This is a genomic window from Bacillus sp. DB-2, assembly GCF_003315125.1.
Classification (GTDB): Bacteria; Bacillota; Bacilli; order Bacillales; family Bacillaceae_G; genus Bacillus_A; species Bacillus_A mycoides.
The window spans coordinates 1-57,671 of record NZ_QNRN01000006.1 but is presented as its reverse complement, the minus strand read 5'-3'; the positions used below and the strand labels follow the sequence as shown (position 1 = coordinate 57,671).

Here is a 57,671-nt window from a genome sequence, read left to right as displayed (position 1 = left end):
AGTTTCTGTTAAAGCTTTTTTGCAGTCCATCATACCTGCGCCAGTTTTTTCGCGAAGTTCTTTTACCATTTGTGCAGTGATTGCCATATTTTTCATCCTCCTAAAATATGTATTTATACCTTTTATAAAGGTGTTTATACCTTAAAAAAGGTGATAAAAGGCCGAACCCCTTATCACCTTTCCAAATTTGTTACGCAGTAACAGTTTCTTCACCTTGTTTTGTTTCAAGGATCGCGTCTGCCATTTTAGATGTAAGAAGTTTTACAGCACGAATTGCATCATCGTTTGCTGGAATAACGTGATCGATTTCGTCCGGATCACAGTTTGTATCAACGATACCGATGATTGGAATGTGTAATTTGCGTGCTTCAGCAACTGCAATACGCTCTTTACGAGGGTCTACTATGAATAATGCACTTGGAAGACCTTTCATATCTTTAATACCGCCTAAGAATTTTTCAAGACGCTCTAACTCTTTTTTAAGTTGAACAACTTCTTTCTTAGGAAGTACTTCGAAAGTACCATCTTCTTGCATTCTTTCGATATCTTTAAGACGCTTGATACGCTTTTGGATTGTTTGGAAGTTTGTTAAAGTTCCACCTAACCAACGTTGGTTAACGAAGTACATACCAGCACGAGTTGCTTCTTCTTTAATAGCTTCTTGTGCTTGTTTTTTAGTACCTACGAATAAAATGTCTCCACCTTCAGCAGCGATGTCACGCATCGTTCTGTAAGCTTCCTCAACTTTTTTCACAGTTTTTTGTAAGTCGATGATGTAGATACCGTTACGCTCTGTGAAGATGTAACGCTTCATTTTTGGGTTCCAACGACGAGTTTGATGTCCGAAATGAACACCAGCTTCAAGCAATTGTTTCATAGAAATTACTGACATAATTTAGTTCCTCCTAAATGGTTTTTTTGATATCCTCCGTTTACTTCATCTCTAAGCGAAACTACGAACGTAGCACCAACACTTAAATCAGTAAACGTGTGTACTTTGTACTGACACCACTGCTTACTATATCATACTGAAATATTACAATCAAGTCGAAAATGCGAACAATGTAAAACTTTCTTTTTTTCACGCTCAAATCCTAGTATTACCAACCTTCAATTCCTTTAAGCAAGGAATTGAAGGTTAATTAATAGTTTTCTAATGAATGTTGTCATGACGCCTTACGTAAGCAAAATCATTCACTTAAAAAAACAAAAAACTCTCCTCAAGCGAGGAGAGTTTTTTTATAAATTAGTTTGTTTTTAATTTAGCAAGTTCCTGTAGAAACTTGTCGTTTAGCACTTTAATGTATGTTCCTTTCATACCTAAAGAGCGAGACTCAATAACACCAGCACTTTCTAATTTACGTAGTGCATTTACGATTACCGAACGAGTAATTCCTACGCGATCAGCAATTTTACTTGCAACAAGTAAACCTTCTGTTCCATTTAATTCTTCGAAGATATGCTCGATTGCTTCTAACTCACTGTAAGATAATGAGCTAATCGCCATTTGAACAACAGCTTTACTACGTGCTTCCTCTTCGATTTCTTCTGCTTTTTCACGTAAGATTTCCATACCTACAACAGTTGAGCTGTATTCAGCAAGAATTAAATCATCGTCTAAGAACTCTTGACCAAGACGAGCTAATACTAGTGTACCTAGACGCTCACCGCCACCAACGATTGGTACGATTGTAGTTAAACCTTGACCGAATAATTCTCTATTTTCTACTGGGAATGCTGTGTAGTCACTATCCACACCTAAATTTGAAGATGTTTCTGTAACATTGAATAAACTTTGCGTATACTCTTCTGGGAATTGACGCTCTGCAAGCATGTGCTTCATACGTTCGTTTTCGATTTGTTGGTGAATCGCATATCCTAATAATTTACCACGACGACTTACAACGAACACGTTCGCTTCAATTACTTCACACATTGTGTCAGACATCTCTCTAAAGTTTACAGGCTTTCCTGCTGCGCTCTGTAATAACGCATTTAATTTTCTCGTTTTTGCTAATAATTCCATTTCAAAATTTCCTCCTACATGTTACTTACATATTTTTTCATCACTTGGAAACTAGGGCGAGTCACCTGATGACACTATTACAAAATAAACTGGCTCACATCTTTATTTTTAGCTATTGTCGCTAATTTTTCCTCAACATATTGAGGTGTTATCGTTATTTTCTCTAACGTAATTTCAGATGCCTCAAACGATAAATCTTCAAGGAGCTTCTCCATAACAGTATGAAGTCTTCTCGCTCCAATATTATCTGTATCCTGATTAACTTGATAAGCAATCTCAGCAATCTTACGAATAGCTTCGTCTGAAAATTCAATTTCTATACCTTCAGTCGCTAATAACGCCGTGTACTGTTTAATTAGCGCATTGTCAGGCTCGATTAATATTTTAACAAAATCATCCGCCGATAATTTTGTTAATTCTACTCGAATCGGAAATCTCCCTTGCAATTCCGGAATTAAATCCGACGGTTTAGACATATGGAACGCTCCAGCTGCAACAAATAAAATATAATCCGTTTTTACTGATCCATATTTCGTTGCTACATTCGACCCTTCTACAATCGGTAAAATGTCACGTTGCACACCTTCACGCGATACATCTACGCTATTCGACTGCTTACCAGCAATTTTGTCAATTTCATCGATAAAAATAATCCCGAGCTGTTCAGCACGATAAACAGCCTCTTGTGTAACTTCATCCATATCAATTAAGCGCTGTGCCTCTTCATTTGTCAAGAGTTTTCTTGCTTCTTTTACAGAAAGTTTACGTTTTTTCGTTTTTTTCGGCATGATACTTCCTAGTGCATCTTGGAAATTCATTCCCATTTGCTCCATGCCAGTTCCTTGCAACATATCAAACATAGAAGACTGTTGTTCCGTCACTTCGATCGATATCACTTCATCTTCAAGAAGGCCTGCCGCAAGCTTTCTTTCCACATCTTGACGTTTCTTTTCGATTTCATCATCTTCCTGTGCATCAGATGTTTGGTTTGAATTTTGATTACCACCAAAAAGCATTTCTAATGGATTTTTAAATCCAGATTGTTTCTCCGGACTCGGCACTAAAATTTCAACAAGACGTTGATTCGCTTGCTCTTCTGCTTTATCTTGAACTTTAACTACCATTTCCTCTTTCACAATACGAACAGACGTTTCAACAAGGTCGCGGACCATCGACTCTACATCTCGACCCACATATCCAACTTCTGTAAATTTCGTCGCTTCAACCTTAATAAAAGGTGCTCCAACGAGTTTCGCCATTCGCCGTGCTACCTCTGTTTTACCAACACCTGTCGGTCCAATCATTAAAATGTTTTTAGGTGCAATTTCATCACGTAAATTTTCAACTAATTTACTGCGACGGTATCGATTTCGTAGAGCTACAGCAACCGCTTTCTTTGCATCTTTTTGACCGATGATGTATTGATCTAATTTTTCCACAATTTGACGCGGAGTAAAATGTAAATGCATATAAAATGCCTCCCTTACGATTCTACAATTCTTCAACAATTATGTTGTGGTTCGTATAAACACAAATATCGCCTGCAATTTCTAAACTGGCCTTCGCAATTTGTTTCGCTGTTAAATGTTCACTTGCATGTTGCTTTAAAGCACGACCAGCAGCAAGTGCATAATGTCCGCCTGAACCAATTGCTAAAATACCATCATCTGGTTCAATCACTTCTCCTGTACCTGAAACAAGGAGCATCGTTGTTTTATCCATGACAATGAGCATTGCTTCTAGCTGACGTAGCATTTTATCACCACGCCATTGTTTCGCCATCTCAACTGCAGCGCGCTGCAAGTTGCCATTATACTCTTCTAATTTCCCTTCAAACATTTCAAAAAGAGTAAATGCATCAGCAACTGATCCTGCAAAACCAGCTAAAACTTTCCCTTGGAAAAGTTTGCGAACTTTGCGAGCTGTATGTTTCATTACAACAGCATTCCCCATCGTTACCTGACCATCTCCAGCCATTGCACATTCTCCATTATGATGAACTGCAAATATCGTTGTAGCGTGGAAATTTCCCATAGAAAAAACTCCTTTATATGTTTTTATAGCCTTAAAAGCAATTTATGCCCGCGGGTGATGCTTCATGTACACAGAACGCAATCTTTCTTTAGAGACATGCGTATAAATTTGTGTGGTTGACAAATTCTCATGACCTAATAGCTCCTGCACAGTACGTAAATCCGCTCCTTCATCCAACATATGTGTAGCAAATGTATGCCTTAACATATGGGGACTTATCCGCATTGTAAGTGAAGCTTTCTTAATGAGTTCGTTCAAAACATAACGTACACCCTGATCTGTTAACGGCTTACCTTTCGCATTTAAAAATACCATATGAGATTGTTCTTCAGTCTTTTGAGCTAACTGTTTTCTCCCGTTCTCTATATAAGTAATTAAAGCATCTTGTGCATAGCTTCCGAACGGAATATATCTTTGTTTTTTCCCTTTTCCCATCACTAAAATTGTTCCCACTGCAAAGTCAATGTCGGTAAGTTGCAAATTAACGCATTCGCTTACACGAATCCCAGTTGCATACATCAACTCTAATAAAGCTTGATTCCTTTGACCTAATGGTGCCCCTGTATCAGAAACTTCAAACAATTCCTCTAACTCTTCAGCATATAAAAACTTTGGGATTGACAATTCTTTCTTGGGAAGTGACGCAAGTGCAAACGGATTATCTTTTTGATAACCTTCACGCATCAAAAAACGATATAAACTTCGTAAGCTTGATACTTTCCTTGCGACAGATTTACGGGCTAACTTCTGATCGTGCAACGTCGTCAAGTATAAACGAACATCCGCGTATGTAACATCTAAAAAAGAGGATATGCCTTCTCGCTCCATAAATTGCACAAAATGTTCTAAATCATTTTGATAACTTGCAATTGTATATTTTGAATAATTTCTTTCAATTTGTAAATATCCAACGAATAATTGTAACAATTTCTTCACATTCACATCCATATAATTCACCTCAATAAAGGCTACTAAATCGTATCACAACTTAGTAGCCTTTGCAAGAAATTTAATTAAATATTTACAAAATTTTGAATTGTTTCCAAAGCGCGTGTAGCATATGCTTCATTTCGCTCTTGTTTCTTTTTAATTTTCTTCTCTAACGGTGTAAATAAACCGAAGTTTGCATTCATTGGCTGGAAGTTTTTCGCATTTGTCGCAGTAATATAATTTGCCATACTTCCCATTGCAGTTACAGGTGGTAATACAACTGGCTCTTCACCTTGTACAAGTCGAGCAGCGTTAATACCCGCTAATAATCCTGATGCTGCCGATTCAACATAACCCTCTACACCAGTCATTTGACCAGCGAAGAATAAATCATCACGTTGTTTATATTGATATGTTGGACGAAGCAAATTAGGCGAATTAATAAACGTATTACGATGCATTACACCATAACGTACAATCTCTGCGTTTTCTAGTCCTGGAATTAGCTGTAACACTTCTTTTTGTGGCCCCCACTTTAAATGTGTTTGGAAGCCTACAATATTATATAATGTTCCTGCTGCATCATCTTGACGTAACTGAACAACCGCATACGGTGTTTTCCCTGTTTTCGGATCTTCTAACCCAACAGGCTTCATCGGTCCAAATACTAACGTCTGTCTCCCTCTACTTGCCATAACTTCTACTGGCATACAACCTTCAAAGAAAATTTCTTTTTCAAATTCTTTTAAAGGCACTGTCTCAGCAGCAATTAAAGCCTCATAAAAACGATCAAACTCTTCTTCTGTCATTGGACAGTTTAAATATGCCGCTTCACCTTTATCATAACGGGATTTTAAATATACTTTATTCATGTCAATGCTGTCTTTCTCAACGATCGGCGCTGCAGCATCATAGAAATAAAAATAATCTTCACCTGTTAATTTTTTTAATTGTGCAGAAAGATCCGGAGACGTAAGTGGACCTGTCGCAATAACAGTTGGTCCCTCTGGAATTTCAGTGATTTCCTCATTCATTACAGTTACGTTCGGATGATTTTTCACATATTCAGTCACTTTCGCCGCGAATTCATGACGGTCTACAGCTAAAGCACCTCCTGCTGGTACAGAGCACTCATCAGCTGCACGAATAATGACAGAATCCATTAGACGCATTTCTTCTTTAATAACACCAACAGCATTTGTTAATGTGTTTGCACGAAGTGAGTTACTACATACTAATTCAGCAAATTTATCTGTATGATGAGCTGGTGTTTGCCTTACTGGTCTCATTTCATATAATTTTACTTGGACACCACGCTTTGCAATTTGGTAAGCTGCTTCGCTTCCTGCAAGACCTGCGCCAATGACGTTTACTACTTGTGTTGTCATATATATCACCTTTCCTTTTCTTCCCGAAAAAAATGTGAGCAGTTACGCTCACATTTGTTGTTCTTCTTCATAATCACACGAAATACATTGTACTTGCACGCCTTTTTTTAACTTTTTCTCTACGAGCATACCTTCACACTTCGGACATTTACGACCAATCGGCTTATCCCAAGATACAAAGTCACATTCTGGATACGTACCGCATCCGTAGAAAAGGCGTTTCTTTTTATTACTACGGCGTTCAATAATTTGCCCTTTATCACACTTCGGACAAGTAACACCGATTTCTTTTACAATCGGTTTTGTATTACGACATTCCGGGAAATTTGAACAAGCCATAAACTTCCCATATTTACCCATTTTAAAAACCATCGGGTGACTACATAATTCACAGTCTTCCCCAGCTGGTTCATCTTTAATTTCCACTTCACGCATTTCTTTTTCCGCTTTTTCTAAACGCGGTTCAAATCCTACGTAGAAATCATCAACAATTTTCACCCAATTTGCATTTCCTTCTTCTACTTCATCAAGGCTTTGCTCCATATTGGCAGTAAATTCAATGTTAATAATTTCTGGGAAAAACTCTAAAATAAGTTCGATTACTATTCCACCAAGCTCAGTCGGAACGAAGCGTTTATTATCTAAAGCAACGTATCCTCGTTTTTGGATTGTTTCAAGTGTCGGTACATAAGTAGACGGTCTCCCAATTCCAAGCTCTTCAAGTGTTCTTACTAGACGAGCCTCTGTATAACGCGGCGGAGGCTGTGTGTAATGTTGCTTTGGTTCTATATCTTTTGAAAATACAGTTTCACCTACTTCTAACGGTGGCAACATCTTATCCTTTTCTTCCGCACCATCATCTTTCGACTCTACGTACACTTTCATAAATCCTGGGAACTTTACAACTGATCCACTTGCACGGAACTGAACATTGTTATTAATGAGTTTCGCTGTAACAGTATCCATTATAGCAGATGCCATTTGACTTGCAACAAATCGCTCCCAAATCAGTTTATACAAACGGAGTTGATCACGACTTAAGAAACTTTTTAGTTCCTCTGGCTTTCTCATTACCGAAGTAGGACGAATCGCCTCATGCGCATCTTGTGCTTTCGACTTTTTCGTTTCTTTCCTCTTCTCTGTTCCTATGTATTCCGCACCAAACGCCTCAGTAATGTAATCACGAGCCTCTGTTTGAGCTGTTTCTGAGATACGTGTTGAATCAGTTCTCATATACGTAATAAGACCTACAGTCCCTTGTTTTCCAAGATCTATCCCTTCATACAGCTGCTGTGCAAGCATCATTGTTTTCTTTGCTCGCATATTTAACTTACGCGCTGCCTCTTGTTGCAAGGAAGATGTTGTAAACGGTAATGCAGGGTTACGCTTTCGCTCTTTTCGCGTTACATTTTCAACCGAAAACGCATTGTCTTTCATCTTTTCGATTATTTCGTTCACTTGTGCTTCGTTCGTTAATTGAACTTTTTCACCATCTACACCGTAAAAGCTTGCTTCAAATGTGTCTTTCCCTTTCAAAAATTCTGTTTTAATTGTCCAGAATTCTTCAGGTTCAAAACTTTGAATTTCTTTTTCACGTTCGATGATTAAACGAACTGCTACAGATTGTACGCGTCCTGCACTTAATCCTTTTTTTACTTTCTTCCATAATAAAGGACTAATATTGTAACCAACAAGACGATCGAGTATACGCCTTGCCTGTTGTGCATCTACTAAATCCATATTAATTGCACGAGGATATTTAAATGATTCTTTTATTGCATCTTTTGTAATCTCATTAAATACAACTCGGCAATCTGATTCAACGTCCACATTTAACGTATTTGCTAAATGCCAAGCAATTGCTTCTCCCTCACGATCCGGATCGGCCGCGAGATAGACTTTCTTTGCTTTTTTTGCCGCTGATTTTAAATCTTTTAAAACGGGACCCTTACCACGAATGGTAATATACTTCGGGGTGAAGTTATTCTTTACTTCTATCCCCATTTGGCTTTTAGGTAAATCGCGGACATGTCCCATGGACGCGACGACTTTGTATTTTTTCCCTAAATATTTTTCAATGGTCTTCGCCTTAGAAGGCGACTCCACGATTACGAGGTAATCTGACATGCTAGTGCCTCCTTAAGAGGTGGATTCAAGTCTTCATCAATCTTATTGATTTCTCTTGTTTTTGTCAATCAAGAATGAATATACCATACAGCGACAATCTACCATTTGTCAATAATTGTTTAATAAAAACATAAAAATATATGGTTAATTTAAAATTTCTTCAAGGATATCCTCCGCATTTCTTACTAGCTTTGCGCCTTGTTGAATTAGATGATTCGTTCCCGCTGCACTCTCTATAAATATAGGTCCAGGAAGCGCAAACACCTCTCTATTTTGTTCTAGCGCAAGGTCTGCAGTAATAAGGGATCCACTTCTCGTTTTTGCTTCTACAACTAAAACACCTTTACTTATACCGCTAATAATTCGATTTCTTTTTGGGAAATACCATTTTTTCGGCACATAATGAGGCGGATACTCTGTCAATAACAATATATAATCTTTCCACATGTCATACAAACCTCTATTCTCCTTTGGATACATATAAGATAATCCGTGTCCTAATATTGCAATGGTCGGGCAATACTGCCTTACTGTAACTTCATGAGCAATTGTATCTATCCCTCTTGCAAACCCACTAACAATAAGCCATTCTTTTTCAAGCAAAGGGTGTAAGATAAACCTCATACTCTCCTTCCCATATAAAGACGGTTCTCTCGTTCCAACAATCGCTAATTTATTTACTTTATTTAGAAAATCTCTTTCTCCTTTTCCGTATAAAACAAAAGGGGGATCTTGTATTTCTCGCAGTAATTGTGGATAGTCCTTATCCCATATTGTTATATAAAATATTCTCTTTTTTTCTAACTGGGATACATATTGTTGGAGATTTGAAATTTGAAGAAAATTTACTAGTTCTAAAGATTTTTCCGAGGATATTCCAGCGTGATATTCAAATTGTTTCGGACTAAAATTGTATATTCCCTTCAGTTCTGGATCAACATATAGTAGTCTCTCCATCGCCTTCCAATGATCCGCCAACATGTAATGAAGGTGCAATAAACGTTCTCTTTTCATCCAAATTCTCCTTACCCATAATTTTTATTATGTAAACAAAAAATGTGTAAAAAGACACCCTCTAATAAGAAGGTGCCTTTCAAAAAGATTAGTAGTTTTTACAAGTCTCAAATAATCCCTTTTCTTTTAAAACAGAGATTAATGTTTCACCCATAACAGCTGGTGTTTCCGCTACTTTAATACCACAAGCTTCCATTGTTTTAATCTTTTCAGCAGCAGTTCCTTTGCCGCCAGAAATGATCGCCCCAGCATGACCCATACGTTTGCCTTCAGGCGCTGTTTGACCACCAATGAAGCCTACAACTGGTTTTGTCATATTAGCTTGTACCCATTCTGCTGCTTCTTCTTCTGCCGTACCGCCGATTTCACCAATCATAATTACAGCATGCGTTTCTTCATCTTCATTAAATGCTTTTAACGCATCAATAAAGTCCGTACCGTTAACAGGGTCTCCCCCGATACCTACAGCAGTAGATTGGCCAATACCTTCTTGCGTTAACTGATGTACAGCTTCATACGTTAATGTACCAGAGCGAGATACGATACCAACATGACCTTTTTTGTGAATATATCCTGGCATAATACCAATTTTACATTCGTCAGGTGTAATGACACCAGGGCAGTTTGGTCCAAGTAAACGTGTATGTTTACCCGCCATATATCTCTTTACGTTTACCATATCTAATACAGGGATTCCTTCAGTAATACATACTACTAAATCAACCTTTGCATCAACTGCTTCCATAATTGCATCAGCCGCAAAAGCGGGTGGAACGTATACAACTGAAGCGTTTGCGCCTGTTGCTTTCACAGCATCTTCTACTGTATCAAATACTGGTACGCCTTCAATATCAGTGCCACCTTTACCTGGTGTTACACCACCTACAATTTTCGTACCGTATTCAATCATTTGCTTTGTATGGAATAATCCTTGAGAACCTGTAATACCTTGAACAATAACTTTTGTATCTTTATTAACTAATACGCTCATTTTTCTCCCCCGCTTTCTATTAGCCCACTAGTGAAACAATTTTTTGTGCACCGTCTGCCATAGATTCTGCTGCAACAATATTTAAACCAGACTCATTTAAAATTTTCTTTCCTAGCTCTACGTTTGTACCTTCAAGACGTACAACTAAAGGCAACTCAAGACCTACCTGCTTCGTCGCTTCAATAACACCTTCTGCGATAACATCACACTTCATAATGCCACCAAAAATGTTAACGAAGATACCTTTTACATTTTTGTCAGAAAGGATAATTTTGAATGCTTCTGTAACTTTTTCAGCTGTTGCACCGCCACCAACATCTAAGAAGTTAGCCGGGTCACCATGGTAATGTTTAATGATATCCATTGTAGCCATTGCTAAACCTGCACCATTAACCATACAACCGATATTTCCATCTAAAGGAATGTAGTTTAAGTCATATTTAGAAGCTTCAATTTCTTTTGAATCTTCTTCTTCAAGATCACGAAGTTCTAAAATATCTTTATTGCGATATAACGCATTAGAATCAAAGTTTAATTTTGCATCTAACGCCATAACTTTACCGTCACCTGTTGTAACAAGTGGATTAATCTCAGCGATAGAGCAATCTTTTTCGATAAACGCACTGTATAAGCCCATCATAAACTTCACAGCTTGTCCTACAAGTTCTTTTGGAATATTGATGTTAAACGCGATTCTACGCGCTTGGAAACCTTGTAAACCTACTGCTGGATCAATATATTCTTTAAAGATTTTTTCAGGCGTTTTTTCTGCTACTTCTTCAATTTCTGTTCCACCTTCTTCAGATGCCATTAAAACAACTTGAGAAGTTGCACGATCTAATACAAGACCTACATAATATTCTTTTTTAATATCGCAACCTTCTTCGATAAGTAAGCGTTTTACTTCCTTACCTTCAGGACCTGTTTGATGCGTCACAAGTGTAGTTCCTAAAATGCTTTCTGCATATGTACGAACTTCTTCTAAATTTTTCGCAACTTTTACACCGCCAGCTTTGCCGCGTCCACCAGCGTGAATTTGCGCTTTAACTACACATACTTCCGTTCCTAATTCTTTCGCTGCTTCTACAGCTTCTTCTACTGTAAATGCAACCTTCCCGTTCGGAACGCTAACCCCATAGCTTCTAAGGACTGCCTTACCTTGGTACTCATGGATATTCATGGTCCCATCCTCCCCTGTTTTCCTGTTTTACTCGAAAAGTTTTTTAATGTTTAAAAAACATTACATTGCCATTGTATAAGATGATTGGCACGCTGTCTACAATAAAGTGTCAGAAAACTGAAATCGCTTTATTCTTTTTCGGAAATAATAATGTTTATATACCAAAATAAAAAATAAGCTGTGAATATACAGCTTATTTTTGAATCATATCTTTAATTGGCGCGAATGATTTTCGATGTTCCTCTAATACTCCATGCGCTTCAATCGCTTCTAAATGTTGTTTCGTCCCATATCCCATATGTTGTTCAAATCCATATGCAGGATACTTTCCTCCTAACTCTTTCATCATGCGATCTCTCGTCACTTTCGCAATAATAGATGCAGCTGAAATAGAGACACTTTTCGCATCACCTTTAATGATTGATGTTTGCGGAATTGATGTAGGAAGCTTCATCGCATCGATTAATAAATATTCTGGTGTACATGATAAATTAGCAACGGCATCTAACATCGCTTGCTTCGTCGCTTGATAAATATTTATTTCATCAATAACTTGTGGTGATATAATTCCAACTCCAATCGCAATTGCATGCTCTTTAATTTCATCATAAAAACGCTCACGTTTCGCTTCACTTAATTTTTTCGAGTCATTTAATCCTGGAATATAAAAATCTTCCGGAAGGACGACAGCCGCCGTCACAACCGGTCCTGCTAACGGCCCACGACCCACTTCATCAATACCAGCAATGTATGTGAGCCCTTTTTCACGTAACTCATTTTCGTACTTTGACATTTCTAGAAATTTTTCTCTTTCTTTTTGCGCTAACTCTTTTTGTTTATACCACTTCAAAATTAGTTTTTGAACACCTTTTCGCTCATCTTTCACTAACATTTGAAAACGCTCGTCTTCTTCATTCATAATTTCTTGCAGCAAACATTCCGCTTCATGAATAGTCATTTTTTGCATCTATTTACACTCCTTTTAAACGTAACCAAAAAGAAAAGACGTACAAACGCACGTCTTATACTTCTTCTACTTTTTCTGCATCTTCTACCTGCTCTGCAAACTCTTCTGGTGTTTCAAACGTCATTTTTCCAAATCTTCCACCACGAAGCTCACGAAGTATAAGCTCAGATGTTTTATCATAATCAATCATTCCGCCGCCCATTAAGCAACCTCTATTTTTTCCAATTGCATCAAATAACTCCACAATTTCTTCTGGAATGTCATTTAAATTATATCGCTCTTTTAAACGTTCTGGATAATGTTTTTCCATAAAACGTAACGCATAAATAGCTACATCCTGTAGATTTAATATAGAATCTTTAATTGCACCAGTCGTCGCTAAACGAAGACCAACTAATTCATCTTCAAATTTAGGCCACAAAATACCTGGTGTATCTAATAATTCCATTTCTTTCCCAACTTTAATCCACTGCTGGGCCGTTGTCACACCAGGACGATCTCCTGTTTTTGCTATATTTTTCTTCGCTAATTTATTAATCAGTGTAGATTTACCAACGTTTGGAATACCTACAATTAAAGCACGAATTGCTCTTGGTCTAATACCTTTAGCAACCATTTTATCGAATTTTTCTTTGACAAGAACTTTACAAGCTGCTGCAATTTCCTTCATACCTTGTCCAGCTTGCGCATTAATTGAAATTGCCTTTTGACCTCTTTCATCAAAATATGCAATCCACTGCTTTGTAAGACGATCATCCGCCATATCCGCTTTATTTAAAACAACAAGCCTTGGTTTATGTGTAATAATTTCATCAATCATTGGATTACGAGAAGATAAAGGTAATCGAGCATCTACAAGCTCAATTACAACATCAATTAACTTTAATTTTTCTGTTACTTGGCGTCTAGCCTTTGCCATATGTCCTGGGAACCATTGAATTACCATGTTGCCACCTTCTTTTTCTTTTATTTCACAATACGTGCATCTTTTAACGGCCAATATAGCATATTTGCTTTACCTATCATTTGGTCCATTGAAATTGTACCAATCGAACGGCTATCTTTACTAAAACGACGATTATCGCCTAAAACAAATAATTGACCTTCTGGAACAGTTTTCTTTCCTGTCATTTCTTCAAGAGTAAAATCATATGTAAGCGGTCCGTCAGCAAGTTGTTTTTTCTGCTTATCTAAATACGGCTCCTCATAAGGTTTCCCGTTAACATATAGTTTATCATTACGGTATTCGATTTCGTCGCCTGGCAGGCCAATAATACGCTTAATATAATCTTTTTCTTCCGTCGCTCGGAATACAATAATATCAAAGCGTTTCGGATCACCTATGTGATAGCCAATTTTATTAACAATCATTCGATCACGGTCATGTAAAGTCGGCGACATCGATACACCGTCTACGAGAATTGGGGCAAAGAAAAACTGTCTAATTACGCCCGCTAATACAACAGCAATCAAAATTGCTTTGATCCATTCCCAAAGTGAGCTCTTCTCTTTCTTCATGCTTTCCCCTCCACTGTTATGTAAGCTGCTCGTATTATACCAAAATTTCATATAGATTGGAAAAAGGGAGCTTGTGTATTTACAAGCTCCCATACATGTCTTATCGAATTTCTTTAATACGTGCTTTTTTACCGCGAAGGTTACGTAAGTAGTATAACTTAGCACGACGTACTTTACCACGGCGAAGTACTTCGATGTTCGCGATTCTTGGCGTGTGAACTGGGAATGTACGCTCAACACCTACACCGTAAGAAATCTTACGAACTGTGAATGTTTCACTGATTCCGCCACCACGACGTTTAATTACAACACCTTCGAAAAGCTGAATTCTTTCACGAGTTCCCTCAACTACTTTTACGTGTACACGTAAAGTGTCTCCAGGACGGAATGAAGGAAGGTCAGTTTTCAATTGGCCTTTTGTGATTTCTGTGATTAATTGTTGCATATTAAATTCTCTCCTTTAAACAGATGCTCTTATAAAGTCTTATTAAATTACAGCGGAACATCGTTAATACGGCTACTGATTTCAGTAGCACAAATGTTATAATAGCATATTGCTAGGACTGTTGCAATAGAAAATATATCAAGCCCTTATCGGTCTTCTTTAATCTGTTCCAGCCATTTCTCTTCTTGCTTAGATAATTCTCGTTCTTCCAGTAAATCCGGTCTACGTGTGTACGTACGACGTAGTGACTCTTTATGGCGCCATTCATCAATGTTTTTATGATTTCCTGACATTAGTACATCCGGTACCTTCATACCACGAAAATCAGCAGGACGTGTATAATGTGGGTGCTCTAACAAACCTGTGCTAAAAGAGTCTTCCACTTGTGACGTTTGATTCCCAAGTACTCCTGGCAAAAGACGTACAACACTGTCAGTGACTACCATAGAAGCCAATTCTCCACCCGTTAATACGTAATCCCCAATAGAAATCTCATCTGTTACAAGATGCTCACGAATTCGTTCATCGTATCCTTCATAATGGCCACATACAAAAATAACATGCTCTTCTCCAGCAAGCTCTTCTGCCTTCTTCTGCGTGAAACGCTCTCCTTGTGGACACATTAAGACGATTCTCGGCTTACGGTCTGTTTCCTTCGTTAACTCTTCTACTGCGTCAAAGATAGGCTGTGGGGTTAATACCATACCAGCGCCCCCACCATACGGATAATCATCTACACTATTATGCTTACTAGTTGTATACTCACGAAAATTGACAACACGAAGCTCTACCGCTTCTTTTTCTTGTGCTTTCTTTAAAATTGAAGACCCAAATACACCCGTAAACATATCTGGAAACAATGTTAAAATGTCAATTTTCATTATAGTAGCCCTTCCATTACATGAATGGTTACTAATTTATTTTCAATGTTAACTTGAAGTACAACGTCATCAATATAAGGAATTAACAAATCTTGACCCTTTGGACGTTTAATCACCCAAACGTCATTCGCACCAGGAGATAGAATCTCTTTGATTGTCCCTAACGCTTCTCCTTCTTCCGTTACAACGTTGCAACCAATAATTTCATGGTAGTAGTATTCGCCTTCAGCTAGTTCGCCTAACTGCTCTTCTGGTACTTTTATTAAAGAACCTTTTAACTTCTCTACTTCATCTACATTGTTGTATCCTTCAAGTGTTAATAAATCAAATGTCTTATGTTGACGATGAGAAGTTACCTTCACTGTAAGATAGTCTGTACCTTTCTCATCCCATATGTATAACGTGTTCCCTACTTTATATCGCTCTTCTGGAAAATCAGTACGAGAAATAACACGAATTTCTCCTTTTACGCCATGAGTATTTACAATTTTCCCTACATTAAACCACTTTGTCATAAATAGTATGTCACCCCTGGTTTCTATATAAATTAAGCATTTCCATTTTATATATGGAACATGCAATTTCTCTTTAAATGTTAAAAAAGGGAGAGGAAATAACTCCTCGCCCTTTTTACGTTTATTGAATTTCCAGTGTGACGTTCTCATCATTATGATGTCCCACTGAATACAAGAGCATTCTAATCGCTTTCGCAACTTTCCCTTGCTTTCCAATGACTTTTCCAACATCCTCAGGATGTACAGTTAATCGATACTTTATTTCTCCGTTGCAAAGTTCCTGTGTAACTTTTACATCTCCAGGATGATCCACAAGAGGTTTAACAATTGTCTCGACTAACATTTTCATTGTCATTGCCTCAATTACTTACCTTGTTTAGATAAGTGGAATTTCTCCATGATACCTTGGTTAGAGAAAAGGTTACGAACTGTATCAGATGGTTTAGCACCATTTCCTAACCATTTTAATGCTGCTTCTTCGTTGATCTTAATTTCCGCTGGTTGAGCAACCGGATTGTAAGTACCGATTTCCTCAATGAAACGTCCGTCACGAGGAGAACGAGAATCTGCAACAACTACACGATAGAAAGGAGTTTTTTTAGCTCCCATACGTTTTAAACGAATTTTAACTGCCATTTATAAAGCACCTCCGAATTTATTTCACACAGATAATTATATTAGCAAAAAGACTATTGCTTTGTAAAGTATTTTTTCTTAACAGAGCCATCTTTTTTCCTTACATGAATGGAAACTTCAATCCACCTAGTCCTTTTTTCTTACCTTTTTGCATTCCCGTCATCGTCTTCATCATTTTTTTCATATCATCAAATTGCTTGATTAGACGATTGATTTCTTGTACCGTTGTACCGCTACCTTTGGCAATGCGCTTTTTACGACTAGCATTGATTATTTCCGGTTGTTCTCGTTCTACTTTAGTCATAGAACGAATAATTGCCTCAATATGCCCAATTTGTTTTTCATCAACTTGTGCATTTTTCAGCCCTTTAATTTTATTTGCACCAGGAAGCATTCCTAACAATTCGTCAAGTGGTCCAAGTTGACGCACTTGTCCAAGTTGTTCTAGGAAATCGTCAAGCGTAAACGAAAGCGTACGCATTTTTTGCTCAAGTTCTTTTGCTTTCTCTTCATCAACTGTAGCTTGCGCTTTTTCAATTAATGTTAAGACGTCGCCCATCCCTAAAATACGGGATGCCATACGTTCTGGATGGAACGCTTCAATTGCATCTAGTTTTTCACCCATACCAGCAAATTTAATTGGTGTATTTGTTACAGCCTTAATAGATAATGCCGCACCACCGCGCGTATCACCATCTAATTTCGTTAGTACAACACCTGTTAATCCTAACTGTTCATGGAAACTTTGTGCTACATTTACCGCGTCTTGTCCTGTCATCGCATCGACAACAAGGAAAATTTCATCCGGCTTCGCAACTTCTTTGACTTTCGCTAATTCACCCATTAGTTCTTCATCAATATGCAGGCGACCCGCTGTATCGATTAAAACGTAATCGTGATGATCTTCTTTTGCTTTCGCAATCGCTTGTTTCGCAATTTCAACCGGACTTACTTGATCTCCTAAAGAGAAAACAGGCATGTCCAATTGCTTCCCTAATGTTTCAAGCTGTTTAATCGCTGCTGGACGGTAAATATCCGCTGCAACAAGCATCGGTTTACGATTATGCTTTTTACGAAGCAAATTTGCAAGCTTACCTGTCGTCGTTGTTTTACCCGCACCTTGCAGACCAACCATCATTATAACAGTAGGTGGCTTATTAGCAACAGCAATTTTGCTTTGCTCTCCGCCCATAAGTTCTGTAAGTTCTTCCTGTACGATTTTAATTACTTGTTGTCCAGGTGTCAAACTTTTCATTACATCTTGTCCGACAGCACGCTCAGACACACGCTTTATAAAATCTTTTACTACTTTAAAGTTAACATCCGCTTCTAAAAGAGCTAGACGAACTTCTCTCATCATTTCTTTTACATCGGCTTCAGAAACTTTTCCTTTGCCGCGGATTTTTTGCATTGTCTGTTGAAGTCGGTCGGCTAATCCTTCAAATGCCATATTGCCGCCCTCCTAATCTAATTTTTCGATAGCTTCAACAACTTGTTTCATTTCTTCATTCACATGCTCTTCTTCGCTGAGTAGCTGTTTTAGCTTTGCAACAAGTCGCTGTCGCTCTTGAAACTTTTGAAGTAATACTAATTTATCTTCATATTCTTCAAGCATCGCTTCAGTCCGTTTAATGTTATCATACACGGCTTGGCGACTTACATCAAATTCTTCCGCAATTTCACCAAGAGATAAATCATCTAGATAATAAAGCGACATATAACTTCTTTGTTTTTGCGTTAACAACGATTGATAAAAATCAAATAAATAGTTCATTCTCGTTGTTTTCTCGAGCATGTTGGATCATCCTTTGTTAAGTGATTTCCCTTTACATGACTTAGTTTACATGGAGTATAAAAGAGTGTCAAGTTTTTTTCTTAACATCACATATTTTTATAAAAAAAGAAGCGGAAATACCACTTCTTTCACTTACACTTCTTCTGTTTCTACTACGTTCGCAAACAAACCATAAACATATTGTTCTGGATCAAACTGTTGCAGATCATCCATTTGCTCTCCTAGCCCAACAAATTTCACCGGAACATCCATTTCGTTACGAATCGCTAAGACGATACCACCTTTAGCAGTTCCATCTAACTTCGTTAAAACAATACCAGTAACATTCGTTGCTTCACGGAATGTTTTCGCTTGGCTTAAACCATTTTGCCCTGTTGTTGCATCAATAACAAGTAATACTTCATGAGGAGCCCCTGGTACTTCACGCTCAATTACACGCTTCACTTTCTCTAACTCATTCATTAAGTTTACTTTATTTTGTAAGCGTCCCGCTGTATCACATAGCAATACATCCACTTTACGGGCCTTTGCCGCTTGTACAGCATCATACATAACAGCCGCTGGATCAGATCCTGATCCTTGCTTAATTACTTCTACACCAACACGATCGCCCCATACTTCTAATTGCTCAATCGCCCCAGCACGGAATGTATCTCCTGCCGCCAATAGGACAGACTTACCTTCTGATTTAAATTTATGTGCAAGCTTACCAATCGTCGTCGTTTTCCCCACACCATTCACACCAACAAATAAAACTACTGTTAATTGATCCTCTTGTATATTAACTTCATTACTAAAATCGCTGTCACCTTTGTAAATGCCCACTAGCTTTTCAGAAATAACAGCCTGTACTTCTTTCGGATCTTGAATGTTACGACGTTGCACTTCTTCTTTCAACTGATCAATTAATTCCATCACTGTCGAAACTCCGACATCCGCACTAATTAAAATTTCTTCTAATTCTTCAAAGAAATCTTCGTCTATTTTGCGGTAACGGTACACTAAGTCATTTACTTTATCAGCAAATGAATTTCTCGTTTTTTCTAATCCTTGTTTAAACTTCTCTGTTACCGTATCCGTTTGTTTTGAAATTTTTTCTTTTAATTTTTTTAAAAAGCTCATACTTCCCATCCTTCCTATCTACTTGCAACAAGTTCTTCGCCATCATCTAAACGAACAGAAACAAGCTTCGACACCCCTGATTCTTGCATTGTTACACCGTACAATACATCAGACTCTTCCATTGTACCTTTTCGGTGTGTAATTACAATAAACTGCGTTTCATCACTAAATTTCTTTAAATACTGCGCAAAACGAGCAACGTTTGCCTCATCAAGAGCTGCTTCCACTTCATCTAGAACACAGAATGGAACTGGGCGTACTTTTAAAATACCAAATAAGAGCGCAATTGCCGTTAAAGCACGCTCTCCCCCTGAAAGTAAACCTAAATTTTGTAGTTTCTTCCCTGGTGGTTGCGCTACAATATCAATACCCGTATTTAGTAAATCTTCTGGGTTTGTCATTACTAAATCCGCTCTACCGCCCCCGAATAATTCAGAGAATACAGATTGAAACTCTGTTCGAATCCCTTCGAACGTAGTAGAAAAGCGTTTTTTCATCTCTTCATCCATTTCCGTAATAAGTTGATGCAATGTCGATTTCGCTTCTTCTAGGTCATCTCTTTGCTCTAATAAGAATGTATGGCGCTCTGCTACACGTTCATACTCATCAATTGCCCCTAAATTTACTGCGCCTAACTCTTCAATGGATAGTTTAATTAGTTTCACCTTTTTACGTGCATCTTCTGCAGGCATCATCATTGTATACTTAAGTTTTGCTGCTTCAAATGAAATAGTATATGTTTCACGTAAATGTTGCAATCTATTTTCCAGCTCTACATCAAGTCGGTTAATTTTCACTTCTTGATCTTTCAGCATCTCAAGAATATATTTATGTTTACCTATTGTTTCTTTCACACCGCGCTCTAAATGCTCGACTCTTTCTTGCAATGATACGCGTTGTTCACGACGAGAACGAATTAACTCCGAAGTTTGATTACGATCATACGCTTTCTTCTCAATCATATTCGTAATTTGTTCTTCGCCACTTGAATTAGATGTCATCTCTTGCTTTAAGAACGCTAAATCTTCTTTCGTTTTTACAAGCGTCGCATCAGTCTCTTCTTTTTCCTTCGTCAATCGTTCGACTTTTTCTTTTTGATTAGACAAACGTTGTTGTTGTTCAGCAGCTTGTACTTTTAGCTCCGTCATTTCCTTCTGAACTTTTTCTTTTGAAGAATATTGTTCACTTTTTTGTTTCGTTAAAACGACGATTTTGCTATCTAATTCCCCAATCTCAGCTTGAAGAGTCGCTAAAATCTTTTCTAACTCTTCTTTGCGCCCTTGCATTTTTACTTGATCTTGTAAAAATCCTTCAATCTCTAAATCGTAAATCGATAAACGATCATTAATACGATGTTCATCTAATTCTAAACGATTAATTTCTTCTCTTAGCTTCTGTTCATCTACACGTTCGGTCTCTACACCTTGGCGTAGCTCTCGTATTTGTACTTCTTTTTCTTGAATCTCTTGCTTTACTGCTTTAACAAAGTTTTCTAGCTTCGTTGTTTTTTCTTCCATGTCAGTTAGCTTCTTAGTCCACTCTTCAAGTTCACGTTGACGTCCCAATAAAGAGGATTTCGCCTGTTTTACAGCTCCACCCGTCATAGAACCACCCGGGTTCACTACGTCACCTTCGAGTGTTACAATACGATAGCGGTATTGCAGTTGTTTCGCTAACTCATTTGCTCCGCGTAAATCTTTCGCAACAACAACTGTACCTAATAAACTTGAAACTACATTCTCATATTTATTATTGTACTGCACAAGTTCTGCCGCTACACCGACAAACGATGGATGCTGATTCACAATGCGTAATTGATCAAATGATAGCGATCGGCTTTTAATAACAGCTTGAGGTAAAAACGTTGCACGGCCATGTTTATTTTGCTTTAAAAATGCAATTGCATTACGAGCATGCTCTTCTGTTTGTACTACGATATGTTGCATCGCTGCCCCAAGGGCGATTTCCATTGCGATTTCATATTCTTTCGGCACAGTCAGAAGTTCTGCAACAGCTCCCTCAATACCTTGTAGTCTATTTTCTCTAGCCTTTAATACTTCACGTACCCCTTGATAGAAGCCAGAGTAGTCCTCTTGCATCTCTTCTAACATTTCTTTCCGAGAGCGCGCCTGTTGCACAAATTGATACGCTTGATACAGTTTCGTTTCATTTTCACTATACTGTGACTTACATTTCCCAAGTGCCATTTCTGTCTTCTGTATGTTAGAAATAATGCCAGCTATTTTCTCTCTCGCTTGCTCATAACTGTCTACAAGTTTCGCCTTTTTTGCTGTAATTTCCACACGCATCTGTACATACTTTTCATTTTCTTCATCAAGTCGTTCGTTTTTAGAGTTTTGCTGTTTTGATTGTTCTTCAATCATAGATAATTCATTACGAAGACTTGCTTGTTGATTTAAAAGTTCAATATAGTCACCTTTTAAATTCTCAATTTGTTCCTCTAAATTCTCAGCAAAAGTCGCAAGTAATTGCTCGTTATCATGCAATTTCTTCTCCAACTCTTTTACTTGATTCACAAATTGCATTAAAGCTTCTGTACTTGTTTCAATTTCGCCATCATAACTTGTAGTTTTCTCTGTTAACTCAACAATTAGCTTTTCAAGCTGCGCACAATGTGTCGTTGCATTTTGCTTTCTTTCCTTTAACAGCTCGCGTTGCCCTTCTAGTTTTTCTAGTTCTTTACTAGACAGAAGTAGAACTTCTTGTAAGGAATTTACAGATTCATCAACGGCTTGTAATTGCCCGCGTAATTCCTCAAGCTCTTCTTCACTTTTTTGTAAGTTCGCCGACATTTTAGCTTCTTCATCTTTATTATGCCCAAATTGATTTCGAAGCGCTTCCCACTTTTCATGTAATTCTTCAATTTCATGTACAATAAGCGCAGCTTCTACTTTCTCTAATTCTTCTTTTTTCTCAAGATAATCTTTCGCAATAGAAGCTTGTCTTTCTAGTGGTTCTACTTGACTACTTAATTCGTGAATAATATCTTGTACACGATTTAAGTTTTCTTGTGTTTCCGCCAATTTCCCTTCAGCTTTCTTTTTACGAAGTTTGTATTTCAGCACACCCGCAGCTTCTTCAAATACACCACGACGTTCTTCTGATTTACTACTCAAAATCTCTTCGACTTTCCCCTGGCTAATAATCGAAAAAGCTTCCCTTCCCATACCAGAGTCCATAAATAAATCAATAATATCTTTTAATCTACAAGATTGTTTATTAATATAAAAATCACTATCACCCGAACGAGATACACGACGCGTTACACACACCTCGTTATACTCAATCGGTAAGCGTTGGTCTTCATTATTTAAAGTTAATGTAACTTCAGCAACATTAACCGCTCTTCTCGTATCACTGCCGGCAAAAATAATATCCTCCATCTTTGCACCGCGTAATGACTTTGCAGATTGTTCACCAAGTACCCAGCGAATTGCATCAGTAATATTACTTTTCCCGCTCCCGTTAGGTCCTACTACAGAAGTTACACCTGGAACAAAATCGACAGATACACGCTCAGCAAAAGACTTAAATCCTGCTATTTCTAATCTTTTTAAAAACACGAAAGGCCTTCCTCCTATTCTCCGTTGTTGTAAACGTTGTTTGTACGAAAACAAACTACTATACGGATTTCCCACTCCTTTTATTTATAAATAAAAGGAAAGTTTCATTCTATGCATAAGGAATCCCCCTCATTCAAAGGGGGATTCCTCATGATTGTTCTTTTAATTTTTTCAATGCTTCTGCAGCAGCTTGTTGCTCTGCCTCTTTTTTTGACTTACCACTTCCAAGACCTAATGCCTCATTATTTAAAGTTACACGGGACACAAATTCTCGGTTGTGGGCCGGTCCTTTTTCTTGCAAAATTTGATACTCAATATTGCCACTACCATCACGCTGAATCAATTCTTGCAATTGACTCTTATAATCCATCACATGAGAAAAAGCACCTTCATTAATTTTTGGATATACAACTTCTTTTAAGTATCCCCAAACTGTTTCTAGCCCTTGATCAAGATAAAGGGCACCAATAAACGCTTCAAAGACATCCGCTAATAAAGCTGGTCGTTCACGTCCACCCGTCATTTCCTCACCTTTCCCTAATAAAACAAGGCTACCAAATGACATTTCGTTTGCAAAACGAACAAGAGATGGCTCACATACAATAGCTGCACGTAGTTTTGTTAACTCTCCTTCGCTCATTGTCGGATATTTTTGAAACAGATACTGTGATACAGTGAGTTCCAATACAGCATCGCCAAGAAACTCAAGACGCTCATTGTCCTCATGCGGTTTTTTTCGATGCTCATTCACATACGATGAATGCGTAAATGCTTGAATCAATAATTTTTCATCTGTAAACGTAATACCTATCTTTTCTTGAAATACTTTAAAAGCTTCACGATATTTTGCTTCGTATTTTTTTTCTTTATGTTTTCGGTACGGCATAGGTCCCTCCAGATATAAGCCGAGAAGCCCCGTTAAAAAACGGGACTTCACTTAAGCATTATAGATGACTCTCTATGTAAGTCACAGCATCGCCAACAGTAGCAATCTTTTCAGCATCTTCATCAGAAATTTCCATTTCAAATTCATCTTCTAATTGCATTACAAGTTCTACTACATCTAGGGAGTCTGCGCCTAAATCTTCTTTGAAGCTTGCAGCTGGTACTACTTCAGTTTCTTCTACTCCTAAACGATCAACGACAATTTTGGTTACACGCTCTAAAACATCTGCCATTCTATTCACCTCCCCTCAAATATTATATAAAATATTGTCCAAAAAAACTAGGTGAAATCGATTCTTTTATTACATTACCATACCGCCATCAACATTTAACGTTTGACCTGTAACATATTTACTTTGATCAGAAGCAAAAAACGTTACAGTATTTGCGATATCTTGTGCTTCTCCAAACTGAGCTGCAGGAATTAATTTTAACATTTCGGCTTTTATATTTTCATCTAATACATCCGTCATATCAGTCGCAATAAACCCTGGAGCAATTGCATTTACAGTAATATTTCGGCTCGCTAATTCTTTTGCTGATGTTTTTGTTAATCCAATTACACCAGCTTTAGCAGCAACATAATTTGCTTGTCCTGGGTTTCCTGTTACACCAACAACAGAAGCGATATTAATAATACGTCCATGACGTTGACGCATCATATAGCGCGATACTGCTTTCGTACATAAGAAAACACCTTTTAAGTTTGTATTAATAACTGTATCCCATTCTTCTTCTTTCATACGCATTAATAAATTATCTTTTGTTACACCAGCGTTATTTACAAGAATATCAACTTGTCCAAACGTATCTACAGTTTGTTTCACCATTGCAGTAACATCATCAGCATTTGCAACATCTGCTCTTACTGCAATGGCATCTGAACCTAATTTCTTTATTTCATCAACTACTTCATTCGCCTTTTGCTCATTACCAGCATAATTTACTACAACATTTGCCCCTTGTTTCGCTAAATCAATAGCAATCGCACGACCAATCCCACGTGAAGCACCAGTTACTAATGCTACTTTCCCTTTTAACATCAGCTTTCTCCTCTCAAATTTGAAATGGTATCTTTTAATGTCTCTTCATCATATACCGCATATGCTTTCACTGAAGAATCAATCGACTTCATAAGACCAGCAAGTACTTTTCCAGGTCCGATTTCAATAAATGTATCTACCCCTTGATTCACCATATACTCAATAGATGGGTACCATAATACAGGCGAATAGAGCTGTTCAATTAGCTTTGCTTGAATATCTGTACCACTCGTAATAACATCTGCCGTAACATTTGCAATAACAGGAATATTCGTGTCTTGAATTGTAATTTCATTTAAAACACTTTGGAATTTCTCAGCAGCTGGTTTCATAAGCGAGGAATGAAACGGTCCACTTACTTTGAGCGGAATTGCTCTTTTAGCACCATTTTCTTTCGCTCTTTGAGAAGCAAGTTCTACTCCTTGCTTTGTTCCAGAAATAACAATTTGCTTCGTACTATTCATATTAGCAATTTGTACTGCATATCCTTCACTTGTTACTTCTTCTGTAACTCGTTTCAGCATATCCGGATCCGCACCTAAAATAGCTGCCATTGCACCTTCCCCGCCTGGAACAGCTTCTTCCATATATTCCCCGCGTTTCCTTACAGCATATACAGCGTCTTCGAATGTTAATGCACCAGCAGCTACAAGAGCGCTATATTCACCTAAACTATGTCCTGCGACAAAATCAGGTGTAATATCATACTCCTTCAAAGCTGTTAAAATTGCAAAGCTCGTTGTTAATAGTGCCGGCTGCGCATTTGTCGTTAATGTTAAATTTTCTTGCGGTCCTTCAAAAATCACTTCTGAAAGAGAATCATGCAAAACCTCATCCGCTTTTGCAAACACTTTCGCAACCTCTTTATTATTCTCCGCTAACTGTCTACCCATTCCAACTGCCTGTGAACCTTGGCCCGGAAAAAGAAATGCTATTTTTCCCATTTCAAATCCTCCTCTTATTGAAGCGGCTCCTTCTCCATTACACTTGAAATTGTAGGAATTACTTCTTTCGCTACCATTTCTCTCGTTTGACGGATCGCACTAAATATCGATTGGTCATTAGAAGAACCGTGAGCCTTAATGACAGGAGCTTTCAATCCAAACAACGCCGCTCCTCCATACTCCGAATAATCCATTTTATCTTTCAATACCATAAGTTTTGGTTTTAATACCGCTGCTGCTAATTTGCTCGTTAACGAACTCATTAATTGTTCTTTTAACATAGAAAATAACGCAAGTGCTGTTCCTTCTAATGATTTTAGCGCTACATTACCCGTAAAACCATCACATACAACAACGTCTGCTACACCTTGCAATAAATCTCTTGATTCAACGTTTCCAACGAAATTAATTGGTGCATCCTTGAGCATAGCAAAGACTTGTTTTGAAAGCTCGTTTCCTTTACCATCCTCTGTTCCAACGTTTAAAAGTCCAACGCGTGGATTTTTAATTCCTCTTACCTTCTCTGCGTAAACAGAGCCCATTACTGCATATTGATATAAATGAATTGGTTTTGCATCAACGTTGGCTCCAACATCTAACATAACAAAACCTTCTCCATCAACAGTTGGCATTGTAGGCGATAAAGCTGGTCGTTCAATTCCTTCCATACGACCAACAACAAACAATCCAGCTGCCATCAAAGCTCCTGTACTACCTGCTGATATACAAGCATCCGCTACGCCGTCTTTTACTTGCTGCGCCGCTAGTACCATTGAAGCTTGTTTTTTTCGACGAACCGCTCTTACTGGTTCGTCTGTCGATTCGATTTTTTCGTCCGTATGAAGTATAGTAATTCGCTCTTCACTCGTTAAATATTGACGAATCCCCTCTTCTTTCCCTACTAACGTAATATGTAAATCTGAGTATTCCTTAATAGCTTTCATTGCTCCTAATACTACAGCCTTTGGTGCATGATCGCCGCCCATTACATCTATTGCGATTTTCATAAGTTGTTACCTTCCTCACTATAATTACTAGATCGATACATTTCAAAAGTGCCTGTAAAGACAAGTTCTTCTCCAACAAAGCTACGCACTTTGACAACCGTCCGTCCTTTATCATTCTCTACATCTTCAACACGTACTTTTGCAACAACACGCTCTCCTAATTTTACAGGACGAATATATCGAATGGTGGACTTTGCAGTTAAAGCTAATTCTTCATCAATAACCGCAACAGCTAGTGAGTTTGCTTGTGCAAACAAATGATGCCCACGAGCAATTTGATTTCTTTTAAATACATGTTCCACCTTTACTTCAAAGATAGAAATCGCATGTCTATCTAATTCTATATCAATAATTTCTCCGACAACCTCTTCTAACGGTAAAGATTTCACATCTTCTTCATGTTGTTTTGTAGCCACATGCTTAATTCGTTCTCTTAATTCAGGAATAGATAATTCCATACGATCAAGACGAACAGTTTGTATGCTCACTTGAAATTTTTCCGCTAAATCTTCATCCGTTATAAAAGGATTCGTTTCTATTGTTTGTTGTAATAATTCTTGTCTTTCTTTTTTACTTCTTCTTTTTTTCATACCGCACCATCCATTTTTATGACTAGGTACTAAAAGTAGTATATAATCATTAAAAGTAGAATGCAACAAAAACTTTTGCAGACTCCTTTTAATCGAGCTTCTCTCCCTGGAACACACCTGTCCCATCAAGATAAGTACGCAGCGAAGCATACTGATCATTATGCCAAAACGCTTCTGAATCAACTAGTATCGCTGCATCTTGTCTTGCTGTTTCTAACGCCCGATAATCATGTACCATATCAGCAACCTTAAATTCTGGTAGACCACTTTGCTTACTTCCAAAGAAATCCCCAGGACCTCGTAACTCTAAATCTTTTTCTGACAATACAAATCCATCATTTGTTTCAGTCATAATGCGCATTCTTTCTTTTCCCGTTTCTGATTTCGGGTCCGCAATTAATAAACAATATGATTGTTCACTACCACGCCCAACACGCCCCCTCAGCTGATGGAGCTGCGATAAACCGAAACGTTCCGCGTCATAAATAACCATAACAGTCGCATTTGGTACATTCACGCCTACTTCAACAACTGTTGTCGACACAAGAATTTGCACTTTATTTTCACTAAACTGTCCCATTATCTCTTCTTTTTCTTGAGATGATAGTCTCCCATGCATTAATCCAACTTGGCATTTCCCTTGATAATGATGAGTCAGCATACTATGTAAGTCGATAGCATTTTGTACATCAAGCTTCTCAGACTCTTCAATAAGAGGGCAAATAACATATGCCTGTCTTCCTTTTTTTATCTCTTTCTCCACAAAGCCGAGGACACGATCTAACATATCATGTTTTGCCCAGTACGTTTCGATTACCTTTCTACCAGCTGGCATTTCGTCAATAATAGAAACGTCCATCTCTCCAAATGCAGTGATAGCTAACGTACGCGGGATTGGGGTCGCCGTCATAAACAATACATCTGGACTTTCACCTTTCTCACGTAAAACCCGGCGCTGCCCCACACCAAATCGATGCTGTTCATCGGTAATAACGAGACCTAACCTATGAAATATAACTTCGTCTTGAATTAAAGCGTGCGTTCCAACAAGGATGTCTACTTCTCCCTGTTCTAATCTCGACAAAATTTCTCGACGTCTCGCACCTTTAACAGAACTTGTTAGCAATTCAACCTTCATACCGAAATGTGAAAACGTCTCCGCGAGCGACTGATAATGTTGCTCGGCTAAAATTTCTGTAGGAACCATCAAAGCACCTTGATAATGAGCCAATTTCGCCGCATAAAGAGCAATCGCAGCCACAACTGTTTTCCCAGAACCTACATCCCCTTGCAATAATCGATTCATTCGGTACGGAGATATCATATCTTTCATTATTTCATCTACAACCCGGCGTTGTGCGCCAGTTAATGGAAACGGAAGCGCATCAGTAAACTCTTGCAATTCTACTAATGAAATTTCCTTTTTCGTCCCTTTCGAGTTTTCCCTTTCCATTTTCCGTAATGTTTGCATTTTCAACTGAAACAAGAAAAACTCCTCATATACAAAACGGCGACGCGCTTGCTTTAAGTCTTCCTGTCCCACTGGAAAATGTAACCCTCTGAGCGCTTCATAGCGTGATAATAATTTATATCGACTTAACAAACCATCTGGTAACACTTCGACTATAGAATCTCCATACTCCTTAAATGCTTGTGCAACAAACCGGCGCATCTGTTTTACTGTCAGTTTTCCTTTCACTGAATATACAGGTTCTACTTCTTGTTGTCGTACAACCGGTCCGAAATTCAGTTCTGATACAGCAATTGTTTGACGATGCTGATCCCATTTACCAGTAATCGTTACCGTTTCATCTAAATTTAACTTTTGTTTATAGTATGGTCTATTAAAACATACAGCTGTAATTAAATAACGACCGACGAGAACACGAACTGTAAGACGTGACTTCTTCTTCCCATAATATTGCAGTAAAGGAGCACTATGAACTTTCCCCTCAACCGTTACACGCTCGTCATGCTTTACTTCAGCAAGATCTTTCATCGCATAGTCTTCATAGCGGTACGGAAAATGTTCTAATAGATGAGAAACTGTATAAATTCCCATCTCGTGTAACAACTCAGATGTTTCTCCTCCGATTCCCTTTACATCCGTAACAGGAACTTGTACAACTTCATTCAAGATTCTCACGCTCCGTCACATTATTTTCTTTGATTCATTCTATTGATTATCCATTAATATCATTGACATCTGTAATCGCTCTCTTTCACCTTATATATTCTATCATAGGCATTCTAAGAGAAACTACTCTAATCCCTCTATATAAAGTGAAACTATAATCATTGGGGGGTTACGGGCAGTTATTCTCCCACTTAACTTCTTTGCTCCAGCCGAATATAGGGGGTGGAAGTTTTACCGCCCACAAATAGCGGGATAAAACAAAGTTGTACAATACGTAAGAAAAGAGCCTCACTATTAGCAGCAAGGCTCTTTTCTATCATCAATATGCTAGCCTTTTGGATAAAAACTAGTAATAAACTTCATATCACTATTTCTTATCCATTAGCAAGTAAGTAACCCATTTATTTTCAAATCGAATCTTTTCTTATTCTACAGAGAAGATGAAAGAATACACCGGTTGGTTCCCTGCATGTACTTCTACTTCTGCATCTTCAAAGTTCTCTTCTACAAACGCAACTAATTTAGCCACTTCTTCATCTGTTGCATCTTCACCTTGTAGAATCGTTACGATTTCAGAATCCTCATCAATTAACGCTTCTAGTAATTGCTTTGCAGCTCCTACTTTCTCAGCATTTGTAGATACAATTTTTCCATCTGCAATACACATGAAATCATCTTTTTGAATCGCTACACCGTCAATTTCCGTATCACGAACAGCATACGTAATCTGACCTGTTTTCACATGAGCTAAAGCTTCTTTCATGTTTTCTTCATTCTCTTCTAGCGTTCCAACTGGATTAAATGCTAACATTGCAGCCATACCTTGAGGAACTGTTTTTGAACGAATAACAATAACTTCTTGTTCTACAACTGACGCTGCTTGTTCTGCTGCCATCACGATATTCCCGTTATTTGGTAAGATGATGATTTTTTCAGCATTCGCCTCTTCAATCGCCTTCACAATATCCTCCGTACTCGGATTCATCGTTTGGCCACCTTCGATAACTTTCGTTGCACCAATGCTCTCAAATAGAGTTTTAATACCCGATCCCATAGCTACAGTTACAATACCATACGGTTGTTTCTCTATTGGCTGATTCGTTTGTTCAGGTACCATGGTAGGTTCATCTAATAAAGCAGTATGCTGTTCACGCATATTTTCTACTTTGATCTTAATTAGACTACCGTAACGTTGTCCATAGTTCATAGGATCTCCAGGATGTTCCGCATGAATATGAACCTTTACAACCTCATCATCCGATACAACAAGTAGTGAATCTCCGTACACACTAATATCTTCACGGAATTTTTGTTCAGAGAAATTATGTTCCTTCATTTTTTCAGGCTCTAATTTCACCATGAATTCCGTACAATATCCATACTTAATATCTTCTGTACTCAATTGGCTTTGTACACTACGGTGATGTTCTGCACGTACCATGTCATTCATAGATGATTGGGCAGGCATATTAGAAGAAATCGTTTCTCCTTTTAAGTCAGCTAAAAACCCTTCATATACAACAACAAGACCTTTACCACCGCTATCTACAACGCCAACTTGTTTTAATACAGGTAATAAATCTGGCGTACGATTTAACGATGCGTTCGCTTCTTTTACAACGTCTTCCATAAACAAAACAAAGTCGCGCTGTTTTTTCGCAACTGTCACTGCATATTTACCCGTTTCTCTTGCAACCGTTAAAATCGTTCCTTCAATTGGTTTCATAACCGCTTTGTAAGCTGCCTCTACTCCAGCTTCTAAAGCTGCAGCAAAATCAACTGTCGTTAATTCTTCTTTTTGTTCAATGGATTTAGAGAAACCACGGAATAACTGAGATAAAATAACCCCAGAGTTACCACGAGCTCCCATTAATAATCCTTTGGCTAAACTTACACCAACTTTACCAGCATGCTGTGAAGGATTTGCTTTCACTTCACGCGCGCCTGAAGTCATTGATAAGTTCATGTTTGTACCGGTATCGCCATCTGGAACTGGGAATACGTTTAATGCATCAACAAGCTGAACATTATTTGTTAAATTATTGGCTCCTTGAATGATCATTTGTGATAAACGTTTTCCATCAATTTTTTGAATTGACACAGATTTTCCTCCTTAATGCACATTACAAGTTTATTACTTTAACTCCTTGTACGTAGATGTTTACAGAATCTACTGCTAGTCCTACAGTTTGATCTAATGTATATTTCACTTTAGTCTGCACGTTATGTGCTACTTCTGAAATTTTCGTACCATAGCTCACAATAATATACATATCAATATGTACTTCATCTTCATTTTTACGAACAATAACGCCTCTAGTGAAGTTTTCTTTTCGTAAAATTTCTGTTAATCCATCTTTTAACTGATTTTTTGATGCCATACCTACGATACCGTAGCAATCTACTGCGGCACCTCCAGCAATTGTTGCAATTACATCTGTACTAATATCAATTTGACCGTACTTCGTTTTAATTTCAATTGACATCTCGTTTCCCCCTTCATAAATGGTGAAAGTGAGCTAGACTACTTTAGTTACTATCATATAATCTTTTTAAAGAAAATTCCATCGTTCTTTCTTTTTCACTCTCATATTTTATGTTTTAAATTACATTTTTTTATGATGAGCAAAATAGTCCATTGTTATTATACAACATGTACCACTATAATATGTCAAGCAATTTTTCTTGATTTCACCTTTTCTTCATTGACATATAGTGTCAAGTATTTTTTCTTGATTTCTTTTTCCTACGGTGTTGCATTCTCTTTTTAGTTGTGTTAAATTATAGTAGTGTTTTTAGCATCGCATAAAAGGCTAACATTGAAAAATTACGTATGTTACGGTAGTTAAGGGAGGGAAATATAAATGGCTCGTGTTTGTGCTATCACTGGAAGAAAAGCTCGTTCTGGTAACTCTCGTTCTCACGCAATGAACGCTACAAAACGTAAATGGGGCGCTAACCTTCAAAAAGTTCGCGTACGCATCGACGGAAAAGTTCAACGTGTTTACGTTTCTGCTAGAGCATTAAAATCTGGCAAAATCGAACGTGTTTAATAATAAAAAAAAGAGCCGCTAGGCTCTTTTTTTATTATACCATTGGAAAAAGCACCGGTAATAGGTGCTTTTTTTAGTCTTTTTTGAAGGTATTTAACATCGCACGAACAATTCCACCAAGAAATTTAGGTAACTTAATTGTATAAAATCTCATGGTTTCCCTCCTAATCCCCATTACTCCACTTGTTCACTATATGATGCAAGGAGCAAAATTGTTTCTTCAATCAGTGCTTCTTATCATCATTAATATGCCAGAAGTAAATGAAAAATTACCTTTTTCCTCAATGAGTTCATTACTAATACAAAGTGTCGATCCCCACTCTATTGTTTTATTAGTAAGAGGGTACTTAAAACCGTGAAGTGTAATACCTTCTACCCTTTCAGTAACTGGTACAAATGATACGTATGGAAAATGTTCGTTTCCTTCAATTATATACATACCAAACTTTTTCACCATTATTTCATTTTTATTGTCCACAATACACATTTCTATGTTTACTTCTAATCCCTTTAAAAGCATCTGAATATTTGCTAAACCATGATCAAGTCTTCCACCAGTAGCACCAAAAATACGAATTAACTTTGGTTTCTGTTCTAAAGCCCAGCTAATTGCAATTTCTAAATCTGTTTGATCTTTTTCTCGCGGGACAATATGTAATTCATTTGTTTGCTGCCTCATCCATGCTAATTCCTCATCAGTAACTGAATCATAATCCCCAAACGCAACAGACGGAGTGATTCCTCTTTTCAACAAACGGTACACTCCTCTATCAACGGCCGCCCAAACTACTTCTCCATTTTCATACCGAGAAAAATCTGCGCAGTATTCTGCAGGTCCTCCCGCTAAAATATGAATAATCATTTTTCCTTCCCCTTCTATTGTAAAAAGGCAATCTGCCATTCGGTAGATTGCCTTTCTCCTTATTTGTCACTCTAACATGTATAAATAGTGAAGTTTTAATGAACTAGAAGCTTCACTAGGATAAAGGTTCGTTCTTTATCCGCGAATTACACGAATTGCTTCACCGCGGTCTTTTTGATTGTATACTGCTGATCCCGCTACAAGAACATTCGCTCCTGCTTCAATACAAAGTCTTGCCGTTTCAGCGTTGACACCACCATCAACCTCAATTTCCACTTCTAGATTTCGCTCTTTAACCATTTCTGCAACTTGTTTGATTTTCGGTAATACAGAATGAATAAACTTCTGTCCGCCAAATCCAGGGTTTACTGTCATAAGTAATACCATGTCTATATCTTCTAATACATGCTCAATCGTTGAAACTGGAGTATGCGGATTTAATACAACCCCTGCTTTAATGTCATGAGATTTAATTAACTGAATTGTACGATGTAAATGAGGACACGCTTCTACGTGAACAGTAATAATATCCGCTCCCGCTTTTGCGAAAGTTGGGATATAGTTATCAGGATTTTCAATCATTAAATGTACATCTAACGGTAATGATGTAATCGGACGGATTGCTTCTACAATTAATGGTCCAATCGTAATATTTGGTACGAAATGCCCATCCATTACATCGACGTGAATGTAGTCAGCTCCGCCTTTTTCTACATCTTTAATCTCTTCCCCTAATCTTGAAAAATCTGCTGATAAAATCGATGGTGCAATTTTAATCATGACTAATACCTCGGCTTTCTCTCTCTAATTTCTTCTACGAATTGTTTGTAATTCTTATAACGATATTCGGTAATCTTTCCTTCTTCAACCGCAGCTTTCACCGCACATTTCGGTTCAGCAAGGTGTGTACACCCTCTAAATTTACAGTATTGGCTCGCTTCTTTCAACTCTGGAAAACAATATGTAAGATCTTCTACCTCTATATCTATGAAATCAAGCGAACTAAAACCAGGTGTATCCGCAACAAGTCCGCTTCCAACTGTAATTAATTCTACGTGTCTTGTCGTATGCTTTCCACGTCCTAAATGTGAAGAAATATCATTAGTTTTCAATTCTAAATCTGGACGTAATACATTTAGCATTGAAGATTTCCCAACACCAGATTGGCCTGCAACGACGGAAATACAACCTTCTAAGAATGGTTTCAGAATATCAATACTTTCCGATGTATTTATAGAAGTAAACAACACATCATAACCCATTTCACGATAATCATTTGCATAAGATTCAACAGTTTCTCTCATTTTTTCATCTACTAAATCCATCTTACTAATACAAATAATTGGTTTGATGTTATGATATTCAATTAATACTAAAAATCGATCTAACAGTCCTGGATTAAAATCTGGTTCTACCGCTGAGAAAACAAGAATAGCTTGATCAACATTAGCAATAGGAGGTCTAACAAGTTCATTTTTCCGATCAAATACTTCTAACACATAACCCTCACTCGGATTATCCGCTTGAAAAACAACTTGGTCTCCTACAAGTGGCGTAATTTTATTCTTTCTAAATACACCACGCCCACGACATTGTGTAATCCCTTCCTCATTCTGCACATAATAAAACCCACTTAGAGCTTTTACAATTTTTCCTTCTGGCATATAGTTCTCCTTTATTTTGTATAAAATGAAACTGCAATTAAATATGAATAGACTAGCGTTCTTTAAACAATTATTTCAAAGCCCACCAAATATATATCCAGGTTCATATATTTAATCTACCATCAAATTTGAAATATTATTTATAACAGTATCACTTTTACAGCTTTTTGAATCATATATTTTTGCCTGTTATACAGTCCACGATGTAGACAGCATAACAGGCAAGAGTAATAAATTCCATCTTCTATATAAGGACGATGGAATTCACTATTATTGAGCTGGATATGGTACTTCCTTGTCCATAATCGTTACTCCATCTCGGACAATTTTATAGTGTCCCTTTGCACCTTCTTGAATTACAAACTCTAAAGAAATAATCGCTGACTCAGTAATTGTTCTCGTTTCAACTGGTTTATCCATTTTTTGCTGCATATCTTCTTTATAAATTTCTATTGTTTGCGGCTTTTTCTCACCTGTTGCAGAAGCTTCATATGGGATAGAAATGTTATCCACTTTTACCGTTTTCGTCACTTTAGGCTTCGGACCATCGGAGATAACAATCGATACTTTATCTCCTTCTTTTAAAGGTGTCCCAGGCTTTGGTAACTGTGAAATAACAAGACCTTTATCAATCGTATCTGAATACTCTCTTTTTATATCAGAAACAAGCTTTCTTTCATTTAAATAACCTTTTACACTATTTTCAGTCCATCCTGAAAAATCACCTGGTCTTATTTGATAAGGTCCTTTACTTACCCAAATTTTCAGTTCTTGTTCTGCCTCTATAACCATTTGATCAGGCGTTGGTATTTGCTCTACAATTTCACCTTTCGGCTTATCATTTTCAATATAATTTATTGTAACTTGTTTATATTTTTCTTCTAACTCAGCTCTTATACTCTCGAAATCTTTTCCTGTCAAATCACGCATCTTACTTTTCTTTTTCCCACCTGATTGATAGATAGTAATTTTAGAGTTTTCTTTCACTACTCTTCCTGCTATAGGATCTGTTTTTATCACTTTTCCGGCTTCAACATCATCTGTATATACAAGATTAGGTTCAGTAACTTCAAAACCTTTTTCAACTAATGTATTTACAGCTGTCGTATATTTCATACCAGCCACATCAGGAACCTTCACATCTTTCGGAATAAAGAAGCCTGGAATAACAGTAAGTGCTAAAGTTATCCCTATCGCTAAAAGTAAAAATGTTGTAATTAAAACTTTCAGCCATTTATTATTTCGCTTTTTCTTCTTACCTGATTTGGTCTCTTCTTTTCTTACTTGTTCATCCACTTTACTTCCTTTTAATACAATCGTTTCATCACTTACATTTTGAAATAGTTGTTCTTGTTGAATAATTGGAATCGCTTTCGTTGCTTCCATATCTTCTGGTATGTAAAATGGTTGTTCATTTATTCGTTCTGGGTATAGTGCTGTTTCAATATCTCGTTTCATCGCGTTAGCAGATTGATATCGATGGAACGGATCTTTCGCAGTTGCCTTTAATATAATATTTTCAACACTTTGTGGAATATTTTCATTCCATCTTTTTGGAGATGGCATTTCATTTTGTAAATGTTTTAACGCAATTGCAACAGCAGATTCACCAGAAAACGGTTGTCTTCCTGTTAACAATTCAAACATAACAATCCCAAGTGAATAAATATCTGATTGTTTATTCGCTATACCACCGCGCGCTTGTTCTGGTGATAAATAATGCACCGAACCGAGCACCGAATTTGTATGTGTAATCGTTGCTGCACTTGTAGCTGTCGCAATTCCAAAGTCTGTTACTTTGACCACTCCGTCATCTCGAATCAAAATATTGTGCGGTTTAATATCACGATGTACAATCTCAAAATGATGGGCGTGTGCCATAGCGGACGTTAACTGCTCCATTATATCAAGAGCCTCTCCTATCGGTAACATCCCCCGATCAATTATGTATTGCTTCAATGTTCGTCCAGGTACATATTCCATTACAAGATAATATATATCATCCTCTTCCCCAACATCATACATATTCACAATATTTGGATGCGACAACGTTGTAACAGATTGCGCTTCTCGATGGAAACGTTTAATAAACTCTTCATTATTTGAATAGTCGAGTCTTAATATTTTTACCGCTACATCTCGACCAAGTATATCATCATGAGCTAAATATACATTGGCCATTCCTCCACCGCCAATCATTTTCAGCAGCTTATAACGGTCATTTAAGCGTTTTCCAATCAGCACGTTGCACTTCACCTACTTTCGTTTGTCGAATCCGTATAATCAATAATAACGAGGGTAATATTATCTTCTCCACCACGATCATTTGCTAATTGAATGAGATGCTCTCCCTTCGCCTCGAGCTGTTCATTCAATTGTAAAATTTGTTGCATATCAGCCATAGGGACTTTGTTAGACAATCCATCAGAGCAAAGAAGCAATTGATCGTCTTCTTCGAGCACCAATGTTTTAACATCTAGTCCGACTTTTTCTTCTGTTCCTAACGCTCTTAACAGAACATTCTTTTTCGGGTGATATTCTGCATCTTCTTTTGAAATTTCACCGTGCCTAACAAGTTCATTTACAAGTGAGTGGTCTTCCGTTACAAGCGATATTTCTCCCTCTGATACCATATAACAACGACTATCTCCTATATGACCTATTGTTACAAAACTAGGTGTACAAATCGCCACGATAACCGTTGTTCCCATGCCATTACATTCTACATGCTGCTGAGAGTAAGCATATATGCGCTCATTAATAATTCCAACGTTAGTATGTAACCACTTTTCTACCTTTTTAGGCTCATTCATATTATGCGTTTGCTTCCAATAATCATGGAATAATTGAATAGCCATCGAGCTAGCTACATCGCCAGCTCGATGACCTCCCATTCCATCTGCTACTACCGCTAAAATATTTCCATCTAAATTGCGAAAAACTCCTGCACTATCTTCATTATGTTGACGAACTTTTCCTTTATCCGATAGAAACACGGCTTTCATCTAGTCACCTCGTCTCTTCTTTGCGCTCCTTTGCACGCAACTGACCGCAGGCTGCATCAATATCATGACCTTGTTCACGGCGAATGGTTACATTCACTCCACGATCTTTTAGCGTCTTTTCAAACAAGAAAATTTGCTCTCGTGGCGTACGTACATAATCACGTTCTGGCACGTAGTTTACCGGAATTAAGTTTACATGACATTTTACACCTTTTAAGAGCGCAGCAAGTTCTTCAGCGTGCTCAACTTGGTCATTTTCTCCTCCAAATAAGCCATATTCAAATGTAATACGACGCCCTGTTCTATTTACATAGTATTTAACAGCTTCCATTAAATCAGGTAGCTTATAAGCACGGTTGATCGGCATTAATTTTGAACGTATCTCTGTATTTGCAGCATGCAATGAAATCGCAAAATTAATTTGCATATCTTCTTCAGCGAACTTATAAATTTTCGGAACAATTCCACTTGTTGAAACTGTCATATGTCTTGCACCAATATGAATTCCTTTTTCATGATTTACAATGCGTAAGAATGACATTAAGTTATCATAATTATCAAATGGTTCTCCAATTCCCATAACAACAAGAGAACTTACACGTTCTTCTGTTTCATCAAGCGCGCGCTGAACTTCTACTACTTGCGCTACAATTTCTCCAGCCTCTAAGTTTCGTTTTAACCCACCAAGTGTAGAAGCACAGAACGTACAGCCAATGCGGCAACCCACCTGTGTTGTTACACAAATGGAATTTCCATATTCATGTCGCATTAGTACAGTTTCAATAGAGTATCCATCGTATAACTGGAATAGGAATTTAATCGTTCCATCCGAAGACGTTTGTTTTACTAAAGTGTTTAAAGTAGTAATATCAAAGGAATTCGACAATTTATCGCGCAATCCTTTAGCAAGGTTTGACATATCCTCATAATTTTTTACACGTTTTTTATATAGCCAATCAAAAATTTGTCCTGCACGGAACTTAGGTTCTCCTTGTTCCTTTAACCAATCTTGCATTTCATGAAGTTGTAAAGAATAAATTGATGGTTTCTTTGTTTCTAGATTTTTCTTTTGTTTTTTTACAGTCGTTTCCATGATGCTACACCTTCTTTCTTAAACAAGCAATATAAAAGCCATCTGTTGCAAAATAATGCGGTAAAATTCGTACTTGACCTTCATCAATATACGGATTTAACTTTTCTGGCATGCGATCTTTTATCGTAGTATCCCATTCAAATTCAGGATGCTCTTGTAAAAATTGCTTTATTACTTGTTCATTTTCTATTTTTTCAATTGTGCACGTACTATAAACAAGGCGACCACCTTGTTTTAACAATGGTGCTATTTTTTCTAGTATCGCAAGTTGAATCGTTGATAACCTTTCACTATCGCCCTTATCTTTACCTAACTTAATATCAGGTTTACGTCTAATAACACCAAATCCAGAACATGGTGCATCTACTAATATTTTGTCAAAAGATTCATTTGCAAAATGCTCTTGAACTTTTCTAGCATCTAAAGCCATCGTTTCTACATTTTCTAAACCAAGTCTCTTCGCCTGTTGTTCAATTAAACGTACTTTATGTGCGTGTAAATCAAGCGACATTACCTTACCAGTTCCGTCCAAACGCTCTGCAATATGAGTTGTTTTTCCGCCAGGAGCAGCACAACTATCTAGAACTGAATCTCCTTTATTCGGTTCTAAAGCACGTGCTACAAGCATTGAGCTTTCATCTTGAATAGAAAGGAAACCTTTTTTGAACGCTTCTGTATGTGCGACATTTCCTCTTTCAATTTGAATTGCATCCTCTGACAATTCGCCACGTTTTGCTTCTATACCCTCATCAGCTAATAACGCAACCGCTTCTTCTACCGTTACTTTATCAACATTTACACGTGCTGTTGGTACAGGTGGCAACATATTTACTTCACACATTTTCTCTGCTGTCTCTAAACCATATTCGGATGCCCATTCTTGTACAAGCCACATTGGATGACTCGTTGCAATCGCAAGTCGTTCTACTGGATTTTCGATTTCTTCTAACGAAGGTACACCTTCTCGCTGAATTGAACGCAATACTCCGTTCACCATGCCTGAAATCCCTTTATGCCCACGACGCTTTGCAATCTCAACCGCTTCATGAATAGCCGCTCTTTCTGGAACTCGGTCTAAATATAGCATTTGATATAGAGATAGGCGAAGCAACACTCTTACCCACGCTTCAACCTTTTTTCTTAAAAATGGTTGTAAATAATAATCTAGTGTGTCACGACGTTGAATTGTTCCATATACCATTTCAGTTAATAAACCAATATCTTTTCTGTCAATTGTATTTTTTTCAATCAAATTATTTAAAAGTAAGTTGCTATACGCACCACTTTTTTCTACTTGAATTAAGCCATCCAGAGCTAACTCACGAACATTTTGTCTCATGCATTTTCTCCTAACTTCGTACCAATTTCAGGTTTTGTCCCACGTAAAAATTGTGAACAACTCATACGCTTTTTACCAGATGGTTGCAATTCAGTGATTTTAACGCCTGTCTCGTTCCCTGTTGCAACAACAAATCCATCTTCTTCAAGAGCTACTATTGTACCTGGTTCAGCTTTCTCTGTAATAGAGACCTTCTCTCCCCACCATACTTTAATAACTTGTCCTGCCAAAGTCGTATAAGCAACTGGCCATGGATTCAATCCGCGAATGTGATTGTATACTTCTTCACCTGTTTTTGTCCAATCAATTATCTCTTGCTCACGTTTTATATTATATGCAAACGTCACTTCAGCTTCACTTTGTTTAATTGGTTCTAGTTTACCCTGAATTAGTAAAGGAACCGTTTTAGATAAAAGGTGTGCTCCTGCTTCGCTTAACTTATCAAATAATGAACCTGTTGTTTCACGCTCTTCAATTTCTACTTCTACTTGCGTTAATATATCGCCCGCATCTAATTTTTCTACCATATACATAATTGTAATACCTGTTTTCTCTTTACCTTCCATAATCGCATAATGAATTGGTGCACCACCGCGAAGTTCTGGAAGTAATGATGCGTGGACATTAATACATCCATACTTTGGCGCTTCTAAAATTTCATTCGGTACGATTTGTCCAAATGCTGCTGTTACAATTAAGTCTGGCTCTAGTGCTAATACTTTTTCATATTCGTCTTTTTCACGAATTTTTAACGGCTGTACTACTGGAATACCATGTTTCTCCGCTTCTACTTTAACAGGAGTAGGTGTTAAAACCTTTTTTCTACCAACTGGACGATCAGGTTGCGTTACAACACCAACTACGTCATATCCGTCCTCGATAAGACGACGAAGCACCGGCACAGAAAAGTCCGGTGTCCCCATAAATACTACTTTCATCATTCAAAAACCGCTCCTTTTAAACCTATTCTAATTCGCCTGCTTCATAATACCTTTTCACTTTAGATGTAAATAAAACACCGTGTAAATGATCGATTTCATGCTGAATTGCACGCGCTAAGAAGTCATCCGCTTCTAATAAAAATATTTTACCGCGACGATTTTGTGCACGTACTTTAATGTAATCTGCACGCTCCACTTCACCATAAAGTCCCGGAAAGCTTAAGCAGCCTTCGGGACCTACTTGTTCACCACGTTTTTCTAAAATAACAGGATTAATTAATTCAATTTTACCCGTATCATCACCTATATCAACAACAGCAACTTGTAAGCTTACCCCCACTTGTGGCGCAGCTAGACCAACTCCGTCTGCAATTAACATTGTTTCATGCATATCTTTTAACAATTTCACTAACTTTTTATCAAAGTTAATTACTCTTTCGCATGGTGTTTCTAACACTTCATTTGGATGCTTTACAATTTCTAAAACTGCCATATTTCCCTCCGCTACATTAACATTGTTGGATTAAAATCAATTGAGATTTGTAGCTCTTTTTGCATTTCTGCTTGATAATGTTCATTTACCATTTTGAGCACGTTCTTTAAGTTTGGTTCCCGTTTGTATTTTATCATGCATTGGTAACGATATCTATCTTTTATCCTTGGAATTGCTGAAGCAACCGGCCCTAACACCATTGTTTGCCTTGAACAATGCGTTCGTAAATGACCGACAATTTTTTCCGTCACTTGGACTGCCTTTAATAATTCCGGATGAGATACAGTTACAAGTACAACGTAGTAATATGGCGGATATTGTCTCATTTGCCTCATTTGCATTTCGTGCTCATAAAATACATCATATTGTTGATTCTTTGCTAATTCTACACTGTAATGTTCCGGCGTATACGTTTGAATTACAACTTCCCCTGGCAATTCATGTCTTCCTGCACGTCCACTCACTTGTGTCAATAGCTGATACGTCTTTTCACTCGCCCGAAAATCAGGTAGATGAAGCATCGTATCCGCCGTTAAAACGCCAACAAGCGTCACCTTCGGAAAATCAAGCCCTTTTGCAATCATTTGTGTTCCAAGTAATATATCTGCTTTCTCTTCACCAAACGCCTTTAATAATTTTTCATGCATTCCTTTACGGCTTGTTGTATCCACATCCATTCGAATGACCCGCGCCTCAGGGAATAGTTTTGTGATTTCTTCTTCAACCTTTTGCGTCCCTGTACCAAAGAAACGAATATACGTACTATTACAAGCAGGACACTCCGTTGGCATATTTTCCTCATGACTACAATAATGACATTTTAAACGATGGTTCATTTTGTGATATGTCAACGAAATATCACAATGCGGACATTGTACGACATACCCACAATCACGACACATCACAAACGTAGAATGACCCCTTCTATTTAAAAAGAGAACCATTTGTTCTTTCTTTTCTAATCGATCTGCTATTTTTTCATGCAGTGCCTTTGAAAACATTGAACGATTTCCATCACGAAGCTCTTCACGCATATCAACAATTTCTACAGTCGGCAAAGCTTGTTTGTTCATACGTTTTTCCATTGTAAGCAACCCATAGACACCTTTTTTCGCTCTAGCAAACGATTCAAGTGTCGGCGTTGCACTTCCGAGAACGATTGGACACTTATGGTATTGTCCTCTCCACACTGCTACATCTCTTGCATGATACTTTGGGTTATCCTCTTGCTTATAACTTGATTCATGCTCTTCATCAATAATAATGATTCCTAAATTTTCGAATGGAGCAAAAATAGCTGAACGCGCACCAACTACAACTTTCACTTCTTTTCTTAATATCTTTCGCCATTCATCATATTTCTCGCCAACAGAAAGCGCACTGTGAAGAACTGCAACTTGCGAACCGAACCTACCTTTAAAGCGATCTACCATCTGGGGCGTTAGCGCAATTTCAGGAACAAGCACAATTGCTTCTTTTCCTTTCTCGAGCACCGCTGCTATAGATTGTAAATACACTTCAGTCTTACCACTTCCTGTAACACCATATAGTAAAAATGGATTGTAAGTTTCATTTGTAATTGATGACAAAATCGGTGTAATTACTTGTTTTTGTTCCTCAGTAAGCGGAAATGGTTTCGTTTGTTCAAAATCATCATCGTCATACGGACTCCGGTATACTTCTACATACTTTTCTGAGATTAGACCCTTTTTAACAAGTGCTTTTATTGGAGCATCTGTTATTTGTAATTCTTCTGTTAAATTTTTTAACGGTACACTTTTGTAGTTTTCTACAAAATAATAGAGTACATCTTGTTGTTTTTTACTTTTCAGTTCAAATGCTGCTAATTCCAATTTATCTGCCGGCAACTCCGGTTGAACTACTCTTTGTTTCTTCTTCTGCACTTTATCCTTTACTTGATAAACCACTTCAGTCGTACCATTTTTAATTTCTTGTTGAATAGTGCGATATAGGTGCGGCTGTGCTTCGATAGCTTCCCAATCTATCGTTTCCTTCCCTTGAAATAAAGAAAGAATTTCTGGTGCTACTTCTTCTCGGTTACGAAGTTGCAGACGCTTTTTATATGTTGCTTTGATCGCCGTCGGAAGCATCACCTGAAAAGCTGAAATCATATAACATAACGTTTCACTTGTAAGCCAATACCCAAGTTTTAATAATTCATCATTTAAAACAGGAGTGACATCTAATATTTCATACAACGCTTTTAACTTTTTACTTTCTAGTTCAACCGAATCCTTTATGCCAATAATAAAACCTTGCAATTTCCTCGGACCGAATGGGACTACTACACGCATTCCTGTTTGCACGATATCTTCCCATTTTTTAGGGATAATATAATCAAACGGTCGATCTGTTTGACGTGCAGGTACATCAACAATTACACTTGCAAACTTCATACATAATCATCTTCTAACATCATTTCTATTTGCTTTAATATTTCACGAGCCACTTCTTTTTTCGTTAAAAGTGGCAGCTCAATGATTTCTCCATCTTTTCTATACATTGTCACAATATTTGTATCCGTACCAAACCCAGCTCCTTGCGCTTTCACGTCATTCGCAACAATCATATTTGCATTTTTCTCACGTAATTTTCTCGTTGCGTATTCCTCTATGTTTGTCGTTTCAGCTGCAAAACCGATAAGTAACTGTCGGTCCTTCTTCTCACCTAACGTTTTTAAAATATCCACTGTTCTTTCTAATTCAATTACAGCATCGCCATTTTGCTTTTTCATTTTATTATCGTGAACATATTTTGGGCGATAATCTGCAACTGCCGCTGTTTTGATAACAACATCCACACTCTGATAATGCTGAAGGACTGCCTCTAACATATCTTGTGCAGATTCTACTTGTATTGTTGTGACATGTAATGGTGACTCTAATGCTGTCGGTCCTGAAACAAGTATGACATCAGCACCTAAGCTTGCTGCAACTTCTGCGATCGCATACCCCATCTTTCCAGAAGAAAAATTCGTCATAAAACGGACTGGGTCAATCTTTTCACGTGTCGGGCCAGCCGTTATTAATATTCGCTTTCCTTGCAATGGTTTTTGTTCTGAGAAAACCTCTTCTAACCTTTTAATAATCACTTCAGGTTCTTCCAGTCTTCCCTTAGCTACATAACCACATGCTAAAAAGCCTTCGCCAGGCTCAATAAATGTATATCCTAACGCTTTTAACGTCATCATATTTTTTTGAACAATTTTATTTTCATACATATGCACATTCATAGCAGGTGCAATCCAAACTGGAGCTGTAGTAGCTAACAAAGTAGTTGTAATCATATCATCAGCAATACCGCCAGCTAACTTTCCAATGCAATTCGCTGTAGCAGGTGCCACAAGTACAACATCTGCCCAATCCGCTAAATCAATGTGAGCGATAACTGCTGAGTCTTTTTCATCAAACGTATCCGTATATACATCGTGGCGAGAAAGCGCTTGAAATGTAAGAGGTGTAACAAACTTCATTGCCGATTCACTCATCATTACTTTTACAGTAGCACCCGCTTGTGTCAATTTACTCGTTAACGCAGCTGCTTTAAAAACTGCAATGCCTCCTGTTACACATAGAAGTATCTTTTTCCCTTTTAGCATATGACTCGTCCTCTTTCTTTTTCAAACTTATTCTACTGAAATAGAATTTTCAGCTCGTCAGTACCAATATGTTGTTCCACCTTTTTACGATTATTTCTTCCCTATCATAAAAAAATAACAACCTACTTGTAAATAGGTTGTTACCGTTACATAGAAAATTATAAAGTCTATGTTTTAATTTGTCGAAAAGAATGTCTTAATCAATTATTGTGTCATCGCTTGGTACATATTTTAATACTTCTAAATCGATTTCTTCTAATGCTTTACCTACACATTTATAAGAAACAGGCTTTTCAATAACACAATTGTCAGCAATTTGCATTTCACGTGCACGCTTTGCAGCTACTGTTACAAGTGTATATTTAGAATCGATTTTTGTTAATAATGAGTCAATTGATGGATTTAACATAATTATAGACCCTCCGTCATTTCTTTATAGTATTTTGCCACTCTTTCGCGGCGGCAATGTTCACCAACCACAATTGCTTTAATTCGGTCGCAAGCTAATTCAACTTGATCGTTTTCTACAACATAGTCATAAGCGTCCATCATTTCGATTTCTTCTTTCGCTACAGTTAAACGATTTTCAATAACATCTTCAGTTTCTGTACCACGGCCGACAATTCGGTTCTTTAGTTCAGATAAACTTGGAGGTGCTAAGAAAATAAATACACCTGCTGGGAAGGCTTTCTTAACTTGAATTGCTCCTTGCACTTCAATTTCTAAGAACACATCTTTTCCTTCTTGTAACGTTTTTTCAACATAATCAATCGGTGTTCCGTAATAATTACCAACGAACTCAGCCCATTCAAGTAACTTTTCATTACGAATCATTTCTTCAAATTCTTCTCTCTCTTTAAAGAAATAATCCACACCATCTACTTCACCTTCACGCGGTTTACGTGTCGTTACTGAAATAGAGTACTGAAAACGTGTGTCTTCATGGCTAAACAGCTCTTTTCGAACCGTTCCTTTCCCGACACCAGAAGGTCCCGAAAGAACGATGAGCAATCCTCTTCTACTTCTCATAAATATGTAAAACCTACCCTTCCTCACTTAAATCTTCTTTATTATTCAAACGATGTGCAATCGTCTCTGGCTGAATTGGACTTAATACTACATGCCCATCATCCATAACAATAACCGCCCTTGTTTTTCTCCCATACGTAGCATCAAGCAAAGCATTATGTTCACGCGCTTCCTGTACTGTCCGTTTAATAGGAGCTGACTCCGGACTTACAATAGCAATAATTCGATGAGCAGATACAATATTTCCGTATCCAATATTTAAAAACCGCATGGCCATAGTTTGCGCCTCCTAGTAAGTCTATCCGATTTCTCCACCACGTATAACTTTATATATTTTTTGAAAGCTACTCAATATTTTGTACTTGTTCACGAATTTTTTCAAGGTTATTTTTCATTTCTACGACATATTTTGAAATTGTTAAGTCATTTGCCTTAGAACCTATCGTATTAACTTCCCTATGCATCTCTTGCACGATGAAGTCCATTTTCCTTCCAACAGGCTCTGTAATTTGCAGTGCTTCACGAAATTGATCTAAATGACTTTGTAATCGAACTAATTCTTCGTGGATATCTGAACGCTCTGCAAATATTGCTACTTCTGTCAACAATCGTTGTTCATCTAAATCTTGGTTATGTAATTCTTTCAAGCGATTTTCTAATCGTTCACGATATTTTTGTGTAACAATTGGTGCATGTGGAATAATTGCATTTACACAATTATGAATCTCTTGCAAACGATATGCTATATCTTTATGTAATCGTTCTCCTTCGCCATCTCTCATCGTTTTCAACATATGAGCAGCTTGGCGAACAGCTTCATATAAACCGGTTTCAAATTGTTCATTTACATTTTCTATTTCTTCAACTGCCGTTACTTCTGGCATTCCCATTAGTTGCCCGAGTGTAATAGAATCTTGTAATTGAAATTTCCCTTTTATATCTTCCATAATGGATTGGTACTGCTTGAGAAGTTCCCAATTCACAGTTAATTTTCTTTCAACAAGCCCTTCGCCTGTTATACTAATAGACACTTCAATACGTCCACGGCGAACTTGCTTTGCAATTATTTTACGAATCTTGTCTTCAAACGCCATCATTTGCTTCGGAAGCCGAATACTCATTTCTAAAAAACGATGGTTCACCGACTTCATTTCTACTGTTATTTGAAAAGTATCGTTTTCTACCTTCGATCTTCCAAATCCTGTCATACTACAAATCATCTTTATCACATCCAAGCCATGAAATAACTCAATGAAAAAGGCAATAGAGACAAGGCTCTACTACCTTCTGTAAATTATATCATATTTTCATATCATTGACTATTTCAAGTTTAATCCCTTCTTATATAACAGCGGCTTTTTCTTTTTCTCCTTTTTTCTTGTTAATAAGGACCCTACTAATAAGAAGGTCGGAATAGATGATAATCCTCCAATTAACAACCAATCTCGTGCTTGTATCGGCAGTGTGCTAAAAATCGGCTGTAATGGTGGATAATATATAACTACAAGCATTAACAGTAAAGAAATAATAACCGCCCCTACTAAATATATATTTCCAAACGGGTTGCGGTGAAATATAGAATGTTCACTACGACAATCAAATACATGAATAAGCTGAGCCAGTACTAATGTTGCGAAGGCTACTGTTTGTGCATACTTCAATTCATTCGGATGCTGGTTAAATGCAATGATAAACGCTACTAATGTCACTGCTCCGATTAGAAAACCACGACTTATAATTTTCCACGCAAGCCCTCTAGCGAACACCCCTTCTTTCGGATGGCGTGGTGTTCTCTTCATCACATCTCCTTCAGCCTTATCCAAACCTAATGCCATCGCTGGTAAACCGTCAGTAACTAAGTTCACCCATAAAATTTGAATTGGAACCATCGGCAATGGCAGTGCCAGTAACATCGCAAATAACATAACTAAAATTTCACCAACGTTAGATGCTAACAAATACCGAATAAACTTCCGAATATTTTCATATATGTTTCTACCTTCTTTAATCGCCGATTTAATCGTAGCAAAGTTATCATCTAACAACACAAGTGACGAAGCTTCTTTTGCAACATCTGTCCCTGTAATTCCCATCGCAATCCCTATATCAGCTGTTTTAATAGCTGGAGCATCGTTCACTCCATCACCTGTCATAGCTACTATATGTCCCTTATTTTGCAGCGCCTTAACGATTTTCAATTTATGCTCAGGAGACACACGAGCGAATACATACGTATCTTCTACAATATCTTCTAATGCCTCTACATCCATATTCGCAAGTTCTACACCTTCAACAACGCGTCCACCCGCCGGTAAAACCCCTAACTGTTCCGCAATTGCCATTGCCGTCACTTTATGATCTCCCGTAATCATTACCGTTCTAATACCAGCTTCCTTACACTCTTTCACCGCTTGCGCCACTTCTAGTCTTGGTGGATCTATCATTCCTTGTATTCCAACAAGCATAAAATCCTGCTCGACTTCTCTTTCATGTTCAATTGAATCTGTAGCTTTTAACGGTTTAAATGCCACCGCAATCGTTCGTAAAGCTTGACTTCCTAAACTATGAATCGCTGCCTGCACTTCTTTTCGATACATTTCACTTAAAGGCTGCTGCTTATTTCCCCACAAAATTGTTTGACTCATTTGCAAAAGAACATCTGGTGCTCCTTTTGTAATAACAAATTTTTTGCCTTCACGATCACGAACGATAACGCTCATCATTTTTCTAGTTGAATCAAAAGGAAATTCACGAATGACTTCAAACTTTCCTTTAAGAGCTTCACGTGATATTCCCGCCTTCATTGCAGCAGCAACGAGAGCTCCCTCTGTTGGATCTCCATCTAACACATACGTCTTTTTCTTTTGAATAACATTCGCATTATTACATAAACAGCCAAATGTAAGTAGTTGATACAGTGATTTCGTCTTAGTAGGGTCAATTACTGCTTCACCTTTCATAAACGAACCTGTTGGCTCATAGCCTTGACCTGTTACTTTCCACAATTCTCCGCCTGACCACATATGTGTTACCATCATTTTATTTTGTGTCATTGTTCCTGTTTTATCTGAGCAAATAACAGAAGCACAGCCTAACGTTTCTACAGCTGGCAACTTTCGCACAATTGCCCTCTTTTTAATCATACGCTGTACGCCAAGTGATAGCGCAACCGTAACGATAGCTGGCAATCCTTCTGGAATAGCTGCAACAGCAAGCGAAACCCCAGCCAAAAACATGTGATACACTTCATTTCCTTGATATACACCAGCTAGTACAACAAGAGCCGTCAAAATAAGAGCAACAATAATTAAAATTTTTCCAAGCTGTTCTAATCTTCTTTGTAATGGCGTTTCCATTTGCTCAGCATTTTGCAACATATTTGCAATTTGCCCCATAGCTGTATTCATTCCAGTTGCTACGACTACCCCTGTTCCAGCACCTCTCGTTATCATCGTCCCCATAAATGCCATGTTTTTTTGATCACCAATTGAAACATCTTGGCCTTGTAACGCCTCTACCTTCTTTTGTACAGGCAATGACTCTCCTGTAAGAGCCGATTCTTCAATATATAAACTTGAAGATTCCACAAGGCGAACATCCGCGCCAATACGGTCACCACTAGAAAATTTAATAATATCACCTAGTACAAGCGCCTTTGACGGCGCTTTTATCCACTTCCCATTTCTTAGTACAGTAACTTGAGGAGCTGCCAATTCTTTTAAAGCTTCCAACGATTTTTCAGCTTTCCTCTCTTGAAAGAAACCGAGGACACCATTAATAATAACAATTGCAACAATTGCAATCGAATCAATATACTCTCCTAAAAAAGCTGAAATAATTGTAGCACCAAATAAAACAAGTACCATAAAATCTTTAAATTGCGCTAAAAACACCATAAGCGCAGAAGGCCGCTTTGCTTCTTGCAATTCATTTGTACCAAATTTCTTTAATCGGCCCTCTGCTTCTTGCTCTGTAAGACCTACCTCCACATTCGTATTCGTTCTTTCCTCCACTTCATGTGCTCGCATTTCATACCAGTTCATCCTGCCATCGACCTCCTGATTCCAGACATACTCTAATGAAAGCTTATTCAGCCTCGTCCAAAAAAATGCTATAATTAACTTTTAGTTAGAAAGGAGTGTTCATTCATGGCATTCGATGGATTATTTACAAGAGCAATTACACATGAAATTGCAAATTCTCTTCAAACAGGAAGAATTTCAAAAATATATCAACCCTCAAAATATGAAGTTTTATTACATATTCGAGCAAACGGAAAAAACCAAAAGCTAATTCTTTCATCTCACCCTACATATGCGCGTATGCACTTAACAAATCAAAACTACAATTCACCAGCGCTACCGCCGATGTTTTGTATGCTTCTTCGCAAACATTTAGAAGGTGGATTTATTGAAAAAATTGAACAAATTGACTTAGAACGTATTATTCAAATTACAGTCCGCAGTCGTAATGAAATCGGTGACGAATCAGTAAAAACATTAGTAATCGAAATAATGGGACGACACAGTAATATTATCTTAGTAGATACGAAAACAAATGTTATTTTAGATAGCTTAAAACACATTTCTTTAGCGGTAAACCGACATCGTACTGTATATGCTGGAGCTGAATATGTTGCCCCACCGGCACAACATAAAATTAATCCGCTTCTTATCGAAACAGAAAATGATTTTATTAAACCGCTAGACTTTTTATCTGGCAACATGGACAAACAACTTGTCGGAGCATTCATGGGAATTTCCCCATTATTTGCAAAAGAAGTTGTAAAAAAAGCAGGTATGGCAAATGAAAAAGCATTATCTGAAGCTTTCTTCAGCTTGCAAAAACCTTTGCTAACACATCAGTACGTGCCAGCAATGATAACAGCAAATGGAAAAGAGTTCTTTTACCTATTCCCTCTTTCTCACTTACAAGGAAACGAAAAAACATTTTCATCTGTTAGTGAATTATTAGATCGTTTCTTCTTTGGTAAAGCAGAGCGCGATCGTGTAAAACAACAAGCTCACGATTTAGAACGCTTTATGCAAAATGAAAAAACAAAAAACGAAAAGAAGCTAATTAAACTAGAAAAAACATTACAAGATGCCGGAAAAGCAGATAAATACCAACTATTTGGAGAGCTACTTACAGCCAATATGTACGCTTTGAAAAAAGGTGATAAAGAGATAGAAGTCGTTAACTATTATGACGAAAATGGTGGGACTGTAAAAATCACATTAGATCCTTTAAGAACACCATCCGACAATGCACAACGCTATTTCCAAAAATATCAAAAAGCAAAAAATTCAGTTGTTGTTGTAGAAGAACAAATCGAAAAAACAAATGAAGAAATTCTTTATTTTGATAGCTTACTTCAACAAATGGAGGTTGCTTCTTCAAAAGATATTGAAGAGATTCGTGAAGAACTGGCCGAAGAAGGTTATGTACGTAATCGTAAGAAGAACAACACAAAGAAAAAACCGACAAAACCGGTATTGGACAAATATTTAGCTAGTGATGGAACAGAAATTTTCGTCGGTAAAAACAATAAGCAAAATGATTATTTAACAACGAAATTCTCCCGTCGTGATGAAATTTGGTTACATACGAAAGACATACCTGGGTCCCACGTTGTCATTCGTTCTCTTGAACCTACGGAAGAGACTTTACACGAGGCCGCTAAAATCGCTGCTTATTACAGTAAAGCAAAAGATTCTAGTTCTGTTCCTGTAGATTTCACAAAGGTACGCCATGTCAAAAAACCGAGCGGTGCAAAACTTGGATTTGTTACATATGACAATCAGCAAACATTATATGTAACACCAGATGCTGATACAGTAATGAAATTAAAAGCGTAAATACTTAAAGAATGCGTTGCTAGCTAGCAACGCATTCTTTAATTTAGTTCATATATCCATTAACTAATTCGTAACATCTTTCTTTGGTCATCTTATATTTCTCTTCCGAAGCCTCTATACGTCTCATCGTTCCTTTATTTGGATCTGTACCAATCGCTGTAACTTTTCTTTCTTTTTCTTTAACCCATGCAATCTGTTTTGTTTTTAATGATTGAAATGCATCCGCTGACATCGTATTTTTTAATGTACTGTAAATTTCATTTAGTTTATTATCCCATAGTTGATAATTTCCTTCTATTTCATTTACTATGTCATTTGTTGACATAACATTTGTATGTTTTTCTTCGTTTTCTAGAGCAACTAACTCATTTAGAGCCTTAGTTTTACCTAATACTGAAGAAGATTCTTTTTTTGGCTGCTTCTCTTCTTTTGAACTAGTATACATACTGGAATCATTTCCCTTAGCTGTTTCTTGCTCTTGAATAAAATCTTGTTTCGTTACCTTTTCTTGCTCTTCATCATCTACATTGTGAGTAATAACAGATGTTTGGGCATCCACAGCAACTACTCCGTTACTTTCTTTAAAAATATATTTCTTATTTCCACTATTCTCTTCTCTAACGAAAGAGACATTCTTGAAACCTTGAACTCTAAGAATTTCGTTAGCTTCTTCTTTAGTTAACTTTAAATCTACTGGCGTATTTGATGACCATTTATCCATTAACCATTTTCCATCAGTATAAACTAAAACAAATTCCCACGTCTCCGCTTCATTCCCCATATCATTTGCAAGGATAAGCGTCTCAATCTTTAAAACATCATTTTTCTGTGAACAAGTTATTCTCACGTCTGGCTCAATATGAATTGGGAATGGCAACATATCCGTCTCTCTAGACCTATTAAATGTGTCAAGCGACTTAGGAAGCTGATTTTCTACAAACTTATCTGTAACTAATCCCTTAACTCCTTTTTTCGCCGTCTCCATATCTCCAGGATTATTTCGGCTCCATCCATTTTCTTTTTCCATCTCACTAAAAGCGTTTGCTATCCTATCTACGCTCTTTCGTACAATCTTTTTCGCTTCTTTTCCTGTCACTTCTGGTGCTTCATCAAGCTGTTCAATCTTTTCATTTACTTGAACTTTGTTTTCACTTTTTTCACAACCTGCTAGAACAAACATACTAACTACCAAGCAAAATGACATTACTTTACTTAATTTTTTCATATACTCACATTCCTTAATCCTATTTATTCGTTACGTATCCCTATCTTCGAGAGAAACCCAACAATTACCTATTGTATCAATAATTTTTTATTTATATATTAATTTTCATATTAAAATAAACAATAAATTTAATGTTATTTTCAAATATACACTCTAAAAATCGCTTATCCTTTTCTTTCCTGACTTCGATATTCCAAAAAATTTGACATTATTTTCTCGTATTTGTATAAAAAATTTTACAGTGTGTAAAAAAAACGATTCGATGTTCTTTTCATTTGCTCACTAATATTTTGAAGCAATCCGTAGTTTTCAAATAGTCCTTCCCACAAATAGCGGACAGAACTTTACTTTACCTTCCCTTATATATATTCCCCACTATCCTTTCTCTAAAGTTATCTTTTGGCACGCTATTTGCTTTATTCAATACTGTGAAAAGGGGGAAATTAACATGAATTTAAGAATTACTAAAATCCAAAATCAACTACAAAAATATGAAATTGACGGATTACTTATTACTAAAAAAGAAAATCGCCAATATGCAACAGGCTTTACAGGTAGCGCTGGCGTCGTCTTAATCTCTGCGGATAAAGCGGTTTTTATAACTGATTTTCGCTATGTAGATCAAGCGAAATCACAAATAAAAGAAGCTGAAATTATTATGCATAAAGGAAATCTAGAAAAAGAAATCGCAAATCAAGTATCGAAATTAAACATTCAAAAACTTGGAATTGAAGAAAATAACATGACATTACAACAATATAAAAACTTACAAAAATACATACATGCGGAAATGGTGCAAGTGTGCGAAATCATCGAAGATATTCGCATTATTAAAGACACACCTGAAATAGAAACAATGAAAATTGCGGCTACTATTGCTGACGAATCATTTCACCACATCCTTACGTTTCTAAAGCCAGGAATAAGTGAGACTGATGTCCGAGATGAATTAGAATTTTTCATGCGAAAGAAAGGAGCTACATCCTCATCATTTCAAATTATTGTAGCTTCTGGCGTTCGCTCTTCACTTCCTCATGGCGTTGCATCGAATAAAATAATCGAGCACGGTGATATCGTTACATTAGATTTCGGTGCACTTTATAACGGGTATTGTTCCGATTTAACACGTACTGTAGCGATTGGCGAACCATCGGAAGAATTCAAAAAAATATATACTGTTGTATTAGAAGCATTAAAGCGTGGAACTGCAGCCATTAAACCTGGAGAAACGGCGAAAAGTATCGATGATATAACGAGAGATTACATTACAGAACATGGATACGGTCAATATTTCGGCCACTCTACTGGTCATGGGCTTGGGTTAGAAATTCATGAACCTCTCCGTCTATCCCAAGAAAGTAAGGCTACTTTAGAAGAAGGTATGGTTGTTACAGTTGAACCAGGTATTTATATACCAAACTGGGGCGGGTGTAGAATTGAAGATGATATTGTCATCACAAAAGAGGGCTATGAGGTTATTACAAAGGCAAATCGGGAACTAATTGTCATTCCCTGTTAAAAATCATGAACTTTTTAACAGGAGTTTTTTCTTTACACATAGAATTCCTTCTCTGGAGTAATTGTTTAAAGAGGGAGAATTTTAATTGAACTTTGTAATCGATAAGGTAGATGGTTTACAGGTTGAGTTTTCAAAACTTGTTTCCATGATGAATTACGCTCGCTATACAACAATGCAGGCTGTCGAAGGCTTAACAATTGAAGAACTTGATTATTTATATGATGATGAAGCAAATTCAATTGGTATGCTTTTGTACCATATGGCTGCTATTGAATTTTACTACCAAATTCATACTTTTGAAGATCGTGAACCAACAGATGCTGAATTAGAACGTTGGTTACCTGCTGTTGAGTTAGGAAATCTTGGACGTGAGAAAATAAAAGGCAACTCAATAGAATTTTACATAAATACGTTACAAGAAGTGCGCTCTAAAACGATCGAAACATTTCAGTCTTTACCTGACGAATGGCTATTTAAAACGACCGACTTTTGGCATGACAAACCAGCAAATAACTACTTTAAATGGTTTCACGTATTTGAAGATGAGATCAACCATCGCGGACAAATTCGTTTAATTAAAAAGATGCAAAAAGCTCATTCAGTAAAGTAAGAAAATGCCACCGAATAAGGTGGCATTTTCTTTTATTCATTAACGAATAACTTTTCGTTTACTTTTTTAGCAATCACTGCTAGCGCTATTAGAATGCATATTAAATATAACAATTTCGCGATAAATAACCACCCTTGAAAAATTACAATTCCATCTATTATCTCATTTCCTTTCAATAACAAAAACGGAATCGTGCTAATTACAAATACAAACTCGATACTAAGAACAATTTTCTTTTTTCGACTATATGCTTTCCATTCACTCCAGCGGTACAAAGGAGCAAAAAACAGTACGCCTATACATAATATAACGCCTATCCATTCACTTTTAAGAAATTGTCCTGAAATGATAGATAATATTAAACAAGCAAGTACACCATAATACCGATACGATAAACTTAACTAAATCTATACAATTCAATCAAATTTACACAAGTTAGTGCTTCATCGTGTTCTCGCAACCCCGAAGGGACGAGGGGTATAACACTCCACACGAGGCAGTATCGTTACCTCCTATTATCAAGCATTTATTTTACCCATCTTGATAAATTTATCGAAGCATTTACATCCCTATCGTGATGGCTATTGCACCCAACACAACACCACTCACGTATTTTTAAACTCCACTGTCCTTCTGGTTGAACTGAATGGTCGTATTTCACCCCGCAACATGAGCAAATCTTGCTTGAGGCGAACCATTTATCAGCTTTTACATACTCAATGCCATACTTCTCGCACTTGTATGATAAACATTGAAAGAAGAAGTTTAATTTTTGAAATGAAAATGCTTTCGATAGTTTTTTGTTTTTTAACAGGTTTGAGATAGATAAGTCTTCCACAACAATCCTCATTGGTTTGGTTTTCACCAATTTAGCTGTTGCTTGATGGATATGGTTATTTCGGATATTCGTAATTTTCCTAGATAACCGCAGGTGCTCAGTTTTAGCTTTTTCATATCCGGCAGACTGAATTTTCACACCTTTTGTAAATCTCCTAGACATATCTCTTTGCGCTGACTTTTTCCTTTTCAAAAGTTTTTTAACCTTGGCATCTTTGTTTATATTTCGTTCTTTCGTACCATTAGAAGCCACAAACAGCTCTTTTAAACCAACATCCACACCAATCGACTCATCGGTTAATTCTTGTGCTTCAAAGGATTCTTCGAACCCTACACTAATCCACCAGTGACGACCATCAAAGGTAACTCTTGGATTTGATGGTTTTTTGTTTCTTGGTAGTTGTTGGCTTGTTTTCACTTCTCCAATGGACTGAATATCAACTACTTTCTTTCCTATAATCAGTCTTTCATAATTGGCATAAAATCCTTGGATTAAATCTTTTTTGGATTTATAAGAAGTGTGATAACCATTTTTGTACTTTTCGAACGAATGTTTCCTCGCCTTGTCAAAATCTTTTGAAGCCTGTTTGGGAACTTGTGCATTGATGTCTTTTAACCACTTATATCTCTTTCGCTTCTTGATCTTTGTAAATCGTTTCTGTAAAGCTAACTGTGAAACAGATTTTCCAAATAGCTTATAGTACC

Annotated in this window: 56 protein-coding genes (1 of these 56 running past the window's edge); 4 read left to right on the top strand and 52 right to left on the bottom strand. The window is 37.2% G+C overall.

Annotated elements, in window-relative coordinates; translation table 11 throughout:
• The 32 genes from tsf to DET63_RS11550 form a co-directional block, all read right to left on the bottom strand.
• On the bottom strand, positions 1 to 87 hold the beginning of the coding sequence (gene tsf, locus DET63_RS11705) for a translation elongation factor Ts (protein WP_002088177.1). 801 nt of this gene lie to the left of the window's left edge; only the first 87 of its 888 coding nucleotides appear in the window; its start codon is at positions 85 to 87; its stop codon lies beyond the left edge, outside the window.
• A 103-nt stretch (positions 88 to 190) separates the two neighbouring features.
• Positions 191 to 892, bottom strand: coding sequence for a 30S ribosomal protein S2 (gene rpsB, locus DET63_RS11700; RefSeq protein ID WP_002088178.1), 702 nt, complete (start codon positions 890 to 892; stop codon positions 191 to 193).
• Positions 893 to 1,246: 354 nt separating this feature from the next.
• Positions 1,247 to 2,026, bottom strand: a complete 780-nt coding sequence (gene codY / locus DET63_RS11695) for a GTP-sensing pleiotropic transcriptional regulator CodY (RefSeq protein WP_002014541.1) — start codon at positions 2,024 to 2,026, stop codon at positions 1,247 to 1,249.
• A 77-nt stretch (positions 2,027 to 2,103) separates the two neighbouring features.
• Complete coding sequence (gene hslU, locus DET63_RS11690; protein WP_002014539.1) at positions 2,104 to 3,495, bottom strand: ATP-dependent protease ATPase subunit HslU; 1,392 nt, start codon at positions 3,493 to 3,495, stop codon at positions 2,104 to 2,106.
• A gap of 22 nt (positions 3,496 to 3,517) precedes the next feature.
• The gene (gene hslV / locus DET63_RS11685) at positions 3,518 to 4,060 is read right to left on the bottom strand and encodes an ATP-dependent protease proteolytic subunit HslV (protein WP_002014538.1); all 543 of its coding nucleotides are present in this window, start codon (positions 4,058 to 4,060) and stop codon (positions 3,518 to 3,520) included.
• 42 nt (positions 4,061 to 4,102) lie between these two features.
• Positions 4,103 to 5,002 (bottom strand): tyrosine recombinase XerC, encoded by a 900-nt coding sequence (gene xerC / locus DET63_RS11680; RefSeq protein WP_078175468.1) that lies wholly within the window; start codon positions 5,000 to 5,002, stop codon positions 4,103 to 4,105.
• A 71-nt stretch (positions 5,003 to 5,073) separates the two neighbouring features.
• Positions 5,074 to 6,378 (bottom strand): FADH(2)-oxidizing methylenetetrahydrofolate--tRNA-(uracil(54)-C(5))-methyltransferase TrmFO, encoded by a 1,305-nt coding sequence (gene trmFO / locus DET63_RS11675; protein ID WP_002066796.1) that lies wholly within the window; start codon positions 6,376 to 6,378, stop codon positions 5,074 to 5,076.
• Between the two features lie 48 nt (positions 6,379 to 6,426).
• Positions 6,427 to 8,505, bottom strand: coding sequence for a type I DNA topoisomerase (topA, locus tag DET63_RS11670; protein ID WP_113936798.1), 2,079 nt, complete (start codon positions 8,503 to 8,505; stop codon positions 6,427 to 6,429).
• 144 nt (positions 8,506 to 8,649) lie between these two features.
• Positions 8,650 to 9,519 (bottom strand): DNA-processing protein DprA, encoded by an 870-nt coding sequence (gene dprA / locus DET63_RS11665; RefSeq protein WP_113936797.1) that lies wholly within the window; start codon positions 9,517 to 9,519, stop codon positions 8,650 to 8,652.
• Between the two features lie 88 nt (positions 9,520 to 9,607).
• Entirely contained in the window at positions 9,608 to 10,510 is a 903-nt protein-coding gene (sucD, locus tag DET63_RS11660; RefSeq protein WP_002033796.1) for a succinate--CoA ligase subunit alpha, read from the bottom strand.
• Between the two features lie 19 nt (positions 10,511 to 10,529).
• Positions 10,530 to 11,690: an ADP-forming succinate--CoA ligase subunit beta gene (gene sucC, locus DET63_RS11655; protein WP_002014529.1), complete on the bottom strand. Its 1,161-nt coding sequence runs from the start codon at positions 11,688 to 11,690 to the stop codon at positions 10,530 to 10,532.
• Positions 11,691 to 11,883: 193 nt separating this feature from the next.
• Positions 11,884 to 12,657: a ribonuclease HII gene (locus DET63_RS11650; protein ID WP_113936796.1), complete on the bottom strand. Its 774-nt coding sequence runs from the start codon at positions 12,655 to 12,657 to the stop codon at positions 11,884 to 11,886.
• Positions 12,658 to 12,712: 55 nt separating this feature from the next.
• The gene (gene ylqF, locus DET63_RS11645; RefSeq protein ID WP_002128821.1) at positions 12,713 to 13,603 is read right to left on the bottom strand and encodes a ribosome biogenesis GTPase YlqF; all 891 of its coding nucleotides are present in this window, start codon (positions 13,601 to 13,603) and stop codon (positions 12,713 to 12,715) included.
• A 20-nt stretch (positions 13,604 to 13,623) separates the two neighbouring features.
• Entirely contained in the window at positions 13,624 to 14,175 is a 552-nt protein-coding gene (lepB, locus tag DET63_RS11640) for a signal peptidase I (protein WP_002088189.1), read from the bottom strand.
• Positions 14,176 to 14,275: 100 nt separating this feature from the next.
• Complete coding sequence (gene rplS / locus DET63_RS11635; RefSeq protein ID WP_002014524.1) at positions 14,276 to 14,620, bottom strand: 50S ribosomal protein L19; 345 nt, start codon at positions 14,618 to 14,620, stop codon at positions 14,276 to 14,278.
• Between the two features lie 146 nt (positions 14,621 to 14,766).
• Positions 14,767 to 15,501, bottom strand: a complete 735-nt coding sequence (gene trmD, locus DET63_RS11630) for a tRNA (guanosine(37)-N1)-methyltransferase TrmD (RefSeq protein WP_002014522.1) — start codon at positions 15,499 to 15,501, stop codon at positions 14,767 to 14,769.
• Positions 15,501 to 16,016: a ribosome maturation factor RimM gene (rimM, locus tag DET63_RS11625; RefSeq protein ID WP_002014521.1), complete on the bottom strand. Its 516-nt coding sequence runs from the start codon at positions 16,014 to 16,016 to the stop codon at positions 15,501 to 15,503. The genes trmD and rimM overlap by 1 nt, the downstream gene beginning before the upstream one ends.
• A 121-nt stretch (positions 16,017 to 16,137) precedes the next feature.
• Positions 16,138 to 16,365: a KH domain-containing protein gene (locus tag DET63_RS11620; protein WP_002088196.1), complete on the bottom strand. Its 228-nt coding sequence runs from the start codon at positions 16,363 to 16,365 to the stop codon at positions 16,138 to 16,140.
• A gap of 14 nt (positions 16,366 to 16,379) precedes the next feature.
• Entirely contained in the window at positions 16,380 to 16,652 is a 273-nt protein-coding gene (gene rpsP, locus DET63_RS11615) for a 30S ribosomal protein S16 (RefSeq protein WP_113936795.1), read from the bottom strand.
• Positions 16,653 to 16,752: 100 nt separating this feature from the next.
• Positions 16,753 to 18,102 carry a signal recognition particle protein gene (ffh, locus tag DET63_RS11610; RefSeq protein ID WP_002014519.1) on the bottom strand — a complete coding sequence of 450 codons (1,350 nt, stop codon included), beginning with the start codon at positions 18,100 to 18,102 and terminating at the stop codon, positions 16,753 to 16,755.
• Positions 18,103 to 18,114: 12 nt separating this feature from the next.
• On the bottom strand, positions 18,115 to 18,447 hold the full coding sequence (locus DET63_RS11605) for a putative DNA-binding protein (RefSeq protein ID WP_002033794.1): 333 nt from the start codon (positions 18,445 to 18,447) through the stop codon (positions 18,115 to 18,117).
• 132 nt (positions 18,448 to 18,579) lie between these two features.
• Complete coding sequence (ftsY, locus tag DET63_RS11600; RefSeq protein WP_002088200.1) at positions 18,580 to 19,569, bottom strand: signal recognition particle-docking protein FtsY; 990 nt, start codon at positions 19,567 to 19,569, stop codon at positions 18,580 to 18,582.
• Positions 19,570 to 19,583: 14 nt separating this feature from the next.
• On the bottom strand, positions 19,584 to 23,153 hold the full coding sequence (gene smc, locus DET63_RS11595; protein ID WP_113936794.1) for a chromosome segregation protein SMC: 3,570 nt from the start codon (positions 23,151 to 23,153) through the stop codon (positions 19,584 to 19,586).
• Between the two features lie 148 nt (positions 23,154 to 23,301).
• Entirely contained in the window at positions 23,302 to 24,039 is a 738-nt protein-coding gene (rncS, locus tag DET63_RS11590; protein ID WP_113936793.1) for a ribonuclease III, read from the bottom strand.
• A 58-nt stretch (positions 24,040 to 24,097) separates the two neighbouring features.
• The gene (gene acpP / locus DET63_RS11585) at positions 24,098 to 24,331 is read right to left on the bottom strand and encodes an acyl carrier protein (RefSeq protein ID WP_002014515.1); all 234 of its coding nucleotides are present in this window, start codon (positions 24,329 to 24,331) and stop codon (positions 24,098 to 24,100) included.
• 69 nt (positions 24,332 to 24,400) lie between these two features.
• Positions 24,401 to 25,141, bottom strand: coding sequence for a 3-oxoacyl-[acyl-carrier-protein] reductase (gene fabG / locus DET63_RS11580; RefSeq protein ID WP_002014514.1), 741 nt, complete (start codon positions 25,139 to 25,141; stop codon positions 24,401 to 24,403).
• Positions 25,141 to 26,085 carry an ACP S-malonyltransferase gene (fabD, locus tag DET63_RS11575; protein ID WP_113936792.1) on the bottom strand — a complete coding sequence of 315 codons (945 nt, stop codon included), beginning with the start codon at positions 26,083 to 26,085 and terminating at the stop codon, positions 25,141 to 25,143. The genes fabG and fabD overlap by 1 nt, the downstream gene beginning before the upstream one ends.
• Positions 26,086 to 26,099: 14 nt before the next feature.
• Positions 26,100 to 27,092, bottom strand: a complete 993-nt coding sequence (gene plsX / locus DET63_RS11570; RefSeq protein WP_113936791.1) for a phosphate acyltransferase PlsX — start codon at positions 27,090 to 27,092, stop codon at positions 26,100 to 26,102.
• On the bottom strand, positions 27,089 to 27,682 hold the full coding sequence (fapR, locus tag DET63_RS11565) for a transcription factor FapR (protein ID WP_000747354.1): 594 nt from the start codon (positions 27,680 to 27,682) through the stop codon (positions 27,089 to 27,091). Before fapR ends, plsX begins: the two co-directional genes overlap by 4 nt.
• An 88-nt stretch (positions 27,683 to 27,770) precedes the next feature.
• On the bottom strand, positions 27,771 to 29,819 hold the full coding sequence (recG, locus tag DET63_RS11560; protein WP_002088208.1) for an ATP-dependent DNA helicase RecG: 2,049 nt from the start codon (positions 29,817 to 29,819) through the stop codon (positions 27,771 to 27,773).
• A 424-nt stretch (positions 29,820 to 30,243) separates the two neighbouring features.
• Positions 30,244 to 31,920 carry a DAK2 domain-containing protein gene (locus DET63_RS11555; protein ID WP_113936790.1) on the bottom strand — a complete coding sequence of 559 codons (1,677 nt, stop codon included), beginning with the start codon at positions 31,918 to 31,920 and terminating at the stop codon, positions 30,244 to 30,246.
• A gap of 22 nt (positions 31,921 to 31,942) precedes the next feature.
• Complete coding sequence (locus tag DET63_RS11550) at positions 31,943 to 32,305, bottom strand: Asp23/Gls24 family envelope stress response protein (RefSeq protein ID WP_002014507.1); 363 nt, start codon at positions 32,303 to 32,305, stop codon at positions 31,943 to 31,945.
• Between the two features lie 378 nt (positions 32,306 to 32,683).
• Here DET63_RS11550 and rpmB point away from each other — a divergent pair, with 378 nt between their 5' ends.
• Positions 32,684 to 32,872, top strand: a complete 189-nt coding sequence (gene rpmB / locus DET63_RS11545; RefSeq protein ID WP_000124776.1) for a 50S ribosomal protein L28 — start codon at positions 32,684 to 32,686, stop codon at positions 32,870 to 32,872.
• 73 nt (positions 32,873 to 32,945) lie between these two features.
• Here rpmB and spoVM read toward each other — a convergent pair whose 3' ends face one another.
• From spoVM to DET63_RS11460, 17 genes are all read right to left on the bottom strand, one after another.
• Positions 32,946 to 33,026, bottom strand: a complete 81-nt coding sequence (gene spoVM, locus DET63_RS11540; RefSeq protein WP_001213599.1) for a stage V sporulation protein SpoVM — start codon at positions 33,024 to 33,026, stop codon at positions 32,946 to 32,948.
• A gap of 66 nt (positions 33,027 to 33,092) precedes the next feature.
• Entirely contained in the window at positions 33,093 to 33,773 is a 681-nt protein-coding gene (locus DET63_RS11535) for a thiamine diphosphokinase (protein WP_113936789.1), read from the bottom strand.
• Between the two features lie 96 nt (positions 33,774 to 33,869).
• Positions 33,870 to 34,514 (bottom strand): ribulose-phosphate 3-epimerase, encoded by a 645-nt coding sequence (rpe, locus tag DET63_RS11530; protein ID WP_002014505.1) that lies wholly within the window; start codon positions 34,512 to 34,514, stop codon positions 33,870 to 33,872.
• A gap of 2 nt (positions 34,515 to 34,516) precedes the next feature.
• A complete protein-coding gene (gene rsgA, locus DET63_RS11525) occupies positions 34,517 to 35,398 on the bottom strand; it encodes a ribosome small subunit-dependent GTPase A (RefSeq protein ID WP_002088214.1) in 882 nt (293 codons plus the stop codon).
• A gap of 270 nt (positions 35,399 to 35,668) precedes the next feature.
• Entirely contained in the window at positions 35,669 to 37,642 is a 1,974-nt protein-coding gene (gene pknB, locus DET63_RS11520; RefSeq protein ID WP_113936788.1) for a Stk1 family PASTA domain-containing Ser/Thr kinase, read from the bottom strand.
• A gap of 8 nt (positions 37,643 to 37,650) precedes the next feature.
• On the bottom strand, positions 37,651 to 38,403 hold the full coding sequence (locus tag DET63_RS11515; RefSeq protein ID WP_002137950.1) for a Stp1/IreP family PP2C-type Ser/Thr phosphatase: 753 nt from the start codon (positions 38,401 to 38,403) through the stop codon (positions 37,651 to 37,653).
• Between the two features lie 4 nt (positions 38,404 to 38,407).
• Positions 38,408 to 39,496, bottom strand: a complete 1,089-nt coding sequence (gene rlmN / locus DET63_RS11510) for a dual-specificity RNA methyltransferase RlmN (protein ID WP_002014500.1) — start codon at positions 39,494 to 39,496, stop codon at positions 38,408 to 38,410.
• A 4-nt stretch (positions 39,497 to 39,500) separates the two neighbouring features.
• Positions 39,501 to 40,835 (bottom strand): 16S rRNA (cytosine(967)-C(5))-methyltransferase RsmB, encoded by a 1,335-nt coding sequence (gene rsmB / locus DET63_RS11505; RefSeq protein ID WP_113936787.1) that lies wholly within the window; start codon positions 40,833 to 40,835, stop codon positions 39,501 to 39,503.
• Positions 40,832 to 41,776, bottom strand: a complete 945-nt coding sequence (fmt, locus tag DET63_RS11500; protein WP_002014498.1) for a methionyl-tRNA formyltransferase — start codon at positions 41,774 to 41,776, stop codon at positions 40,832 to 40,834. The genes rsmB and fmt overlap by 4 nt, the downstream gene beginning before the upstream one ends.
• A gap of 22 nt (positions 41,777 to 41,798) precedes the next feature.
• Positions 41,799 to 42,269 carry a peptide deformylase gene (def, locus tag DET63_RS11495; RefSeq protein ID WP_002014496.1) on the bottom strand — a complete coding sequence of 157 codons (471 nt, stop codon included), beginning with the start codon at positions 42,267 to 42,269 and terminating at the stop codon, positions 41,799 to 41,801.
• A gap of 11 nt (positions 42,270 to 42,280) precedes the next feature.
• Complete coding sequence (gene priA / locus DET63_RS11490) at positions 42,281 to 44,686, bottom strand: primosomal protein N' (protein WP_002137952.1); 2,406 nt, start codon at positions 44,684 to 44,686, stop codon at positions 42,281 to 42,283.
• Complete coding sequence (coaBC, locus tag DET63_RS11485; protein WP_113936786.1) at positions 44,683 to 45,888, bottom strand: bifunctional phosphopantothenoylcysteine decarboxylase/phosphopantothenate--cysteine ligase CoaBC; 1,206 nt, start codon at positions 45,886 to 45,888, stop codon at positions 44,683 to 44,685. Before coaBC ends, priA begins: the two co-directional genes overlap by 4 nt.
• Before the next feature lie 196 nt (positions 45,889 to 46,084).
• Positions 46,085 to 46,297 carry a DNA-directed RNA polymerase subunit omega gene (rpoZ, locus tag DET63_RS11480; protein WP_002014493.1) on the bottom strand — a complete coding sequence of 71 codons (213 nt, stop codon included), beginning with the start codon at positions 46,295 to 46,297 and terminating at the stop codon, positions 46,085 to 46,087.
• A 2-nt stretch (positions 46,298 to 46,299) separates the two neighbouring features.
• Positions 46,300 to 46,917: a guanylate kinase gene (gmk, locus tag DET63_RS11475; protein ID WP_002014492.1), complete on the bottom strand. Its 618-nt coding sequence runs from the start codon at positions 46,915 to 46,917 to the stop codon at positions 46,300 to 46,302.
• 13 nt (positions 46,918 to 46,930) lie between these two features.
• The gene (gene remA, locus DET63_RS11470) at positions 46,931 to 47,194 is read right to left on the bottom strand and encodes an extracellular matrix/biofilm regulator RemA (protein ID WP_001251456.1); all 264 of its coding nucleotides are present in this window, start codon (positions 47,192 to 47,194) and stop codon (positions 46,931 to 46,933) included.
• A 67-nt stretch (positions 47,195 to 47,261) separates the two neighbouring features.
• Positions 47,262 to 48,137 carry a YicC/YloC family endoribonuclease gene (locus DET63_RS11465; RefSeq protein WP_002088227.1) on the bottom strand — a complete coding sequence of 292 codons (876 nt, stop codon included), beginning with the start codon at positions 48,135 to 48,137 and terminating at the stop codon, positions 47,262 to 47,264.
• A 99-nt stretch (positions 48,138 to 48,236) separates the two neighbouring features.
• The gene (locus DET63_RS11460) at positions 48,237 to 50,960 is read right to left on the bottom strand and encodes a calcium-translocating P-type ATPase, SERCA-type (protein ID WP_113936785.1); all 2,724 of its coding nucleotides are present in this window, start codon (positions 50,958 to 50,960) and stop codon (positions 48,237 to 48,239) included.
• Between the two features lie 105 nt (positions 50,961 to 51,065).
• Between DET63_RS11460 and DET63_RS11455 the strand changes: the two genes are divergently transcribed.
• Complete coding sequence (locus DET63_RS11455; protein WP_002066775.1) at positions 51,066 to 52,775, top strand: Rqc2 family fibronectin-binding protein; 1,710 nt, start codon at positions 51,066 to 51,068, stop codon at positions 52,773 to 52,775.
• A 43-nt stretch (positions 52,776 to 52,818) separates the two neighbouring features.
• Here DET63_RS11455 and DET63_RS11450 read toward each other — a convergent pair whose 3' ends face one another.
• On the bottom strand, positions 52,819 to 54,000 hold the full coding sequence (locus DET63_RS11450; protein WP_002066774.1) for a lysozyme inhibitor LprI family protein: 1,182 nt from the start codon (positions 53,998 to 54,000) through the stop codon (positions 52,819 to 52,821).
• Between the two features lie 448 nt (positions 54,001 to 54,448).
• Between DET63_RS11450 and DET63_RS11445 the strand changes: the two genes are divergently transcribed.
• Together DET63_RS11445 and DET63_RS11440 are read left to right on the top strand one after the other, a co-directional pair.
• Complete coding sequence (locus tag DET63_RS11445) at positions 54,449 to 55,519, top strand: M24 family metallopeptidase (RefSeq protein ID WP_002066773.1); 1,071 nt, start codon at positions 54,449 to 54,451, stop codon at positions 55,517 to 55,519.
• 85 nt (positions 55,520 to 55,604) lie between these two features.
• On the top strand, positions 55,605 to 56,129 hold the full coding sequence (locus DET63_RS11440) for a DinB family protein (RefSeq protein ID WP_002066772.1): 525 nt from the start codon (positions 55,605 to 55,607) through the stop codon (positions 56,127 to 56,129).
• A gap of 32 nt (positions 56,130 to 56,161) precedes the next feature.
• On the opposite strand, the gene DET63_RS11435 is transcribed toward DET63_RS11440, so the two are convergent.
• Together DET63_RS11435 and DET63_RS11430 are read right to left on the bottom strand one after the other, a co-directional pair.
• Positions 56,162 to 56,488, bottom strand: coding sequence for a YoqO family protein (locus tag DET63_RS11435; RefSeq protein ID WP_033707110.1), 327 nt, complete (start codon positions 56,486 to 56,488; stop codon positions 56,162 to 56,164).
• A gap of 167 nt (positions 56,489 to 56,655) precedes the next feature.
• A partial coding sequence (locus DET63_RS11430; RefSeq protein WP_142675679.1) for an RNA-guided endonuclease InsQ/TnpB family protein occupies positions 56,656 to 57,671 on the bottom strand: 1,016 nt, incomplete at its 5' end.

Excerpts from the sequence above, each read along its gene's own strand:
- DET63_RS11445 (WP_002066773.1), top strand. The coding sequence starts at position 54,449 with ATGAATTTAAGAATTACTAAAATCCAAAATCAACTACAAAAATATGAA.
- rncS (WP_113936793.1), bottom strand. The coding sequence starts at position 24,039 with ATGCCGTACCGAAAACATAAAGAAAAAAAATACGAAGCAAAATATCGT.
- DET63_RS11620 (WP_002088196.1), bottom strand. The coding sequence starts at position 16,365 with ATGAAAATGTTAGTCGAGACAATTGTTAAACCTCTTGTGGATCATCCT.
- dprA (WP_113936797.1), bottom strand. The coding sequence starts at position 9,519 with ATGAAAAGAGAACGTTTATTGCACCTTCATTACATGTTGGCGGATCAT.
- rpe (WP_002014505.1), bottom strand. The coding sequence starts at position 34,514 with ATGATTAAAATTGCACCATCGATTTTATCAGCAGATTTTTCAAGATTA.
- rpmB (WP_000124776.1), top strand. The coding sequence starts at position 32,684 with ATGGCTCGTGTTTGTGCTATCACTGGAAGAAAAGCTCGTTCTGGTAAC.
- DET63_RS11460 (WP_113936785.1), bottom strand. The coding sequence starts at position 50,960 with ATGAACTGGTATGAAATGCGAGCACATGAAGTGGAGGAAAGAACGAAT.
- DET63_RS11465 (WP_002088227.1), bottom strand. The coding sequence starts at position 48,137 with ATGATTTGTAGTATGACAGGATTTGGAAGATCGAAGGTAGAAAACGAT.
- DET63_RS11650 (WP_113936796.1), bottom strand. The coding sequence starts at position 12,657 with ATGCAAAAAATGACTATTCATGAAGCGGAATGTTTGCTGCAAGAAATT.
- priA (WP_002137952.1), bottom strand. The coding sequence starts at position 44,686 with ATGAAGTTTGCAAGTGTAATTGTTGATGTACCTGCACGTCAAACAGAT.
- topA (WP_113936798.1), bottom strand. The coding sequence starts at position 8,505 with ATGTCAGATTACCTCGTAATCGTGGAGTCGCCTTCTAAGGCGAAGACC.
- DET63_RS11605 (WP_002033794.1), bottom strand. The coding sequence starts at position 18,447 with ATGCTCGAGAAAACAACGAGAATGAACTATTTATTTGATTTTTATCAA.
- DET63_RS11455 (WP_002066775.1), top strand. The coding sequence starts at position 51,066 with ATGGCATTCGATGGATTATTTACAAGAGCAATTACACATGAAATTGCA.
- DET63_RS11550 (WP_002014507.1), bottom strand. The coding sequence starts at position 32,305 with ATGTCAATTGAAATTAAAACGAAGTACGGTCAAATTGATATTAGTACA.
- ffh (WP_002014519.1), bottom strand. The coding sequence starts at position 18,102 with ATGGCATTTGAAGGATTAGCCGACCGACTTCAACAGACAATGCAAAAA.
- sucC (WP_002014529.1), bottom strand. The coding sequence starts at position 11,690 with ATGAATATCCATGAGTACCAAGGTAAGGCAGTCCTTAGAAGCTATGGG.
- rpsP (WP_113936795.1), bottom strand. The coding sequence starts at position 16,652 with ATGGCAGTTAAAATTCGTTTAAAACGTATGGGAGCTAAAAAAACTCCT.
- ylqF (WP_002128821.1), bottom strand. The coding sequence starts at position 13,603 with ATGGTAATTCAATGGTTCCCAGGACATATGGCAAAGGCTAGACGCCAA.
- rplS (WP_002014524.1), bottom strand. The coding sequence starts at position 14,620 with ATGCAACAATTAATCACAGAAATCACAAAAGGCCAATTGAAAACTGAC.
- DET63_RS11515 (WP_002137950.1), bottom strand. The coding sequence starts at position 38,403 with ATGAAAGCCGTGTTTCTATCGGATAAAGGAAAAGTTCGTCAACATAAT.
- DET63_RS11535 (WP_113936789.1), bottom strand. The coding sequence starts at position 33,773 with ATGGCAGATTGCCTTTTTACAATAGAAGGGGAAGGAAAAATGATTATT.
- DET63_RS11450 (WP_002066774.1), bottom strand. The coding sequence starts at position 54,000 with ATGAAAAAATTAAGTAAAGTAATGTCATTTTGCTTGGTAGTTAGTATG.
- fapR (WP_000747354.1), bottom strand. The coding sequence starts at position 27,682 with ATGAAAAAAAGAAGAAGTAAAAAAGAAAGACAAGAATTATTACAACAA.
- coaBC (WP_113936786.1), bottom strand. The coding sequence starts at position 45,888 with ATGCTAAAAGGGAAAAAGATACTTCTATGTGTAACAGGAGGCATTGCA.
- trmD (WP_002014522.1), bottom strand. The coding sequence starts at position 15,501 with ATGAAAATTGACATTTTAACATTGTTTCCAGATATGTTTACGGGTGTA.
- rlmN (WP_002014500.1), bottom strand. The coding sequence starts at position 39,496 with ATGGAAACGACTGTAAAAAAACAAAAGAAAAATCTAGAAACAAAGAAA.
- rsgA (WP_002088214.1), bottom strand. The coding sequence starts at position 35,398 with ATGCCAGAAGGAAAAATTGTAAAAGCTCTAAGTGGGTTTTATTATGTG.
- fmt (WP_002014498.1), bottom strand. The coding sequence starts at position 41,776 with ATGATGAAAGTAGTATTTATGGGGACACCGGACTTTTCTGTGCCGGTG.
- hslU (WP_002014539.1), bottom strand. The coding sequence starts at position 3,495 with ATGCATTTACATTTTACTCCGCGTCAAATTGTGGAAAAATTAGATCAA.
- fabD (WP_113936792.1), bottom strand. The coding sequence starts at position 26,085 with ATGGGAAAAATAGCATTTCTTTTTCCGGGCCAAGGTTCACAGGCAGTT.
- hslV (WP_002014538.1), bottom strand. The coding sequence starts at position 4,060 with ATGGGAAATTTCCACGCTACAACGATATTTGCAGTTCATCATAATGGA.
- acpP (WP_002014515.1), bottom strand. The coding sequence starts at position 24,331 with ATGGCAGATGTTTTAGAGCGTGTAACCAAAATTGTCGTTGATCGTTTA.
- rsmB (WP_113936787.1), bottom strand. The coding sequence starts at position 40,835 with ATGAGACAAAATGTTCGTGAGTTAGCTCTGGATGGCTTAATTCAAGTA.
- gmk (WP_002014492.1), bottom strand. The coding sequence starts at position 46,917 with ATGAGAAGTAGAAGAGGATTGCTCATCGTTCTTTCGGGACCTTCTGGT.
- plsX (WP_113936791.1), bottom strand. The coding sequence starts at position 27,092 with ATGAAAATCGCAATAGATGTAATGGGCGGCGATCATGCACCAAAGGCT.
- trmFO (WP_002066796.1), bottom strand. The coding sequence starts at position 6,378 with ATGACAACACAAGTAGTAAACGTCATTGGCGCAGGTCTTGCAGGAAGC.
- rimM (WP_002014521.1), bottom strand. The coding sequence starts at position 16,016 with ATGACAAAGTGGTTTAATGTAGGGAAAATTGTAAATACTCATGGCGTA.
- rpoZ (WP_002014493.1), bottom strand. The coding sequence starts at position 46,297 with ATGTTAAATCCATCAATTGACTCATTATTAACAAAAATCGATTCTAAA.
- rpsB (WP_002088178.1), bottom strand. The coding sequence starts at position 892 with ATGTCAGTAATTTCTATGAAACAATTGCTTGAAGCTGGTGTTCATTTC.
- spoVM (WP_001213599.1), bottom strand. The coding sequence starts at position 33,026 with ATGAGATTTTATACAATTAAGTTACCTAAATTTCTTGGTGGAATTGTT.
- sucD (WP_002033796.1), bottom strand. The coding sequence starts at position 10,510 with ATGAGCGTATTAGTTAATAAAGATACAAAAGTTATTGTTCAAGGTATT.
- fabG (WP_002014514.1), bottom strand. The coding sequence starts at position 25,141 with ATGTTAAAAGGGAAAGTAGCATTAGTAACTGGTGCTTCACGTGGGATT.
- def (WP_002014496.1), bottom strand. The coding sequence starts at position 42,269 with ATGGCAGTTTTAGAAATTGTAAAGCATCCAAATGAAGTGTTAGAAACA.
- lepB (WP_002088189.1), bottom strand. The coding sequence starts at position 14,175 with ATGAAGAAAGAGAAGAGCTCACTTTGGGAATGGATCAAAGCAATTTTG.
- remA (WP_001251456.1), bottom strand. The coding sequence starts at position 47,194 with ATGGCCATGCGGTTTTTAAATATTGGATACGGAAATATTGTATCTGCT.
- codY (WP_002014541.1), bottom strand. The coding sequence starts at position 2,026 with ATGGAATTATTAGCAAAAACGAGAAAATTAAATGCGTTATTACAGAGC.
- ftsY (WP_002088200.1), bottom strand. The coding sequence starts at position 19,569 with ATGAGCTTTTTAAAAAAATTAAAAGAAAAAATTTCAAAACAAACGGAT.